The organism is Anoxybacillus suryakundensis (assembly GCF_001418025.1).
Classification (GTDB): domain Bacteria; phylum Bacillota; class Bacilli; order Bacillales; family Anoxybacillaceae; genus Anoxybacillus; species Anoxybacillus tengchongensis.
In genome coordinates this window covers 19,309-76,979 of record NZ_LIOK01000005.1, presented here as the reverse complement: position 1 = coordinate 76,979, position 57,671 = coordinate 19,309, and the positions used below count along the sequence as shown (strand labels likewise).

At 44.0% G+C, this 57,671-nt stretch carries 64 protein-coding genes and 2 pseudogenes (1 of these 66 running past the window's edge); 65 read left to right on the top strand and 1 reads right to left on the bottom strand.

What is annotated here, in order from left to right; all coding sequences use genetic code 11:
• From ASC42_RS04910 to ASC42_RS04880, 7 genes and pseudogenes are all read left to right on the top strand, one after another.
• Positions 1–685 carry the 3' portion of a 3-hydroxybutyryl-CoA dehydrogenase gene (locus tag ASC42_RS04910; protein ID WP_055440799.1) on the top strand. It extends 161 nt beyond the left edge of the window, so only the last 685 of its 846 coding nucleotides appear in the window; the start codon falls outside the window, past its left edge; the stop codon is at positions 683–685.
• A gap of 13 nt (positions 686–698) precedes the next feature.
• A complete protein-coding gene (locus ASC42_RS04905) occupies positions 699–1,850 on the top strand; it encodes an acyl-CoA dehydrogenase (RefSeq protein ID WP_055440798.1) in 1,152 nt (383 codons plus the stop codon).
• Positions 1,847–2,986 carry an acyl-CoA dehydrogenase gene (locus ASC42_RS04900; protein ID WP_055440797.1) on the top strand — a complete coding sequence of 380 codons (1,140 nt, stop codon included), beginning with the start codon at positions 1,847–1,849 and terminating at the stop codon, positions 2,984–2,986. The genes ASC42_RS04905 and ASC42_RS04900 overlap by 4 nt, the downstream gene beginning before the upstream one ends.
• Before the next feature lie 10 nt (positions 2,987–2,996).
• Positions 2,997–3,620 (top strand): TetR/AcrR family transcriptional regulator, encoded by a 624-nt coding sequence (locus ASC42_RS04895; RefSeq protein ID WP_055440796.1) that lies wholly within the window; start codon positions 2,997–2,999, stop codon positions 3,618–3,620.
• 20 nt (positions 3,621–3,640) lie between these two features.
• Positions 3,641–6,895, top strand: a complete 3,255-nt coding sequence (gene icmF / locus ASC42_RS04890; protein WP_055440795.1) for a fused isobutyryl-CoA mutase/GTPase IcmF — start codon at positions 3,641–3,643, stop codon at positions 6,893–6,895.
• Between the two features lie 71 nt (positions 6,896–6,966).
• A pseudogene (gene rpoE / locus ASC42_RS04885) lies at positions 6,967–7,567 on the top strand (DNA-directed RNA polymerase subunit delta).
• 157 nt (positions 7,568–7,724) lie between these two features.
• Positions 7,725–9,320, top strand: a complete 1,596-nt coding sequence (locus ASC42_RS04880) for a CTP synthase (protein ID WP_055440794.1) — start codon at positions 7,725–7,727, stop codon at positions 9,318–9,320.
• Between the two features lie 27 nt (positions 9,321–9,347).
• Here ASC42_RS04880 and ASC42_RS04875 read toward each other — a convergent pair whose 3' ends face one another.
• Entirely contained in the window at positions 9,348–9,866 is a 519-nt protein-coding gene (locus tag ASC42_RS04875) for a DUF2529 domain-containing protein (protein WP_055440793.1), read from the bottom strand.
• 172 nt (positions 9,867–10,038) lie between these two features.
• Between ASC42_RS04875 and ASC42_RS04870 the strand changes: the two genes are divergently transcribed.
• The 58 genes and pseudogenes from ASC42_RS04870 to ASC42_RS14020 form a co-directional block, all read left to right on the top strand.
• The gene (locus ASC42_RS04870) at positions 10,039–10,398 is read left to right on the top strand and encodes a response regulator (RefSeq protein ID WP_055440792.1); all 360 of its coding nucleotides are present in this window, start codon (positions 10,039–10,041) and stop codon (positions 10,396–10,398) included.
• Between the two features lie 204 nt (positions 10,399–10,602).
• Positions 10,603–11,463 carry a class II fructose-bisphosphate aldolase gene (locus ASC42_RS04865; protein WP_009360981.1) on the top strand — a complete coding sequence of 287 codons (861 nt, stop codon included), beginning with the start codon at positions 10,603–10,605 and terminating at the stop codon, positions 11,461–11,463.
• A gap of 82 nt (positions 11,464–11,545) precedes the next feature.
• A complete protein-coding gene (gene fsa / locus ASC42_RS04860) occupies positions 11,546–12,193 on the top strand; it encodes a fructose-6-phosphate aldolase (RefSeq protein ID WP_003397044.1) in 648 nt (215 codons plus the stop codon).
• Positions 12,194–12,250: 57 nt separating this feature from the next.
• The gene (locus ASC42_RS04855) at positions 12,251–13,537 is read left to right on the top strand and encodes a UDP-N-acetylglucosamine 1-carboxyvinyltransferase (RefSeq protein WP_055440791.1); all 1,287 of its coding nucleotides are present in this window, start codon (positions 12,251–12,253) and stop codon (positions 13,535–13,537) included.
• 26 nt (positions 13,538–13,563) lie between these two features.
• Positions 13,564–14,526, top strand: coding sequence for a class II fructose-bisphosphatase (gene glpX, locus ASC42_RS04850; protein WP_055440790.1), 963 nt, complete (start codon positions 13,564–13,566; stop codon positions 14,524–14,526).
• Positions 14,527–14,694: 168 nt separating this feature from the next.
• Complete coding sequence (rho, locus tag ASC42_RS04845) at positions 14,695–15,981, top strand: transcription termination factor Rho (RefSeq protein WP_055440789.1); 1,287 nt, start codon at positions 14,695–14,697, stop codon at positions 15,979–15,981.
• 110 nt (positions 15,982–16,091) lie between these two features.
• The gene (gene rpmE / locus ASC42_RS04840) at positions 16,092–16,292 is read left to right on the top strand and encodes a 50S ribosomal protein L31 (protein ID WP_003397039.1); all 201 of its coding nucleotides are present in this window, start codon (positions 16,092–16,094) and stop codon (positions 16,290–16,292) included.
• Positions 16,293–16,376: 84 nt separating this feature from the next.
• The gene (locus ASC42_RS04835) at positions 16,377–16,997 is read left to right on the top strand and encodes a thymidine kinase (RefSeq protein ID WP_055440788.1); all 621 of its coding nucleotides are present in this window, start codon (positions 16,377–16,379) and stop codon (positions 16,995–16,997) included.
• Between the two features lie 56 nt (positions 16,998–17,053).
• Positions 17,054–18,130 carry a peptide chain release factor 1 gene (gene prfA, locus ASC42_RS04830; protein ID WP_055440787.1) on the top strand — a complete coding sequence of 359 codons (1,077 nt, stop codon included), beginning with the start codon at positions 17,054–17,056 and terminating at the stop codon, positions 18,128–18,130.
• Positions 18,120–18,971, top strand: a complete 852-nt coding sequence (gene prmC, locus ASC42_RS04825; protein WP_055440786.1) for a peptide chain release factor N(5)-glutamine methyltransferase — start codon at positions 18,120–18,122, stop codon at positions 18,969–18,971. The genes prfA and prmC overlap by 11 nt, the downstream gene beginning before the upstream one ends.
• 89 nt (positions 18,972–19,060) lie before the next feature.
• Entirely contained in the window at positions 19,061–19,693 is a 633-nt protein-coding gene (gene spoIIR, locus ASC42_RS04820; RefSeq protein ID WP_055440785.1) for a stage II sporulation protein R, read from the top strand.
• Between the two features lie 149 nt (positions 19,694–19,842).
• Positions 19,843–20,904 carry an L-threonylcarbamoyladenylate synthase gene (locus ASC42_RS04815; protein WP_055440890.1) on the top strand — a complete coding sequence of 354 codons (1,062 nt, stop codon included), beginning with the start codon at positions 19,843–19,845 and terminating at the stop codon, positions 20,902–20,904.
• A gap of 61 nt (positions 20,905–20,965) precedes the next feature.
• Positions 20,966–21,511 (top strand): manganese efflux pump MntP, encoded by a 546-nt coding sequence (locus tag ASC42_RS04810; RefSeq protein WP_055440784.1) that lies wholly within the window; start codon positions 20,966–20,968, stop codon positions 21,509–21,511.
• Positions 21,512–21,614: 103 nt separating this feature from the next.
• Positions 21,615–22,052, top strand: a complete 438-nt coding sequence (locus ASC42_RS04805; protein ID WP_032101327.1) for a low molecular weight protein arginine phosphatase — start codon at positions 21,615–21,617, stop codon at positions 22,050–22,052.
• Between the two features lie 17 nt (positions 22,053–22,069).
• On the top strand, positions 22,070–23,359 hold the full coding sequence (locus ASC42_RS04800; RefSeq protein ID WP_425339068.1) for a methyl-accepting chemotaxis protein: 1,290 nt from the start codon (positions 22,070–22,072) through the stop codon (positions 23,357–23,359).
• An 88-nt stretch (positions 23,360–23,447) separates the two neighbouring features.
• The gene (rpiB, locus tag ASC42_RS04795; RefSeq protein WP_055440782.1) at positions 23,448–23,891 is read left to right on the top strand and encodes a ribose 5-phosphate isomerase B; all 444 of its coding nucleotides are present in this window, start codon (positions 23,448–23,450) and stop codon (positions 23,889–23,891) included.
• A 22-nt stretch (positions 23,892–23,913) separates the two neighbouring features.
• Positions 23,914–24,483 carry a TIGR01440 family protein gene (locus ASC42_RS04790; protein ID WP_245191148.1) on the top strand — a complete coding sequence of 190 codons (570 nt, stop codon included), beginning with the start codon at positions 23,914–23,916 and terminating at the stop codon, positions 24,481–24,483.
• Between the two features lie 72 nt (positions 24,484–24,555).
• Positions 24,556–25,791 (top strand): serine hydroxymethyltransferase, encoded by a 1,236-nt coding sequence (gene glyA / locus ASC42_RS04785; protein WP_055440780.1) that lies wholly within the window; start codon positions 24,556–24,558, stop codon positions 25,789–25,791.
• Between the two features lie 101 nt (positions 25,792–25,892).
• Positions 25,893–26,522 (top strand): uracil phosphoribosyltransferase, encoded by a 630-nt coding sequence (gene upp / locus ASC42_RS04780; protein ID WP_009360966.1) that lies wholly within the window; start codon positions 25,893–25,895, stop codon positions 26,520–26,522.
• A 10-nt stretch (positions 26,523–26,532) separates the two neighbouring features.
• The gene (gene wecB / locus ASC42_RS04775) at positions 26,533–27,687 is read left to right on the top strand and encodes a non-hydrolyzing UDP-N-acetylglucosamine 2-epimerase (RefSeq protein WP_055440779.1); all 1,155 of its coding nucleotides are present in this window, start codon (positions 26,533–26,535) and stop codon (positions 27,685–27,687) included.
• A gap of 148 nt (positions 27,688–27,835) precedes the next feature.
• The gene (locus tag ASC42_RS04770) at positions 27,836–28,063 is read left to right on the top strand and encodes an AtpZ/AtpI family protein (RefSeq protein ID WP_055440778.1); all 228 of its coding nucleotides are present in this window, start codon (positions 27,836–27,838) and stop codon (positions 28,061–28,063) included.
• Positions 28,060–28,437: an ATP synthase subunit I gene (locus ASC42_RS04765; RefSeq protein WP_032101320.1), complete on the top strand. Its 378-nt coding sequence runs from the start codon at positions 28,060–28,062 to the stop codon at positions 28,435–28,437. Before ASC42_RS04770 ends, ASC42_RS04765 begins: the two co-directional genes overlap by 4 nt.
• A gap of 6 nt (positions 28,438–28,443) precedes the next feature.
• Entirely contained in the window at positions 28,444–29,154 is a 711-nt protein-coding gene (gene atpB / locus ASC42_RS04760; RefSeq protein WP_055440777.1) for a F0F1 ATP synthase subunit A, read from the top strand.
• A 50-nt stretch (positions 29,155–29,204) separates the two neighbouring features.
• Positions 29,205–29,417 (top strand): F0F1 ATP synthase subunit C, encoded by a 213-nt coding sequence (atpE, locus tag ASC42_RS04755; protein ID WP_003253662.1) that lies wholly within the window; start codon positions 29,205–29,207, stop codon positions 29,415–29,417.
• A gap of 171 nt (positions 29,418–29,588) precedes the next feature.
• Complete coding sequence (atpF, locus tag ASC42_RS04750; protein WP_055440889.1) at positions 29,589–30,098, top strand: F0F1 ATP synthase subunit B; 510 nt, start codon at positions 29,589–29,591, stop codon at positions 30,096–30,098.
• Positions 30,095–30,631: a F0F1 ATP synthase subunit delta gene (locus ASC42_RS04745; protein WP_055440776.1), complete on the top strand. Its 537-nt coding sequence runs from the start codon at positions 30,095–30,097 to the stop codon at positions 30,629–30,631. The genes atpF and ASC42_RS04745 overlap by 4 nt, the downstream gene beginning before the upstream one ends.
• Before the next feature lie 24 nt (positions 30,632–30,655).
• Positions 30,656–32,170, top strand: a complete 1,515-nt coding sequence (atpA, locus tag ASC42_RS04740; RefSeq protein ID WP_055440775.1) for a F0F1 ATP synthase subunit alpha — start codon at positions 30,656–30,658, stop codon at positions 32,168–32,170.
• A 68-nt stretch (positions 32,171–32,238) separates the two neighbouring features.
• Positions 32,239–33,099 (top strand): F0F1 ATP synthase subunit gamma, encoded by an 861-nt coding sequence (locus ASC42_RS04735; RefSeq protein WP_055440774.1) that lies wholly within the window; start codon positions 32,239–32,241, stop codon positions 33,097–33,099.
• A gap of 28 nt (positions 33,100–33,127) precedes the next feature.
• Positions 33,128–34,549 carry a F0F1 ATP synthase subunit beta gene (atpD, locus tag ASC42_RS04730; RefSeq protein ID WP_032101315.1) on the top strand — a complete coding sequence of 474 codons (1,422 nt, stop codon included), beginning with the start codon at positions 33,128–33,130 and terminating at the stop codon, positions 34,547–34,549.
• A gap of 24 nt (positions 34,550–34,573) precedes the next feature.
• A complete protein-coding gene (locus ASC42_RS04725) occupies positions 34,574–34,978 on the top strand; it encodes a F0F1 ATP synthase subunit epsilon (protein WP_055440773.1) in 405 nt (134 codons plus the stop codon).
• Between the two features lie 121 nt (positions 34,979–35,099).
• Positions 35,100–35,498: an NADH-quinone oxidoreductase subunit A gene (locus tag ASC42_RS04720; RefSeq protein ID WP_052009615.1), complete on the top strand. Its 399-nt coding sequence runs from the start codon at positions 35,100–35,102 to the stop codon at positions 35,496–35,498.
• Positions 35,489–36,001, top strand: a complete 513-nt coding sequence (locus ASC42_RS04715; RefSeq protein ID WP_006319894.1) for a NuoB/complex I 20 kDa subunit family protein — start codon at positions 35,489–35,491, stop codon at positions 35,999–36,001. The genes ASC42_RS04720 and ASC42_RS04715 overlap by 10 nt, the downstream gene beginning before the upstream one ends.
• Positions 36,002–37,006, top strand: a complete 1,005-nt coding sequence (locus ASC42_RS04710) for an NADH-quinone oxidoreductase subunit C (protein WP_055440772.1) — start codon at positions 36,002–36,004, stop codon at positions 37,004–37,006.
• A 4-nt stretch (positions 37,007–37,010) separates the two neighbouring features.
• Complete coding sequence (locus ASC42_RS04705; protein ID WP_055440771.1) at positions 37,011–38,111, top strand: NADH-quinone oxidoreductase subunit D; 1,101 nt, start codon at positions 37,011–37,013, stop codon at positions 38,109–38,111.
• Positions 38,111–39,112, top strand: coding sequence for an NADH-quinone oxidoreductase subunit NuoH (nuoH, locus tag ASC42_RS04700; RefSeq protein WP_055440888.1), 1,002 nt, complete (start codon positions 38,111–38,113; stop codon positions 39,110–39,112). The genes ASC42_RS04705 and nuoH overlap by 1 nt, the downstream gene beginning before the upstream one ends.
• Positions 39,113–39,134: 22 nt before the next feature.
• A complete protein-coding gene (gene nuoI / locus ASC42_RS04695; RefSeq protein WP_003396988.1) occupies positions 39,135–39,554 on the top strand; it encodes an NADH-quinone oxidoreductase subunit NuoI in 420 nt (139 codons plus the stop codon).
• Positions 39,551–40,060, top strand: coding sequence for an NADH-quinone oxidoreductase subunit J (locus ASC42_RS04690; RefSeq protein ID WP_055440770.1), 510 nt, complete (start codon positions 39,551–39,553; stop codon positions 40,058–40,060). The genes nuoI and ASC42_RS04690 overlap by 4 nt, the downstream gene beginning before the upstream one ends.
• On the top strand, positions 40,057–40,368 hold the full coding sequence (gene nuoK / locus ASC42_RS04685) for an NADH-quinone oxidoreductase subunit NuoK (protein WP_055440769.1): 312 nt from the start codon (positions 40,057–40,059) through the stop codon (positions 40,366–40,368). Before ASC42_RS04690 ends, nuoK begins: the two co-directional genes overlap by 4 nt.
• Positions 40,369–40,426: 58 nt before the next feature.
• The gene (gene nuoL, locus ASC42_RS04680; protein ID WP_055440768.1) at positions 40,427–42,283 is read left to right on the top strand and encodes an NADH-quinone oxidoreductase subunit L; all 1,857 of its coding nucleotides are present in this window, start codon (positions 40,427–40,429) and stop codon (positions 42,281–42,283) included.
• The gene (locus ASC42_RS04675; RefSeq protein ID WP_055440767.1) at positions 42,283–43,794 is read left to right on the top strand and encodes an NADH-quinone oxidoreductase subunit M; all 1,512 of its coding nucleotides are present in this window, start codon (positions 42,283–42,285) and stop codon (positions 43,792–43,794) included. The genes nuoL and ASC42_RS04675 overlap by 1 nt, the downstream gene beginning before the upstream one ends.
• Before the next feature lie 4 nt (positions 43,795–43,798).
• Positions 43,799–45,301, top strand: coding sequence for an NADH-quinone oxidoreductase subunit NuoN (gene nuoN, locus ASC42_RS04670; RefSeq protein WP_055440766.1), 1,503 nt, complete (start codon positions 43,799–43,801; stop codon positions 45,299–45,301).
• A 56-nt stretch (positions 45,302–45,357) separates the two neighbouring features.
• Complete coding sequence (locus ASC42_RS04665) at positions 45,358–45,588, top strand: DUF1146 family protein (RefSeq protein WP_032101306.1); 231 nt, start codon at positions 45,358–45,360, stop codon at positions 45,586–45,588.
• Between the two features lie 82 nt (positions 45,589–45,670).
• Positions 45,671–46,366: a YwmB family TATA-box binding protein gene (locus ASC42_RS04660; RefSeq protein WP_055440765.1), complete on the top strand. Its 696-nt coding sequence runs from the start codon at positions 45,671–45,673 to the stop codon at positions 46,364–46,366.
• Between the two features lie 31 nt (positions 46,367–46,397).
• Positions 46,398–47,696 (top strand): UDP-N-acetylglucosamine 1-carboxyvinyltransferase, encoded by a 1,299-nt coding sequence (murA, locus tag ASC42_RS04655; protein WP_032101304.1) that lies wholly within the window; start codon positions 46,398–46,400, stop codon positions 47,694–47,696.
• Between the two features lie 99 nt (positions 47,697–47,795).
• Positions 47,796–48,782: a stage II sporulation protein D gene (gene spoIID, locus ASC42_RS04650; RefSeq protein WP_082435690.1), complete on the top strand. Its 987-nt coding sequence runs from the start codon at positions 47,796–47,798 to the stop codon at positions 48,780–48,782.
• Between the two features lie 74 nt (positions 48,783–48,856).
• Positions 48,857–49,633: a stage II sporulation protein SpoIIQ gene (gene spoIIQ / locus ASC42_RS04645; protein ID WP_245191145.1), complete on the top strand. Its 777-nt coding sequence runs from the start codon at positions 48,857–48,859 to the stop codon at positions 49,631–49,633.
• 222 nt (positions 49,634–49,855) lie between these two features.
• Complete coding sequence (spoIIID, locus tag ASC42_RS04640; protein WP_032101302.1) at positions 49,856–50,119, top strand: sporulation transcriptional regulator SpoIIID; 264 nt, start codon at positions 49,856–49,858, stop codon at positions 50,117–50,119.
• 80 nt (positions 50,120–50,199) lie between these two features.
• Positions 50,200–51,204 (top strand): rod shape-determining protein, encoded by a 1,005-nt coding sequence (mreB, locus tag ASC42_RS04635; RefSeq protein WP_055440763.1) that lies wholly within the window; start codon positions 50,200–50,202, stop codon positions 51,202–51,204.
• Between the two features lie 87 nt (positions 51,205–51,291).
• Complete coding sequence (gene flgF / locus ASC42_RS04630) at positions 51,292–52,080, top strand: flagellar basal-body rod protein FlgF (protein WP_055440762.1); 789 nt, start codon at positions 51,292–51,294, stop codon at positions 52,078–52,080.
• A 10-nt stretch (positions 52,081–52,090) separates the two neighbouring features.
• Positions 52,091–52,915, top strand: a complete 825-nt coding sequence (locus ASC42_RS04625) for a flagellar hook-basal body protein (RefSeq protein WP_055440761.1) — start codon at positions 52,091–52,093, stop codon at positions 52,913–52,915.
• 12 nt (positions 52,916–52,927) lie between these two features.
• Positions 52,928–53,140 (top strand): DNA-directed RNA polymerase subunit beta, encoded by a 213-nt coding sequence (locus ASC42_RS04620; protein ID WP_055440760.1) that lies wholly within the window; start codon positions 52,928–52,930, stop codon positions 53,138–53,140.
• A gap of 82 nt (positions 53,141–53,222) precedes the next feature.
• Complete coding sequence (gene fabZ, locus ASC42_RS04615) at positions 53,223–53,654, top strand: 3-hydroxyacyl-ACP dehydratase FabZ (protein ID WP_055440759.1); 432 nt, start codon at positions 53,223–53,225, stop codon at positions 53,652–53,654.
• A 66-nt stretch (positions 53,655–53,720) separates the two neighbouring features.
• Positions 53,721–53,951 (top strand): hypothetical protein, encoded by a 231-nt coding sequence (locus ASC42_RS04610; RefSeq protein ID WP_003396952.1) that lies wholly within the window; start codon positions 53,721–53,723, stop codon positions 53,949–53,951.
• A gap of 138 nt (positions 53,952–54,089) precedes the next feature.
• Positions 54,090–54,488 (top strand): hypothetical protein, encoded by a 399-nt coding sequence (locus tag ASC42_RS04605; protein WP_055440758.1) that lies wholly within the window; start codon positions 54,090–54,092, stop codon positions 54,486–54,488.
• Positions 54,489–54,794: 306 nt separating this feature from the next.
• The gene (locus ASC42_RS04600) at positions 54,795–55,535 is read left to right on the top strand and encodes a YveK family protein (protein WP_055440757.1); all 741 of its coding nucleotides are present in this window, start codon (positions 54,795–54,797) and stop codon (positions 55,533–55,535) included.
• Positions 55,536–55,563: 28 nt separating this feature from the next.
• Complete coding sequence (locus ASC42_RS04595) at positions 55,564–56,226, top strand: CpsD/CapB family tyrosine-protein kinase (RefSeq protein WP_055440886.1); 663 nt, start codon at positions 55,564–55,566, stop codon at positions 56,224–56,226.
• Between the two features lie 134 nt (positions 56,227–56,360).
• Positions 56,361–57,125 carry a tyrosine-protein phosphatase gene (locus ASC42_RS04590; protein ID WP_055440756.1) on the top strand — a complete coding sequence of 255 codons (765 nt, stop codon included), beginning with the start codon at positions 56,361–56,363 and terminating at the stop codon, positions 57,123–57,125.
• A gap of 279 nt (positions 57,126–57,404) precedes the next feature.
• Positions 57,405–57,671 (top strand): annotated as a pseudogene (locus ASC42_RS14020) (hypothetical protein); the annotation flags it as partial.

The window sequence follows — 57,671 nt, the reverse complement described above, 5'->3', positions numbered from 1 at the left end:
AGGAACATTCAGCGCACAACAGCGCGATGAAGTGATCGGTCGCATTCGTCCATCGACAACTTTGCAAGATGGAAGCGATGTCGATGTCGTCATCGAAGCGGTTGTTGAAAATATGGATGTGAAAACAGCATTGTTTGCACAGCTAGATGAAATCACTCCTCCGCATGCCATTTTAGCGACAAATACGTCCTCACTACCGATTACAGAAATTGCCGCAGCAACGAAGCGACCAGAGAAAGTCATTGGCATGCATTTTATGAATCCAGTACCGATTATGAAACTTGTTGAAATTATTCGCGGTCTCGCGACGGCTGACGAAGTATATGAAGCGATCGAACAAATGACAAAAACGTTAGGAAAAGTACCGGTTGAAGTAAACGATTTCCCAGGATTTGTTTCCAATCGTGTATTAATGCCGATGATTAATGAAGCGATTTATTGTTTATACGAAGGTGTGGCGACGAAAGAAGCGATTGACGAAGTGATGAAACTTGGCATGAATCATCCAATGGGACCGCTCACCTTAGCGGATTTTATCGGCTTAGATACGTGTCTATACATTATGGAAGTGCTTCATGATGGACTTGGTGACGATAAATATCGTCCGTGTCCGCTTTTACGTAAATATGTGAAAGCGGGTTGGCTCGGACGAAAAACAGGGCGAGGATTTTACACGTACGAATAAAGGGGTTGTCAGCATGAATTTACATTTTACAGAAGAACAGCAAATGATGCGTCAAATGGTGCGCGAGTTTGCTGAAAATGAAATTGCACCGTTCGTTGAACGGATGGAGCGCGGAGAGTTTCCGCGCCCGATTCTTGAAAAAATGGCGGAGCTCGGCTTAATGGGGATTACTGTACCTGAGCAATATGGCGGTGCGGGGATGGATTTTACGTCATATATCATTGCGATACACGAAATTTCAAAAGTGAGCGCTGTCGTAGGGGTCATTTTATCTGTCCATACGTCTGTCGGCACAAATCCGATTTTATATTTCGGAACGGAGGAGCAAAAACGAAAATATGTGCCGAAGCTCGCGCGCGGTGAATATTTAGGAGCGTTTTGCTTAACAGAACCAGGATCAGGATCGGATGCAGCAAGCTTAAAAACGACAGCCATTCGCGATGGTGACCATTATGTATTAAATGGCTCGAAAGTATTTATTACAAACGGTGGGGAAGCGGATACGTATATCGTATTTGCTCGTACAAATCCAGAAGAAAAAGGAAGTAAAGGAGTAAGCGCATTTATCGTTGAAAAACATACGCCAGGTCTTATCATCGGAAAAGACGAGAAAAAAATGGGGTTGCACGGCTCACGTACGGTTCAATTATCGTTTGAAGATATGCGCGTGCCTGCGGAAAACTTACTCGGTCAAGAAGGGGACGGATTTAAAATCGCGATGGCTAACTTAGATAGCGGTCGTATCGGGATTGCGGCTCAATCGCTCGGTATTGCCGAAGCCGCGCTTGAACATGCAACGAATTATGCGAAAGAACGCATTCAATTCGGTAAGCCGATCGCCGAACAACAAGGCATTGCGTTTAAACTAGCCGATATGGCAACGAACGTCGAAGCGGCCAAACTGCTCGTTTATCATGCTGCTTTTTTACGTTCAAACGGTATGCCGTGTGGAAAAGAAGCGTCGATGGCGAAGCTGTTTGCATCAAAAACAGCGATGGAAAACGCCATTGAAGCGGTACAAATTTTCGGAGGCAACGGCTACACAGAAGACTATCCGGTTGAACGGCTATTCCGCGATGCGAAAGTGTGCGAAATTTATGAAGGAACGAGTGAAATTCAACGGCTTGTCATTAGTAAACATTTGTTGAGGGGGATGGGAAAATGAATTTTCAACTTAGTGAAGAGCATGAAATGATACGAAAAATGGTGCGCGATTTTGCGAAAAACGAAGTGGCACCGACAGCAGCAGAACGCGATGAAGAAGAACGTTTTGATCGCGACATTTTTAATAAAATGGCGGAGCTCGGTTTGACGGGCATCCCGTGGCCAGAGGAATACGGTGGTATCGGTAGCGATTATTTAGCATACGTCATCGCTGTGGAGGAGCTTTCAAAGGTGTGCGCATCGACAGGGGTGACGCTTTCCGCTCACATTTCGTTAGCAAGTTGGCCGATTTATAAATTTGGGAACGAACAACAAAAACAAACGTATTTACGAGCATTAGCAACAGGCGAAAAGCTTGGGGCATACGGTTTGTCTGAACCAGGGGCAGGTTCTGACGTTTCAGCAATGAAAACGCGTGCTGTAAAGGATGGCGATCATTACGTATTAAACGGCTCAAAAGTATGGATTACAAACGGTGGGGAAGCAGACATTTATGTTGTTTTTGCGGTGACAGATCCAGAGAAAAAACATCGTGGCATTAGCGCATTTATTGTTGAAAAAGGAACGCCTGGATTTTCGATCGGGAAAAAAGAGAAAAAGCTTGGCATTCGTTCATCACCAACGACGGAGCTTATTTTTGAAGATTGTCGCATTCCGAAAGAAAATTTGCTCGGTGAAGAAGGAGAAGGATTTAAAATTGCGATGATGACGCTTGATGGTGGTCGAAATGGCATCGCTGCGCAAGCGGTCGGCATCGCTCAAGGGGCGTTAGATGCAGCGGTAGAATATGCGAAAGGACGTATTCAATTCGGTAAGCCAATTGCAGAACAACAAGGTATTGCCTTTAAGCTAGCTGATATGGCAACAGCGATTGAAGCGGCTCGTTTACTAACGTATCAAGCGGCATGGCTTGAATCAAACGGTTTACCGTACGGAAAAGAATCAGCGATGGCAAAATTGTTTGCAGGGGATACAGCGATGAAAGTGACCGTTGAAGCGGTACAAATTTTTGGCGGCTACGGTTATACGAAAGACTATCCAGTGGAGCGGTTTATGCGCGATGCAAAAATTACGCAAATTTATGAAGGGACGCAAGAAATTCAACGCATCGTCATTTCAAGAATGTTAACGAAATAGGAGGGGTGTGATGAAAAAGCGTGAAGTTCCAGCATCTGTAAAAGATGAGCGGCTTGTGAAAAAAAGGCGCAACCAAATGATTAAAGGGGCGATTTCGCTATTTAAGCAAAAAGGGTTTCATCAAACGACGACGCGCGAAATTGCCCGCGCTTCTGGCTTTAGCATCGGAACGTTGTACGAATACATTCGCAAAAAAGAAGACGTCCTTTATTTAGTGTGCGATCGCATTTACGATGAAGTGCGCGATCGCATGGAACAAGCTATTGATACGACACAAGGGGATTTAGACGGCTTAAAATTAGCGATTGCTTACTATTTTCGTGTCGTTGATGAGCTGCAAGATGAAGTGCTCGTCATGTATCAAGAGGCAAAATCACTTGGTAAAGAATCGCTTCCGTATGTGCTTAATAAAGAATTGCAAATGGTTGCGATGTTTGAACATATTTTACGACGCTGCGTGGACAATGGGGTATTTTCATTAACAGAACAAGAAATTCAATTATTTGCACATAACATTTTCGTGCTCGGTCAAATGTGGGGGTTCCGTCGTTGGGCGTTGAAAAAAATGTATACGCTCGATGAATATATTCAATTGCAAACAAAGCTATTGCTTGAAGGGCTTATGAAGCGGTAGCGAAAGGGGATGGGAGAAAGATGGCGCACATTTATCGTCCAAAACATCACGTTCGCTTTGTGACGGCGTCTAGTTTATTCGATGGGCATGATGCGGCAATCAACATTATGCGTCGCATTTTGCAAGCGAGCGGAGCTGAGGTCATTCATCTTGGACATAACCGCTCGGTTGAAGAAATTGTGAACGCTGCGATTCAAGAAGATGTGCAGGGCATTGCGGTATCTTCGTATCAAGGCGGTCATATGGAGTTTTTTAAATATATGTACGACTTATTACAACAGCGTGGTGCGGGACACATTCGCATCTATGGTGGTGGTGGTGGTGTCATTATTCCAAGGGAAATAAAAGAATTGCACGAATATGGTATCGCGCGTATTTTCTCGCCAGAAGACGGTCGACGTTACGGATTGCAAGGAATGATTAACATCATGATGGAAGAATGTGATTTTCCGACTGTCAAAGAAATTACCGATGAAGTAGAGCGATTAGCAACCGGGGACGTTCAAGCCGTAGCTCGCTTAATTACAGTGTGTGAGAACGGCGTAAACGCTCATAGCGAAATTGCTGCCACAGCCGAAGCCGTTTTCCGACAAGTGAAAGCGATGGCGAAACGCGTACCAGTTCTCGGCATTACCGGAACAGGTGGTGCGGGAAAAAGCTCGCTCACCGATGAACTTGTCCGCCGCTTTTTAAACGAAATTCCAGACAAAAAAGTGGCCATTTTATCGGTTGACCCGACAAAACAAAAAACGGGCGGTGCGTTGCTTGGGGATCGCATTCGTATGAATGCCATTTCTTCTCCGCGGGTGTATATGCGGAGCTTAGCAACACGTAGCTCGCGTTCGGAATTGTCGCTTGCGATTCAAGATGCGATTGAAGTCGTGAAAGCAGCAGGTTTTGATTTAGTGATCGTAGAAACGAGCGGGATCGGGCAAGGCGATGCAGCTATTAAAGATATTTGCGATATTGCGATGTATGTGATGACGAGCGAGTTCGGTGCTCCGTCGCAGCTCGAAAAAATTGATATGATCGACTATGCCGATCTCATCGTTATTAATAAATTTGAGCGACAAGGTTCAGAAGATGCGAAGCGCCAAGTGCAAAAGCAATATCAACGCAGCCATCAACTATTTGATCGCGATGTAAGCGAAATGCCTGTATTCGGCACGATCGCCAGCCAATTTAACGATCCAGGAACGAATACGCTGTTTGTTGCCTTAATCGATTTAATTAACGAACGAATGGGCACGAATTGGACAACGACATTGCAAAAAGTTGATCATGTTGAAAAACAAAACGTCATTATCCCGAACGAACGTCGCCATTATTTGCGCGAAATTGCCGATACGATCCGTCAATATCATAAGCGCGTTAACGAGCAGTGTGACATTGCTCGTCGCCTATTTCAGCTTGAAGGTGCCATCGAAACGATGAATGAGTATCATCGGGAACAAGCATTGGAAGCTTTGCAAGAGGCCAAGCGATCATATGAGGAAAAATTAACGCCAGAGTCGAGAAAGCTATTAGCTTCATGGGAAGATGTCAAAAAGAAATATGCCGCTAAAGAGTTTGTGACAAAAGTGCGCGATAAAGAAATCGTCACGCCACTAACGACAAAAAGTTTAGCAGGGTTAAATATTCCAAAAGTGGCGTTGCCAAAGTTTAAAGATTACGGAGAAATTTTACGATGGCTTTATAAAGAAAACGTTCCAGGTGTATTTCCATTTACCGCAGGTGTATTCCCGTTTAAACGGCAAGAAGAAGATCCGAAGCGACAATTTGCAGGAGAAGGTACGCCAGAGCGAACGAATCGGCGCTTCCATTACTTATGTAAAGACGATCCAGCGAAACGGTTAAGTACAGCGTTTGATTCCGTTACGTTATATGGAGAAGATCCGAATGAACGTCCAGACATTTTCGGAAAAATCGGTGAAAGTGGCGTAAGCGTTTGTACGTTAGATGATATGAAAAAGTTATACAAAGGTTTTGATTTATGCCATCCGCTTACATCTGTATCGATGACAATTAACGGTCCTGCGCCAATCATTTTAGCGATGTTTCTAAATACAGCGATTGATCAACAAGTAGAGAAGAAAGAAGCAGAGCTTGGACGAAAGTTAACGAAAGAAGAATACGAACAAGTCAAAGCATGGACGTTGCAAACGGTTCGGGGGACAGTCCAAGCGGACATTTTAAAAGAAGATCAAGGGCAAAATACGTGTATTTTTTCGACTGAGTTTGCTTTGCGCATGATGGGGGACATTCAACAATACTTTATCGACAATCGCGTTCGTAACTATTATTCTGTTTCCATCTCAGGCTATCATATTGCTGAAGCAGGAGCGAATCCGATTACGCAATTGGCGTTTACGCTAGCAAACGGTTTCACGTACGTAGAATATTATTTAAGCCGAGGCATGCACATTGATGATTTTGCGCCAAACTTATCGTTTTTCTTCAGTAACGGTCTCGATCCAGAATATACTGTCATCGGTCGGGTGGCCCGACGCATTTGGGCGGTTGCGATGCGCGAAAAATACGGGGCAAATGAACGAAGCCAAAAGTTGAAATATCACGTGCAAACGTCAGGTCGTTCGCTTCACGCGCAAGAAATTGACTTTAACGATATTCGTACAACGTTACAAGCGCTTATGGCGCTCCATGATAATTGTAACTCGCTTCATACGAACGCCTATGATGAAGCGATTACAACACCAACTGAAGAGTCTGTCCGTCGGGCGATGGCTATTCAGCTCATCATTACAAAAGAACATGGGTTAACGAAAAATGAAAACCCACTACAAGGTTCGTTCATTATTGAAGAGTTAACAGATTTAGTTGAAGAAGCGGTGTTAAAAGAGTTCGAACGTCTTGATGAACGCGGCGGCGTACTTGGCGCGATGGAAATGCAATATCAACGCGGCAAAATTCAAGATGAATCGATGTATTATGAAATGAAAAAACATAGCGGAGAGTTGCCGATCATTGGCGTGAACACATATTTAAATCCGAATGCAGCTGTCGAGGAAGAAATTGAAAGCTTGCAGCTTGCGCGCGCCTCGTACGAAGAAAAGCAACTACAACTCGAAAACTTGCGCAAATTCCAGGAACAACATAAAGGTGAAGTCGATGAAGCGCTTACGCGGTTAAAACATGTCGCCGTAAGCGGTGGAAACATTTTCGCTGAACTAATGGAAACGGTCAAAGTAGCAAGCTTAGGACAAATTACAAAAGCGTTGTACGAAGTCGGTGGACAATATCGCCGCAATATGTAATGTCGGGGGATGTCCCGACATTTTTTTTGGGCAACCGTCTAGCATAAAGTAAATGAATTTGTTTATAATGAATGGTATGGATTTTTGTTGTTTTCATACGTTGGAGAAAGGGAGTGCGGAAAGTGAGTTTGGAGCAATACTCTCAAGAACAATTGCGAGAGATGTCTTTCGTCGAACTTGCGTATTTACTATATATGTGAGAAAAAGCAGACGGTGTCATTTCAAGAGATGGTTGAACAGCTAGTCGCGATGAAAGGATTATCTGAAAGCGAAGTGAGCGCGCGATTAGCGCAGTTTTATACAGATTTAAACGTCGATGGGCGGTTCATTTGTGTTGGGGAAACGGCTTGGGGCTTGCGTTCGTGGTATCCGTATGATCAAACAGAGGATGAAGCAGTGCCTGTAGAACGCGTGAAGAAGAAGAAAAAAGTGGCGGATGACTTTGACGATTTCGATGAACTCATCGATGAAGACGAACTCGTATATGACGATTTAGATGAAGAATTATTAGATGATGAAGAGCTGTTAGACGATGATTTTGTATTAGATGAAGACGAAGAAGTCATTGATGATTTATTAGATGAAGAACTCGATTTAGACGACGCTCCAATTGATGAAGAGCTAGACGTCGTCGATGAAGAATTAGAGTTAGAAGAAGATGAGGAATTATAACCTTGACTTTTTACATCGATATATGTAGAATTCTGTTTGGGCTCTTTTCATAGAGATACGTTCGCTCCCTTACATATTTGTAAGCGGAGCGTTTTTATTTTTCCCCGAATTCGCACACACTGTAACTATTCTAAATGAGTTGAGGGGGAAGGTTTTCATGACAAAATATATTTTTGTAACAGGTGGCGTTGTATCATCGCTTGGGAAAGGAATTACGGCTGCATCACTTGGCCGATTATTAAAAAATCGTGGCTTAAAAGTGACGATTCAAAAGTTTGATCCGTACATTAACGTTGACCCAGGAACGATGAGTCCGTATCAACACGGAGAAGTGTTCGTTACAGATGACGGAGCGGAAACGGACTTAGACTTAGGACATTATGAGCGCTTTATTGACATTAATTTAAACAAATACAGCAACGTAACAACGGGAAAAATTTATTCGACCGTATTGAAAAAAGAACGTCGCGGCGATTATTTAGGTGGTACGGTCCAAGTTATTCCTCACATTACAAACGAAATTAAAGAGCGCGTGTTTCGAGCAGGGCGTGAAACGAATGCGGACGTAGTTATTACTGAAATTGGTGGAACGGTTGGTGACATTGAATCTCTTCCGTTTTTAGAAGCGATTCGTCAAATTAAAAGCGATGTCGGCCGTGACAATGTCATGTACATTCATTGTACGCTTGTACCGTATATTAAAGCGGCAGGTGAAATGAAAACGAAACCGACGCAACATAGCGTCAAAGAGTTGCGCAGCTTAGGCATTCAGCCAAACGTCATCGTCGTGCGTACAGAAATGCCGATGTCTCAAGATATGAAAGATAAAATCGCTTTGTTCTGTGACATCGATCCGAAAGCGGTCATTGAAGCGCGCGATGCCGATACGTTATACGCTGTGCCACTTATGCTTCAGGAACAAAAGCTCGATCAAATCGTTTGTGAACATTTAAAACTAAATTGTAACGAAGCGGATATGACCGAATGGGTTGCACTCGTTGAAAAAGTGCGCAATTTATCAAACAAAACAACGATTGCGCTCGTTGGAAAATACGTTGAGCTTCAAGATGCGTACATTTCTGTCGTGGAAGCGTTACGTCATGCAGGATATGCGTTTGATGCGGATATAGATATTCGTTGGATTAACTCTGAGCATGTCGATCGCGACAATGTGGCGCAGTTGCTTCAAGGAGTAAACGGTATTCTCGTTCCAGGCGGATTTGGCGATCGTGGAATTGAAGGAAAAATTGAGGCGATTCGCTATGCGCGTGAGCAACGCATCCCATTCCTTGGCATTTGTCTAGGTATGCAGTTAGCATCTGTTGAATTTGCTCGTCATGTCGTAGGGTTAAAAGGCGCACATTCGGCGGAAATCGATCCGAACACGCCACATCCAATCATTGATTTATTGCCAGAACAAAAAGATATTGAAGATTTAGGAGGAACGCTTCGTCTCGGATTGTATCCGTGCAAGCTCGTTGAAGGAACGAAAGCGTACGAAGCATATCAAGATGAAGTCATTTATGAGCGCCATCGCCATCGTTATGAATTTAACAATGAGTATCGTACGATGATGGAGGAAAATGGTTTTATCTTTTCCGGTACAAGTCCAGATGGTCGCCTTGTAGAAATTATTGAGTTGAAAGATCATCCATGGTTCGTGGCGGCGCAGTTCCATCCAGAATTTACATCTCGCCCAACGCGTCCGCAGCCACTTTTCCGCGAATTTATTCGCGCATCGTTAGAAAAATAAAGGAGGATGTCCGATATGGGCATCCTCTTACTCGTATTCCGCAACGATTTCTTGCGCCATGAGCGCTAAGCTATGATAGGCAAATAAAGCGGCAATCGCAGAAGGAAAGCCAACACGCGTACCGTCTTCTGTTGGAACGAGCGGATGTTTTAAACATAAATCAATATGTACATCGACATAGTCAACAAGTGATGTCGTCGTTTCCGCTTTAACAGATGACATGCCGATCGTCCATATGTTTTGTTTTTGAAGCTGTTTGGCGATGTCGATAGCTTTTTCATCTGTGCAAAAACGTGCAACGATAAGTACGCGGTCAGCAGTTGTTACTTCGGTCATGTTGAACCGTTTTACGTTTGGGAACCTTTCAGCTCCATGTAGCGCTTCCGCAACAACTGCTTCCATTTCATCGCTACCGTAAATAAAAATCGTACCGTTACCAATGACTGCTTGCGCAAGTAAACGGGCGGCGTCTTCAAACTGTTGTTCTTCTTGGGCACTTATGCGCTGAAACACACCAACGAGTTGTGTTGATAATATTTTTAACATGATAAATCTCCTTTTTATGCGACGTTGTCTTTGTTGCTCATTATATTAAAAAATAAAAAAATGATCAAAATTAGAACATGAAGCAGGATAAATGGTAAAAATTTCGAAATAATGATACGATAATAAAAATAGGAACTTTACATATGAAAAAAAGAAAAATAGAGGTGTTTATATGGCGGGGAAGATTTTGATTGTGGACGATCAGTTTGGCATTCGTATTTTATTAAATGAAGTATTTCAAAAAGAAGGGTACGAAACGTATCAGGCGGCAAACGGTGTTCAAGCTCTTGATTTGTTTGCGAGACACTCCCCGGATTTAGTGTTGTTAGACATGAAAATTCCGGGCATGGACGGAGTAGAAATTTTAAAGAAAATGAAAGAGATGAATGAAAATGTAAAAGTCATTGTAATGACGGCTTACGGAGAGCTGGATATGATTCATGAAACGAAAAAACTCGGTGCGCTGACTCATTTTGCGAAACCGTTTGACATAGACGATATGCGTGATGCAGTGAAACAATATATTGGTTAACCATTGACAGTTTTTTGAACTTTTTTCACAAAGTTTTGTTCGTTTCGGTGAATAATGTTGATGTGTGGAAACAAAGTTTGTTATTCTTATAATGTACATACTATTCGAGATCGTCTTGTATAAATTTGTCGAATTTTGGCCATTGTACATGTGAGAGGCGCTTTCGGATAGTGAATCATGGCTACATTTAAGGAGGATTTAACGATGCCTTTAGTTTCAATGACGGAAATGCTTAAACAAGCATTGGCAGGCAAGTATGCGGTCGGTCAATTCAATATTAACAACTTAGAATGGACGCAAGCGATTTTAGCAGCAGCGGAAGAAGAAAAGTCCCCTGTGATCCTCGGTGTGTCTGAAGGAGCAGCTCGCTATATGGGCGGCTTTAAAACAGTTGTGAATATGGTCAAAGGGTTAATGGAGGACATGAACATTACGGTTCCTGTTGCGATTCACCTTGACCACGGTTCAAGCTTTGAAAAATGTAAAGCAGCAATTGACGCTGGATTTACATCTGTTATGATCGACGCATCACATCATCCGTTTGAAGAAAACGTCGAAATTACATCAAAAGTTGTAGAGTACGCTCATGCACGTGGCGTATCTGTTGAAGCGGAGCTCGGAACAGTCGGCGGACAAGAAGATGATGTTGTTGCAGAAGGAATCATTTATGCAAATCCAGATGAGTGCGAAGAGCTTGTCAAGCGTACAGGCATCGACTGTTTAGCACCAGCGCTTGGATCTGTACATGGGCCATACAAAGGTGAGCCAAAATTAGGCTTCAAAGAGATGGAAGAAATTCGTGACCGTACAGGTGTACCGCTCGTATTACACGGTGGAACAGGTATTCCGACTGAACAAATTCAACGTGCCATTTCGCTCGGTACGTCAAAAATTAATGTGAACACAGAAAATCAAATGGCGTTTACAAAAGTTGTGCGCGAAGTGTTAGCGAAAGATGAAAAAGTGTACGATCCACGCAAATTCCTCGGCCCTGGCCGCGATGCGATTAAAGAAACAGTGATTGGCAAAATGCGTGAATTCGGTTCTTCCGGCAAAGCGTTGTAATAAAAGCCGCACCGTTTCAGCCTTGCTGAAGCGGGCGGTTTTGTTTCATTCCACTTTGAAAGCGTTTAGGAGGTTGAAAATTATGAAATTTTTTATTGACACAGCAAATATTGATGAAATTCGCCATGCGCATGAGCTTGGTATTTTAGCGGGAGTAACAACAAATCCAAGCCTTGTCGCAAAAGAGAACGTATCATTCCACGATCGTCTTCGTGAAATTACTTCTCTCGTTTCAGGCTCGGTTAGTGCGGAAGTTATCGCTACAGATGCAGAAGGAATGATTGCGGAAGGGGAAGAATTAGCGAAAATTGCCCCAAACATTACTATTAAAGTACCGATGACGCCAGAAGGACTAAAGGCAGTAAAAGTATTTAGCGAAAAAGGCATTAAAACAAATGTGACACTTATTTTCAGCGCAAATCAAGCATTGTTGGCGGCACGCGCTGGGGCAACATACGTATCGCCATTTTTAGGTCGCTTAGACGATATCGGTCATAACGGCTTAGACTTAATTGAAACGATCGCAAACATTTTTGCCATTCATGACATTGAGACAGAAATTATCGCGGCATCCATTCGGCATCCACAGCATGTGACAGAAGCTGCATTAAAAGGAGCGCATATTGCGACTGTTCCTTACAACGTGCTTATGCAACTATTTAAACATCCACTTACTGATCAAGGCATCGAAAAATTTTTAGCAGACTGGAATAAAGCAAACCAAAAATAACGATTAAGCAGTTTTCCGTCGCGTTCTAGTACTTGCATGGCGAGAAGGGAGACACATATGGAAAAGTTAAAAATCGTTGGCGGTGACCTCCTTCAAGGCTCCGTGCGCATTAGTGGAGCGAAAAATAGCGCCGTCGCGCTCATTCCAGCCGCTATTTTAGCGAACGCACCTGTAGTCATTGAAGGGTTGCCGAACATTTCAGACGTTCATGTGCTCGGACAATTAATTGAAGAAATTGGTGGTGCCTTTCATTTCAATGAACACGAAGTCGTCATCGACCCGACACATATCGTTTCCATGCCTTTGCCGAACGGAAAAGTGAAAAAGTTGCGCGCTTCTTATTATTTGATGGGTGCGATGCTCGGGCGATTTAAAAAAGCGGTGATTGGATTGCCGGGCGGTTGTCATTTAGGGCCGCGCCCAATTGATCAGCACATTAAAGGATTTGAGGCGCTTGGAGCAAAAGTGACAAACGAACAAGGGGCCATTTATTTACGAGCTGAAGAGCTTCATGGTGCGCGCATTTACTTGGACGTTGTCAGCGTAGGCGCGACGATCAACATTATGTTAGCTGCCGTCTTAGCGAAAGGACGAACGATTATTGAAAACGCAGCAAAAGAACCAGAAATTATTGATGTGGCGACGCTATTGACAAACATGGGTGCGCGCATTAAAGGGGCAGGAACAGACGTCATTCGCATTGACGGTGTGGAACAGTTGCACGGTTGCCGCCATTCCATTATTCCGGATCGCATTGAAGCAGGAACGTATATGATTATCGGTGCAGCCATGGGAAAAGAAGTGATTATCGACAACGTCATTCCGCAACATTTAGAAGCTGTTATTGCGAAAATGCGAGAAATGGGCGTCATTGTAGAAACAAGCAATGACCAAATTTTTGTTGCGACGAAAGATCATCTTCGTGCTGTCGATATTAAAACGCTCGTTTACCCTGGTTTTCCGACCGATTTACAACAGCCATTCACTTCACTATTAACGAAAGCGTCTGGGACGAGCATTGTGACAGATACGATTTATAGCGCGCGATTTAAACATATTGATGAATTGCGGCGCATGAACGCTAACGTAAAAGTCGAAGGGCGTTCAGCGATCATTACAGGTCCATCTCGACTACAAGGGGCAAAAGTGCGTGCGACCGATTTGCGCGCAGGAGCTGCCCTTGTCGTTGCTGGACTAATGGCCGAAGGGGTTACAGAAATTACAGGATTAGAACATATTGATCGGGGCTACAGCAACTTAGTTGATAAACTCGCCAACCTTGGCGCAACGATTTGGCGTGAACAAATGACAGAGCAAGAAATTGAGCAACTGAAGAACACATAATGCAACAAAGGGGAGAGGGAGAAACGATGGAAAGAAGTTTATCGATGGAGCTTGTCCGTGTAACAGAAGCTGCGGCATTAGCTGCAGCACGCTGGATGGGGCGCGGTAAAAAAGATGAAGCAGATGAGGCGGCTACGTCTGCGATGCGCGATGTATTTGATACAGTACCGATGAAAGGAACGGTTGTCATCGGTGAAGGGGAAATGGACGAAGCACCGATGTTGTACATTGGAGAAAAGCTTGGCAACGGTTACGGTCCGCGCGTTGATGTCGCAGTTGATCCGCTCGAAGGAACAAATATTGTCGCTTCTGGTGGTTGGAACGCTTTAGCCGTTGTTGCGGTAGCGGATCATGGCAACTTGCTTCACGCGCCAGATATGTACATGGATAAAATTGCTGTTGGACCTGAAGCGGTCGGCATGATCGACATTAACGCACCGATTATTGATAATTTAAAAGCGGTAGCGAAAGCAAAAAACAAAGATATTGAAGACGTTGTGGCGATTATTTTAAATCGTCCACGCCACGAGCGCATCATTACGGAGTTGCGTGAAGCGGGTGCGCGTATTAAGCTCATTAATGATGGTGACGTCGCTGCTGCAATTAATACAGCGTTTGATCATACAGGTGTAGATATTTTATTTGGTTCAGGAGGCGCACCAGAAGGGGTATTAGCGGCTGTTGCGCTGAAATGTCTCGGTGGAGAAATACAAGGAAAACTATTACCACAAAACGATGCTGAATTAGATCGTTGTAAAAGAATGGGTATTGACGTAAACCGTGTGTTGCGTATGGAAGATCTCGTCAAAGGGGACGATGCCATTTTTGCAGCAACGGGTGTAACGGACGGAGAGTTGTTGCGGGGGGTACAATTTAAAGGTACATATGGCGAAACACACTCCGTTGTTATGCGTGCGAAATCTGGCACGGTTCGTTTTATCGAAGGACGCCACAGCTTAAAGAAAAAGCCGAACCTTGTCATCAAATAATCGCGGGATGCGCGAACTTTTCGCGCTCTCGCTCTTTTTCTATTGATTGACAATATAAAAAAAGGGTAAAATAGTCGTGTTACGTCTCTTCTCGTGATCATCTTTTCATCTTCGCTGTTTCCAACCCAAAGAGTAATTCATGAAAATAAATAAAAGAGTGGTGTAAGTATGGAGTTAGGAGATTTAACGATTGCAACGCTAGAAGATATGACGATTAAAGAGCTATACGAATTAGCTCGTCAATACAAAATATCGTATTACAGTAAACTGACAAAAAAAGAATTGATTTTTGCCATTTTAAAAGCGCGCGCGGAACAAGACGGTCTTTTCTTCATGGAAGGCGTGCTTGAAATTATTCAATCAGAAGGGTTTGGTTTTTTACGTCCAATTAACTATTCCCCTAGTTCAGAAGATATTTATATTTCCGCATCGCAAATTCGCCGCTTCGATCTGCGCAACGGTGATAAAGTATCAGGAAAAGTGCGCCCGCCAAAAGAAAACGAACGGTATTTCGGATTGTTGCACGTCGAAGCTGTAAACGGTGAAGACCCAGAAATTGCAAAAGAGCGCGTACACTTTCCAGCGCTTACGCCGCTTTATCCAAACCGACAAATGAAGCTAGAAACGACACCGGACAAACTATCTACTCGTCTCATCGATTTAATTGCTCCGATCGGATTCGGTCAGCGCGGTTTAATTGTTGCGCCTCCAAAAGCGGGAAAAACGATGTTGTTAAAAGAAATCGCCAACAGCATTACAACGAACCATCCTGACGTTGAACTGATCGTTTTACTCATCGACGAGCGTCCAGAGGAAGTGACGGATATTGAACGTTCCGTATCTGCCGATGTCGTTAGCTCGACGTTTGATGAAGTGCCAGAAAATCATATTAAAGTGGCGGAGCTCGTACTTGAACGGGCAATGCGTCTGGTTGAGCATAAACGTGACGTTGTCATTTTAATGGATAGTATTACTCGTTTAGCGCGCGCATACAACCTCGTCATTCCTCCAAGCGGCCGAACGCTTTCAGGAGGAATTGATCCGGCTGCGTTCCATCGTCCAAAACGGTTTTTCGGGGCAGCAAGAAACATTGAAGAAGGTGGCAGTTTAACGATTTTAGCGACCGCTCTTGTCGATACAGGTTCGCGCATGGACGATGTCATTTATGAAGAATTTAAAGGAACGGGGAATATGGAGCTTCATCTTGATCGCTCATTAGCAGAAAAGCGTATTTTCCCTGCCATCGACATTCGTCGTTCCGGTACACGAAAAGAGGAATTGTTAATCCCAAGAGAACATTTAGAAAAATTATGGGCGATTCGTAAGACAATGTCGGATACGCCAGACTTTATTGAGCGATTCATTCACCGACTAAAGCAAACAAAGACAAACGAAGAGTTTTTTGCGATGTTGGATGAGGAGTGGAAAACAGCCGGAAATTTAAAACGGTTATAAATGGATAGTTGCAAAACAGCGGGACGGTTGTTATAATTTTATCATGTGTGTTTTTGATTGCATATAAACTCTGTTTCGAAAAGATTCAGGGCGGAAGGAGATGAAATGAGATGAAAGCAGGAATCCATCCAAACTATAAAAAAGTGATGGTTAAATGCGCGTGTGGAAACGAGTTTGAGAGCGGTTCTGTTAAAGACGAAGTGCGCGTAGAAATTTGCTCAGCGTGCCATCCATTCTACACAGGACGTCAAAAATTCGCTTCTGCTGCAGGACGTGTTGATAAATTTAACAAAAAATACGGCCTTAAGTAATCCGTATGTCATGAAAACAGGCAAGCGAACATTTTTCACTTGCCTGTTTTTTTCGTGAAAGCTTGAAAGGAAGGAGACGCCCTGATGGATGTTATGAAGCAATCCGGCTGGCTCGAAGTCATTTGCGGCAGCATGTTTTCAGGAAAATCAGAAGAACTCATTCGCCGCGTACGCCGCGCCCAATTTGCGAAACAAGAAGTGAAGGTGTTTAAGCCAGCGATTGATAATCGATATAGTGAAGAAGCTGTCGTTTCTCATAATGGAACTTCTGTTATTGCTATTCCTGTTTCTTGTGCGTTACACATTCGAAAACATATCTCGGCAAATACGGACGTTGTGGCGATTGATGAAGTGCAGTTTTTTGACGAACATGTCGTTGATGTTGTGCAACAGCTTGCTGATGAAGGATATCGTGTCATTGTGGCTGGTTTAGACCAAGATTTTCGCGGTGAACCGTTCGGACCTGTTCCAACGTTAATGTCTATCGCTGAATCGGTGACAAAGCTACAAGCTGTTTGTACCGTCTGTGGCTCTCCTGCATCGCGCACGCAGCGGCTCATTAACGGTCGTCCTGCATCGTACAACGACCCTGTCATTTTAATCGGTGCAAGCGAATCGTACGAACCACGTTGCCGCCATCATCACGAAGTGCCTGATCATCCAGCGAAAAATAACACAAGTACAGAAACGGTGACTCGTCCATAAGGGCGAGTTTTTTCGTATGATCGTTTATGATATAATGAAAAGTCGAGGTGAGAAAAATGTTCGATCGTTTACAGGCAGTAGAAGCCCGTTATGAAAAATTAAATGAACTATTAACGGATCCAGAAGTATTAAATGACCCGAAAAAGTTGCGTGATTATTCGAAAGAGCAATCCGATTTAGCGGAAACGGTACAAACGTATCGCGAATATAAATCGGTGCGTGAGCAGTTAGTAGATGCGAAAGCGATGTTGGAAGAAAAGCTCGATCCAGATATGCGGGAAATGGTGAAAGAAGAAATTAACGAGTTAGAAGAGCGTGAAGAACAGCTTGTTGAAAAGTTAAAAGTATTGTTGCTTCCGAAAGATCCGAACGACGATAAAAACGTCATTATGGAAATTCGTGGAGCGGCAGGTGGCGAAGAAGCTGCGCTTTTTGCAGGCGATTTATATCGCATGTATACGCGCTATGCAGAGTCGCAAGGATGGAAAACAGAAGTGATTGAAGCACATCCGACCGGGCTTGGTGGCTACAAAGAAATCATCTTTATGATTCAAGGAAAAGGGGCATATTCAAAATTAAAATTTGAAAACGGTGCCCATCGCGTTCAGCGCGTACCAGAGACGGAATCGGGTGGACGCATTCATACGTCGACAGCGACAGTTGCGTGCTTGCCAGAGATGGAAGAAATTGAAATTGAAATTAACGAAAAAGATATTCGTGTTGATACGTTCGCATCGAGCGGTCCGGGAGGGCAAAGCGTTAATACGACGATGTCGGCTGTTCGTTTAACGCACATTCCAACAGGAATTGTCGTATCGTGCCAAGACGAAAAATCGCAAATTAAAAATAAAGAAAAGGCGATGAAAGTATTGCGCGCGCGCATTTACGATAAATACCAACAAGAAGCGCGTGCCGAATACGACCAAACGCGCAAACAAGCGGTCGGAACAGGTGATCGTTCTGAACGCATTCGCACATACAACTTCCCGCAAAATCGTGTGACAGACCATCGCATCGGCTTGACGATTCAAAAACTTGACCAAGTGTTAGAAGGAAAGTTAGATGAAATTATTGATGCGCTCATTTTAGACGATCAATCGAAAAAATTGGAGCAAGCGAACAATGAGCAGTAAAATATATGAAGTCCTTCAATGGGCTTCTTCTTTTTTCCGAGCACACGGAAAGGAAGAAGCCGCTGCAGAATGGCTGTTGCGCCACCATTTACAAATGACGCGCGCGCAACTATTTGCTTCGTTACGTGAGCCAATGGATGAGGCGAGCAAACAAGCATTGATGGCGGATGTAAAAAAACATGCGCTGGAGCATATTCCGATTCAATATTTGATCGGATATGAGCACTTTTATGGCCGAACGTTTATCGTTAATGAGCATGTATTAATTCCACGTCCAGAAACCGAAGAGCTCGTTTCACATGTGCTGGCGCGCGCACGAAAACAGCCGCTTTCTGTCGTTGATGTCGGAACAGGAAGCGGAGCGATTGCGATTACGTTGTCGTTGGAACGACCAACGTGGTGTGTGTATGGCATTGATATTGCCGCCTCATCGCTTGAAGTCGCGAAAGAAAATGCCGCTCAGCTTGGTGCGAACGTGCATTGGTTCGAAGGGGATTTATTACAGCCAATGATCGAACGAGGCATACAAGTTGATGTTGTTGTTTCTAATCCGCCATACATTCCAGCCTGTGACATTCCGACGTTATCGCCTGTTGTGCAAAAAGAGCCGCTTCGTGCGCTTGTCGGTGGCGAAGATGGCTTGTTGTTGTATCGTCGCCTGACCGAGCAATTGCCTCAAGTTGTTTCGGAAAAAGCGCTAATTGCATTTGAAATCGGTCACGGACAAGGGCAAGCGGTCAAGACGATGTTGCAACAAACATTTCCTTCCGCACATGTCGATGTCCTTTTTGATATCAACGGTAAAGAGCGCATCGTCATCGCTCATCTCGCTTCCGAGTAACATCGGAAGCTTTTTATATTTTTTCATTTTCATAGTTTATCAACCTCCTTTTCTGGTTACACTGCATAACAAGAAAGGGGAGGTAAACAATGAATAAATACGTGATTATTTTGTATATGACAATGGTTATGATCGGTGCGATTATTACAATATACGGACAACAAACGGAAGCGCAAGAAGATGCCGTCATTCCAAATGAAGCGGTACGGTTGCGCATTTTAGCGAATAGCGATTCACCAGCAGACCAAGCGTTAAAGCGCGCCGTTCGCGATGCGGTAAATGAGCAAATTACGACATGGGTAAGCGACTTAACGTCATTTGAAGAAGCAAAGCAAGTCATTGCCCAACATGTGCCCGAAATTGAACAAACGGTTGCTCGTGTTCTTCAAGAAAACAAGAGTAATCAGTCATACAAAGTGGCATTCGGACGTGTATCATTTCCAACGAAAATATACGGTTCATACGTATATCCAGCAGGTGAGTACGATGCCGTATTAATTACGCTCGGCAAAGGTGAAGGAGCGAATTGGTGGTGCGTTTTATTCCCGCCGCTCTGTTTTCTCGATTTTTCCACAGGTGAAGCCGTTCGTCCTGTGGAAAAACAAGTTGAACAAGAGAAAGAAGTCGATCAAATAAGTGAACAACCGCTCGTTGTCGAGGATGAACAGCAAATAGAAGTGAAATTTTTCGTTGCGGAAGTATGGAAAAAGCTCATGCAATAAATATATCCACAAAATTATCAACAAAAAAGAAAAACATATCCACAATTTGTGGACAATTGTTGAGTATTTTGTATGAATCTTTTATACTCATGGAAGAAATGGCTGTAAAATGCTTGTCAGATGTCGATAAACAAACAAGCAACTTGAATATGTATGAGGTGAAAACGTTGAAAACACATGTGTTTTTTGTGGATAAAAATGTGGATGACTTAAACAGTTGTCCACAAATTATACAGGCAGCGTCGTATTTACAGCGAGGTGAGCTTGTCGCATTTCCGACAGAAACGGTGTATGGTCTTGGTGCGAACGCCATGTCCACAGCAGCTGTGGAAAACATTTTTATAGCGAAAGGAAGACCGAGCGATAATCCACTCATTGTCCACATTGCAACGACAGAACAATTGCACGATATTGCTTGCGACATTCCTCCTGTTGCATATACATTGATGGAACATTTTTGGCCTGGTCCATTGACGCTCGTCCTTCCAAAAAAAGAAGCCGTTTCTCCTCGTGTGACTGCAGGATTGAACACGGTTGCCGTTCGCATGCCGAATCATCCGATCGCTCTTGCGCTTATCAAAGCAAGCGGACTTCCGATCGCAGCACCGAGCGCCAATCGTTCAGGCAGACCAAGTCCGACAACGGCTAAACATGTGCTTGATGATTTAGATGGACGCATTGCGGCCATTGTCGATGGAGGGGCGACAGGAGTTGGGGTTGAATCGACGGTTATTGACTGCACGACAGCGATCCCAACGATTTTACGACCGGGTGGCGTAACAAAAGAGGACATTGAACAAGTGATCGGTGTTGTGGATATCGATCGTGCGCTTGTGGAAAAAGAAGCGGTGCCGAAATCTCCGGGGATGAAATATACGCATTACGCGCCGAAAGCTCCGTTAGTCGTTGTCCACGGTTCTCCTGCATTTTTGCAAAGGGTTATTAATGAAAAACGCGCGCATGGATTAAAGGTAGGAGTGTTAACGACGGAAGAAGGACGTCATACGTATGAAGCAGACGTAATTATTTCTTGTGGAAGACGTAGCGACTTACGAACGGTCGCAAAGAAGTTATATGACGCACTACGGACGTTTGATGAAACAAATGTTGATCTCATTTATAGCGAATCGTTTCCGTATGAAGGAATCGGCGTAGCCATCATGAATCGTCTATTAAAAGCAGCAGGGCATGAACAAATGATGGAAAAATGATGTCTAAACTCCTTAGGGTGTGCATATGTTAACGTGAAGGCACGTCCTAAGGAGGCTTTGTATGATTGGGGAAATGATCACATTAGCGATGATGGCATTTGCGTTGGGGATGGATGCATTTTCAGTCAGCCTTGGTATGGGTTTGCTTCAGCTTCGTTTGAAGCAAATTGCCTACATTGGATTAACGGTAGGTTTTTTTCATATTGTCATGCCTTTAGCTGGGATGGCGATCGGTCGGTTGTTATCTGTTCAGCTTGGTCATATGGCGACATACATCGGGGGAGCATTATTGTTTATTCTTGGTGTGCAAATGGTTATCGCTTCGTTTCATCATGAACAAGAACGTTGGCTGAGGCCCGTTGGCATCGGTTTGTTTTTATTTGCATTTAGCGTTAGCCTCGACAGTTTTTCTGTTGGATTAAGTTTAGGCATTTACGGAGTAGAAATCGTATTTGCGGTTATCGCATTCGGATTGACGAGCATGGTGTTAACATGGATGGGGTTACTTCTTGGGCGCCGTTTTCAACGTTGGTTAGGGACATATAGTGAGGCGTTAGGCGGCGCCATTTTACTTTTGTTTGCGTGCAAATTATTATTTCCTTTATGAGCTGGGTGTTTCCAGTTCTTTTTTCTTTTTGTTTAGTCTATATTTTATCTTACTGTTTGCTTTATAATAATAGTAAACAAGTGGCAAATGATGAGAGGTGTGAATGGTGAATCAAACGAACGTTTTGTTTGTATGTACAGGAAATACGTGTCGAAGTCCGATGGCGGAGGCGCTACTAAGACATAAACAGCTACCGCACGTACAAGTGCGATCTGCAGGCATTTTTGCGTTGGATGGGAGCGATGCATCACAACATGCGAAAGCAGTGCTTGCTGAAAAAGGAATCGACATCGATCATCGCGCTTCGTTGTTAACGAAAGAACATATTGACTGGGCGACATACGTATTAACGATGACCGAAAGTCACAAGCAACATGTGTTAGCGTGTTTTCCGGAAGCAGAAGGAAAAACGTTTACGTTACACGAATTTCTTGGTAGCGGTGAAGATGTGATCGATCCGTTTGGTGGCTCGATTGATGTGTATCGCCAAACGCGCGATGAGCTTGAACAAGCCATTGAAAAGCTCCATGAAAAGCTATAAAGCAAGGGGGATGTATGATGGGGGGAAAATACACATTTAGCTTGCAAAAAAAGCTAGCTATTTTTACAACTGTATTAGCAATGATTACGTATTCGACGAGCGCCTTTTACATTTATGTGCTGTACGATTATGTAAAACAATGGCTTCCGTTTGGGAAAAATACGTTTACGATTGTCACGTTATTGCTCGGTATTTTTTGGTCTGGTGTATTGGCATATTTTGCAGCGCGTTTTATTACGAAACCGCTTTCTCAACTTGAGCAAGCCGCGTTAAAAGCTGCGGAAGGTGAAATTGGACAAGATGTGCCTGTGCCTAAATCAGATGACGAAATTCGTTCACTTGCGATTGCGTTTAATACGATGTTAAGTAATTTACGCGACATGGTGCGCAACATTCAACAAAATTTTGCGCACACGAACGAAAAAGTTGTGGAGATGACCAACGTGTCCCGTATCGCTGCGGAACAAGCGGAAAACATTGCGCGTACGATTGATGAAATTTCAAAAGGAGCGGATAATTCCGCTGTGGCGATGCAAACGACAGCCGAAGCGGTAGAAGATGTATTAGCGATTGCAGGAAATGTACAACAAAAAGCGATGCAGTCAGAAAAACTATCGACGGAGATGGTAGCAACACTTGAAGATAGTCAGCGCGTGATCGGTTCGCTCATTGCCGGCATTCAGCAGTTAGCGAAAAGCAATGAGTCGTCATTGCATGTTGTCAAACGTTTAGAAGAGCATGCGAAAGAAGTCGGACAAATTATTTCACTTGTGGGAGATATTGCAGGACAGACGAATTTATTAGCGTTAAATGCTTCCATTGAGGCCGCGCGTGCGGGAGAACATGGCAAGGGGTTTGCTGTCGTTGCAGAAGAAGTAAGAAAGCTAGCAGATGAAAGTGCTAAAGCGGTACAAGGCATTTCAGAGCTCGTCCAAAACATTCAACATGAAGTAGTAAACGTCGTTAACCAAATTACGGAACAAGTGAACAAAGCAAATGACGAAGCGAAAAAAGGAAACGAAACAAATGAAGCCATTTCCCATATGAGCGTATCTATTCATGAAGTGGCGAATGCGGTAAAGCAAATCGCGCAACTAGTTGATGAACAAACGAAATACATCCAACAAACATCTGTTCAATCACAAGAAGTGGCTGCGATTGCTGAGCAAACATCAGCTGGGGCGGAAGAAGTGACAGCGGCGACACAAGAGCAAACAGCCGTCATTGAAAGCATGCGTGAGCTAGCGACGGAGCTTGGAGAACAAGCGGAAAAATTAAAACAAACGATTGCCCGTTTTCGTTTATAAGCATAATAAATGATGAAAAGACCGTCTCAACCCGTTAAAATGAAAGGAGACGGTTTTTTCTTTACAACGATTGAGGAGGGGTTCAAACGTGAAAGTAGCTATTGCATCAGACCATGGTGGCATTCGTATTCGCGAGGAGATTAAAAAACTAATGGATGAAATGGGGATCGAATATATAGACTTTGGTTGTGAGTGCGAAACATCGGTTGACTATCCAGATTACGCGTTGCCGGTCGCAGAGAAAGTAGCGAGCGGTGAGTTTGACCGCGGCATTTTAATTTGTGGGACAGGCATTGGAATGAGCATTGCTGCAAATAAAGTGAAAGGTATTCGTTGTGCGCTCGTTCATGACGTATTTAGTGCGAAAGCAACGCGCGAGCATAACGACAGCAATATATTAGCAATGGGCGAGCGCGTCATCGGACCAGGACTGGCGCGCGAAATTGCAAAAGTATGGCTGACAACTCCATTTGAAGGAGGCCGTCACGAAAAACGCATTCAAAAAATTTCGGCTTATGAAAACGAGCAATAAAGGTGGGATTGGCGTGACGGACATGGAACAATGGCGTAGTCAATGGCAAAAGGCGCTTGCTGAGTTTCGTGCCCAAGTATTACTGACGGAAAAAGATGTTATCGTCATTGGATGTAGTACAAGTGAAGTCATTGGGGAAAAAATTGGGACGGCAGGCACGATGGACGTGGCCGCGATGTTGTTTCAAGAGCTAAAACGGTGGCACGATGAGACGGGTGTGCAACTTGCATTTCAATGTTGTGAACATTTAAACCGGGCATTAGTTGTCGAGCGAAAAACAGCGATGACAAAGCAGCTTGAAATCGTAACGGTTATTCCGGTTCGCAACGCAGGAGGAGCAATGGCGGCATATGCATATACACAGCTAGATGACCCTGTCGTCGTTGAACATATTCGTGCAGATGCGGGCATTGATATTGGCGCGACATTAATTGGTATGCATTTGAAACACGTTGCGGTTCCTGTTCGTACGTCGATAAAGCAAATTGGGCATGCGACCATTACATTTGCGAAAACGAGGCCGAAACTGATCGGGGGCGAGCGTGCCGTCTATTCACAAGAAAAGGCGAACAAATCATGTTCGATCGGTTAATTTTGTTCACTTTTTCATTTGAAAATGTGTTAAGATAAAAAAGAATATTCACAATTTAGGGGAGGATTGTCAATGAGTCGCTTGTCACAGCAAGATCCACAAGTATTTCAAGCTATTCAAGATGAATTGAAACGACAACAAACGAAAATTGAGTTAATTGCATCGGAAAACTTTGTTAGTGAAGCCGTGATGGAAGCACAAGGATCCGTATTAACAAACAAGTATGCGGAAGGATACCCGGGACGTCGATATTACGGTGGTTGTGAACATGTTGACGTCGTTGAGGAGCTTGCGCGCGAACGTGCAAAACAATTGTTCGGAGCGGAGCATGCAAATGTTCAGCCGCATTCTGGGGCACAAGCGAACATGGCGGTATATTTTACGATTTTGGAGCATGGGGATACTGTACTTGGCATGAATTTATCACACGGGGGACATTTAACACATGGAAGCCCGGTGAACTTCAGCGGTATTCAATACAATTTCATCGAGTACGGCGTTGATCCAGAGACGCACCGCATCAATTACGACGATGTTCGCGAAAAAGCATTAAAACATAAACCGAAATTGATCGTTGCTGGGGCAAGCGCATATCCTCGCACGATTGACTTTGCGAAGTTTCGTGAAATCGCTGATGAAGTAGGCGCTTACTTCATGGTTGATATGGCGCATATCGCAGGGCTTGTGGCAGCAGGTTTGCATCCAAATCCTGTTCCGTATGCACATTTTGTAACGACAACGACGCATAAAACGCTGCGCGGTCCGCGCGGGGGCATGATTTTATGCCAAGAGCAGTTCGCCAAACAAATTGATAAAGCGATTTTCCCAGGTATTCAAGGCGGTCCATTGATGCATGTCATCGCCGCAAAAGCTGTCGCCCTCGGCGAGGCGTTACAAGACGATTTCAAAACGTATGCGCAAAACATTGTGAACAATGCAAAACGTTTAGCGGAAGCGCTAGTGGCGGAAGGCTTTACACTTATTTCTGGTGGAACGGACAATCATTTATTATTAATTGACCTACGTTCGATCGGATTAACAGGAAAAGTGGCTGAAAAAGTGCTTGACGAAATCGGTATTACAGTCAATAAAAATACGATTCCATATGACCCGGAAAGCCCGTTTGTCACAAGCGGCATTCGCATTGGTACAGCGGCAGTAACGAGCCGTGGCTTTGGACTCGAGGAAATGGATGAAATTGCGCGCATCATTTCGCTTGCGCTCAAACATAAGGATGATGAACAAAAATTAGACGAAGCGCGCCGTCGTGTGGCTGCGTTAACTGAAAAATTCCCATTGTATGCATAATGATAGGTGTCCCAGGCTGGGGCACCTTTTCTTTAGTTGAATCATCCGTTGTTTTTATGTAAAATTTACAAGAATGCATATTACAAAAAGGGGCGACTGACATGAGTAAAGTGTACGTATTTGATCATCCGTTAATTCAGCATAAGCTTACATACATTCGCGATAAACATACAGGAACAAAAGAGTTTCGCGAGCTTGTTGAAGAAGTGGCGACGCTCATGGCATTTGAAATTACACGCGATTTGCCGCTTCAAGAAGTTGAAATTGAAACACCTGTCAGCAAAGCGAAAGCGAAAGTGATCGCAGGCAAAAAACTAGGGATTATCCCGATTTTACGTGCAGGAATCGGAATGGTGGACGGCATTTTAAAGCTCATTCCAGCGGCAAAAGTCGGACATATCGGTTTATATCGCGACCCAGAGACGTTAAAACCTGTTGAATATTATGTAAAGCTCCCGACAGATGTCGAAGAGCGCGACTTTATTGTTGTCGATCCGATGCTTGCGACAGGGGGTTCAGCTGTTGAGGCGATTCATGCGCTGAAAAAACGTGGCGCGAAAAACATTAAGTTTATGTGTTTAATCGCCGCACCAGAAGGAGTAGAGGCAGTGCAACAAGCGCACCCAGACGTCGACATTTATATCGCCGCATTAGATGAAAAATTGAACGATCACGGCTATATTGTACCGGGTCTTGGTGATGCTGGAGATCGTCTATTCGGAACGAAGTAAGGTGGGCACGATGAATAAGCGAAAAGTCATGACCATTTTTGGTACGAGACCGGAAGCGATTAAAATGGCACCGCTCGTGTTAGAATTGCAAAAATATGACGATATTGAGTCAATTGTGACCGTCACAGCACAACATCGTCAAATGCTTGATCAAGTACTTCATATTTTCGGCATTCAACCACATTACGATTTAAACATTATGAAAGAGCGTCAAACGCTTGTCGATATTACAACAAGGGCGCTTGCTGGCTTAGACGATGTCATGAAAGAAGTAAAACCAGACATCGTCCTTGTCCACGGCGACACGACAACGACATTTGTCGCTAGTCTGGCAGCGTTTTATAACCAAATTGCCGTCGGGCACGTGGAAGCAGGACTTCGAACGTGGAACAAATACTCGCCGTTTCCAGAAGAAATGAATCGACAGTTGACGGGCGTATTAGCTGATTTGCATTTTGCTCCGACAGCGAAAGCAGCCGAAAATTTGCGAGCGGAAAATAAACGGGAAGATGCGATTTTCATTACAGGTAATACGGCAATTGATGCGTTAAAAACAACAGTGCGTGAAACGTATACGCATCCGATTTTGGAAAAGGTTGCAGGAAGCCGGATGATTTTATTGACAGCGCACCGCCGTGAAAACCTTGGCGAGCCGATGCGAAATATGTTCCGTGCAGTCAAAAGGCTCGTGGAAGATTATGATGATGTGCAAGTCGTTTATCCTGTTCATTTAAATCCTGTCGTGCGCGAGTTAGCGAACGACATATTAGGAAATGATGAGCGCATTCATTTAATTGAGCCGTTAGATGTAATTGACTTCCATAACTTTGCCGCAAGAGCGCACATCATTTTAACGGATTCAGGCGGTGTACAAGAAGAAGCCCCTTCGCTGGGCGTGCCTGTTCTCGTGTTGCGCGATACGACGGAGCGCCCTGAAGGCATTGAAGCAGGAACACTCAAGTTAGCTGGGATCGACGAACAAACGATTTACACGCTAGCAAGTGAACTATTAACAGATGAAAAAGCATATGACCAAATGGCAAAAGCGTCAAATCCGTACGGTGATGGATGGGCATCGCAGCGGATTGTCGAAGCGATTCGCTACTATTTCAAACAAAGCGATGTTCCGCCCACGCCATTTCGGCACGAGAAAGGGATGTCATGACGCATCCCTTTTCTTTATCAAAAATTTTCCCTCTTTTTGTGACCGAACGCATTGACATCACGTTTTCACTATTGTATGCTTACAAAGGGATAAGGATAACCTTTTTAAAAATACAGTAAATTCTGAAAATGAAAAGTGAGGCTTTCGTATGCGACAACATGAGCGCCATCCGTTTCGAGCGATCGGTTTGATGACGGCGATATCTTCCCAACTTGTCGGCTCTGTTTTAGTTGGGGTTTTTGGAGGGCGTTTTGTCGATGAACGATTTGGCACCGAACCGCTTTTTTTAGTCATTGGTTTGCTTCTTGGCTTGTCGGCCGGTGTTTATGCAACGATTCGCCTCATTCGCTCATTTTTTTCAGGAGAGGAAAAATGAACGAGCTACAGCAACATTGGCGGCGTCACAAATCATACATACTATATTTGCTGGCGGTTTACGTGCTTGGTTGGTCATTTACACCTTATTCGCAAGCGTTTTCAAGTTTGTTTCTCGGAACGGTCATCAGCCTATATAATGGTTGGACAATGGTGCGGAAAGTTGAACGATTTGGACAAGCGGTTGCGTCTGGCCAAAAAGCGCGCTCGCTTGGCATGATGTCACGCATGGCTGCGGCTGCGCTGGCGGTTTTCATTGCTTTTCGCTGGCCAGAGCAGTTTTCTGTTGGATGGATCGTATTGGGATTAATGACATCTTATATTGTCATTATAATAGATTTCTTTTTCCAAAAACCAAAAGGGGAAGAGAGGTGAGTACAGATGCATCACGAAGCTCCTTTATACACGTTGTTTGGCTTAACATTTAACTTGGCCAACGTATTAATGATTACGGTTACATCCGTCATTGTGTTTGTCATTGCCGTATTAGCAACACGCAACTTAGCGATGAAGCCAACGGGAATGCAAAACTTCCTTGAATGGGTCATGGATTTTGTCAAAGGCATTATTAAAAGCAATATGGATTGGAAAACAGGTGGACGCTTTCATATCCTCGGTATGACGCTCATCATGTACATTTTTGTAGCGAATATGCTCGGTCTACCATTTTCAGTCGTCATCGACAACAAGTTATGGTGGAAATCCCCAACAGCTGACCCGGTTGTGACGTTAACGTTGGCAACGATGGTTGTGGCGTTATCGCATTACTACGGCATCAAACTTAACGGTTTCAAAGAATATGCAAAAGGGTTCGTTAGCCCGATGCCAATTTTATTCCCGCTAAAAATTATTGAAGAGTTTGCAAACACATTAACGCTCGGTCTCCGTTTATACGGAAACATTTTTGCGGGCGAAATTTTGTTAGCGCTCTTGGCGGGAAGTTTAGCGACAGGAGTCGGCGGAACGATTGCGGCGATCATTCCAACGATCGCATGGCAGGGATTTAGTATTTTCGTCGGCGCGATCCAAGCGTTTATTTTCACGATGTTAACAATGGTTTATATGGCGCACAAAGTGAGTCATGACCATTAATTTTCATACACATTCATTTCAACATAAAAAATCGAAGGAGGACTTTTCAAATGGGTGTATTAGCAGCTGCAATTGCAATTGGTTTAGCGGCACTTGGTGCTGGTATTGGTAACGGTTTAATCGTATCTCGTACAGTAGAAGGAATTGCACGTCAACCAGAGGCGCGCGGTATGTTACAAACAACAATGTTCATCGGGGTAGCGTTAGTCGAGGCGATCCCAATCATCGCGGTCGTTATCGCGTTCATGGTTCAAGGTCGCTAGAACTGAGCGCTCGTTCGAAACGAGCTATAACTGCATACGGAAACGAAACTCGTTCAACAATGGCGAAGATCATTCCATGAGAACCTTCGCCATTCCTTTATGTTCGTACGCACACGTTCCGATCGATAATTCGGGCGATTTTTGAAGGGAGTGAAACGCGCGGTGGTAAACATGTTTGTATTAGGTGCTGGTGGACATGGGTTCAACGGCGGTGACATCTTATTCCAATTAATCATGTTCCTCTTGCTCATGTTCTTGCTTCGTAAATATGCGTTCGGTCCGTTAATGGGCGTCATGAAACAACGCGAAGAGCATATTGCGAACGAAATTGAGCAAGCAGAAAAACATCATCAAGAAGCGAAAAAGCTTGCAGAAGAGCAACGCGAATTAATGAAAAAATCGCGCCAAGAAGCGCAAGCGCTTATTGAAGAAGCACGCAAGCTTGGGGAAGAGCAAAAAGAACAAATCATTCAAGCGGCTCGCCAAGAAGCAGAGCGCCTAAAAGAAGCGGCGAAAAAAGAAATCGCACAAGAAAAAGAACAGGCGATGGCAGCGTTGCGCCAACAAGTTGCTTCGTTATCTGTACTTATTGCATCAAAAGTCATTGAGAAAGAATTGAGCGAACAAGATCAAGCGAAGCTGATTAACGAGTACATTCAAGAGGTAGGAGAAAGCCGATGAACAAACAAGTCGTAGCGAAACGATATGCGTCGGCACTTTTTGAAATTGCGAAAGAACAGCAGCTTCTTGATCAGCTCGAACAAGAACTTCGCGTCGTCAAACAAGTGTTTGCACAACATGAAGCGCTTCTTTCTGTGCTCAATCATCCAAAAATCGCGCTGGCAAAAAAGAAAGCGCTCGTTCAAGAAGCATTTGCAAACATTTCGACGGTATTAAAACATACATTAATGTTGCTTTTAGATCGCCATCGCATCGATATCGTCAACGATTTAGCTGATGCGTTTATTGCGCTAGCGAATGAGGCGCGCGGTGTAGCCGAGGCGATCGTTTATTCCGCTCGTCCGTTAACGGAAGATGAAACGAATGCGCTTGCAGATGTGTTTGCGAAAAAAGTCGGCGTCGATACGCTTCGCATCACGAACATCATCGATAAAGATGTGATCGGTGGCGTCAAAGTGCGCATCGGAAACCGCATTTTCGACGGAAGCGTCAGCGGAAAATTAGCAAGATTACAGCGACAGTTAACTCGCTAACATTTATAGATAGGGGTGAAATGCATGAGCATCAAAGCGGAAGAAATTAGCGCGCTGATAAAAAAGCAAATTGAAAACTATCAGTCTGAAATCGAAGTGAGCGATGTCGGTACAGTCATTCAAGTCGGTGACGGAATCGCTCGTGCTCATGGCCTCGACAACGTCATGTCAGGAGAGCTTGTTGAGTTTGCCAACGGCGTCATGGGATTGGCGCTAAACTTAGAAGAAAACAACGTCGGTATCGTTATTTTAGGGCCGTATACAGGCATTAAAGAAGGCGACGAAGTGCGTCGCACAGGTCGCATTATGGAAGTGCCAGTCGGTGAAGCGTTAATCGGTCGTGTCGTGAACCCATTAGGACAACCGGTAGACGGGCTTGGTTCAATTGAAACGACAGAAACTCGTCCGATTGAAAGCCCAGCCCCTGGTGTTATGGATCGTAAATCTGTCCATGAGCCGTTACAAACGGGAATTAAAGCGATTGACGCTCTTGTACCAATCGGTCGTGGTCAACGTGAGTTAATTATCGGAGACCGTCAAACAGGTAAAACGTCCGTTGCGGTAGATACAATTATCAACCAAAAAGGTAAAAACATGATTTGTATTTATGTGGCAATCGGACAAAAAGAATCAACCGTTCGTAACGTTGTCGAAACGTTGCGTAAATACGGTGCATTAGATTATACAATCGTCGTTACAGCATCTGCGTCACAACCAGCTCCGCTTTTATTCTTAGCGCCATATGCGGGCGTAACGATGGGCGAATACTTCATGTACAAAGGACAACACGTTCTTGTTGTATACGATGACTTATCCAAACAAGCGGCAGCTTATCGTGAGCTTTCGTTATTATTACGCCGTCCGCCAGGTCGTGAAGCGTATCCAGGTGACGTATTCTACTTGCATTCTCGCTTGCTTGAGCGCGCAGCTAAATTAAGCGATGCGAAAGGTGCAGGTTCATTAACAGCGTTGCCGTTCGTTGAAACACAAGCAGGCGACATTTCAGCATACATCCCAACAAACGTCATTTCTATTACGGACGGACAAATTTTCTTGCAGTCTGATTTATTCTTCTCAGGCGTGCGTCCAGCGATTAACGCCGGTCTTTCTGTATCGCGCGTCGGTGGAGCAGCGCAAATTAAAGCGATGAAAAAAGTATCAGGTACGCTTCGTCTTGACTTAGCGGCATATCGTGAGTTAGAGGCGTTTGCACAATTCGGTTCAGACCTTGACAAAGCGACACAAGCAAAACTTGCTCGCGGTGCGCGCACAGTTGAAGTGTTAAAACAAGGTTTACATGAGCCTCTGCCAGTTGAAAAGCAAGTAGCGATCATTTACGCGTTAACGCGCGGATTTTTAGATGATATTCCAGTAGAAGACATTCGCCGCTTTGAAAAAGAGTTCCATGCGTGGTTAGATAAAGACGAAAACGGCCAAAAACTAATGGAACATATTCGCACAACAGGCGATCTTCCAAACGAAGAAGACTTCAACAAGGCGATTGAAGCGTTCAAAAAGACGTTTGTGGTATCGGAGTAAGAAAAGAGCGGAACAGCATAGCTGTTCCGTCCCCTTTCAACAATTGAGCGAAAAAGGTGGTGAAACCTTTGGGAGCATCGTTACGCGACATAAAAGCACGAATTAACACGACAAAAAAGACGAGCCAAATTACAAAAGCGATGGAAATGGTCTCGGCATCGAAATTAAACCGTGCTGAGCATAACGCAAGATCGTTTACACCGTATATGGAAAAAATTCAAGAAGTTGTAGCGAGCGTTGCGCTTGGTAGCAATGACGCTTCTCATCCAATGCTTGTAAAGCGCCCAGTAAAAAAGACAGGATATTTAGTGATTACATCGGACCGTGGCTTAGCTGGCGCCTACAATAGCAACGTGCTTCGTACCGTTTTTCAAACGATTCAAGAGCGTCACCGTTCGGCAGAAGAATATGCGATTATTGCAATCGGTCGCGTCGGTTTAAATTTCTTTAAACGCCGCAACATTCCGGTAGCTTTACATATTACCGGATTGCCAGACCAACCGACATTTGCGGACATTAAAGAAATTGCGAACAAAACAGTAAACATGTTTGCCGATGGTACGTTCGACGAGCTGTACATGTTTTACAACCATTTCGTAAGCGCCATTCAACAAGATGTGACGGAGAAAAAGCTATTGCCATTAACAGATTTAGCTTCTGATAAAAAGTTGACGACTTACGAATTTGAACCGTCACAAGAAGAAATTTTAGAAGTATTGTTGCCACAATACGCTGAAAGCTTAATTTATGGAGCGTTGCTTGATGCGAAAGCAAGCGAGCATGCGGCGCGGATGACAGCGATGAAAAACGCAACAGACAACGCAAAAGAATTGATTCGGACACTTACGCTTTCTTACAACCGTGCCCGCCAAGCAGCAATTACGCAAGAAATTACAGAGATTGTGGCCGGAGCGAACGCATTGCAATAAGGTTGATTAGCAGTTAGGAGGGAAAACGATGGCAAAAGGACGCGTTATTCAAGTTATGGGTCCCGTTGTAGACGTTAAGTTCGAAGACGGACACTTACCTGCGATTTACAACGCCCTAAAAATTAAACATAAAGCGCGTAACGAAAAAGAGGTCGACATCGACTTAACGTTAGAAGTAGCCCTTCACCTTGGGGACGACACAGTGCGCACAATTGCGATGTCAACGACAGACGGATTAGTGCGTGGTATGGAGGTCATCGATACAGGAGCACCGATTTCGGTTCCTGTTGGTGAAGTGACACTCGGACGCGTATTTAACGTATTAGGAGAACCGATTGACTTAGGCGAAGACATCCCAGCAGACGCTCGTCGCGATTCGATTCACCGTCCAGCACCAAAATTTGAACAACTTTCAACTCAAGTTGAAATTTTAGAGACAGGAATTAAAGTCGTAGATTTGCTTGCACCATACATTAAAGGTGGAAAAATCGGATTGTTCGGTGGAGCAGGTGTAGGGAAAACGGTTTTAATCCAAGAATTAATTAACAACATCGCGCAAGAGCACGGTGGTATTTCTGTATTCGCCGGCGTTGGTGAGCGCACGCGTGAAGGAAACGACTTGTACCATGAAATGAAAGACTCTGGCGTTATTAACAAAACAGCGATGGTATTCGGTCAGATGAACGAGCCACCTGGAGCACGTATGCGCGTAGCATTAACAGGATTAACAATGGCGGAATATTTCCGTGATGAGCAAGGACAAGACGTATTATTCTTCATCGATAACATTTTCCGTTTCACGCAAGCCGGTTCAGAGGTGTCTGCGTTATTAGGACGCATGCCTTCCGCGGTAGGTTATCAACCAACACTTGCGACAGAAATGGGTCAGTTACAAGAACGGATTACATCAACAGCTGTCGGTTCAGTTACATCGATCCAAGCGATTTACGTCCCTGCGGACGACTACACAGATCCAGCACCAGCGACAACGTTCGCACACTTAGATGCAACAACAAACCTAGAGCGTAAATTATCAGAGATGGGTATTTATCCAGCGGTAGACCCGCTTGCATCGACGTCTCGTGCGCTTTCACCTGAAATCGTTGGGGAAGAGCATTACCAAGTGGCACGTAAAGTACAACAAACGTTGCAACGCTATAAAGAATTGCAAGACATTATCGCCATCCTTGGTATGGATGAGCTTTCTGAAGAAGATAAACTTGTCGTTCATCGCGCTCGTCGCATTCAGTTCTTCTTATCGCAAAACTTCCACGTCGCTGAACAGTTTACAGGACAACCTGGTTCATATGTTCCTGTAAAAGAAACAGTTCGTGGCTTTAAAGAAATTTTGGAAGGAAAATATGATCATCTTCCAGAAGATGCGTTCCGCTTAGTCGGCCGTATTGAAGAAGTTGTTGAAAAAGCGAGAAAAATGGGCGTAGAAGTTTAATAAGGGACCGAGGAGGATTTTTTCATGAAGACGATTAAAGTCAGTGTCGTAACTCCGGACGGCCCAGTATATGAAGCGGATGTGGAAATGGTGAGCGCTAAAGCGCAAAGCGGCGAACTCGGCGTGTTGCCAGGGCACATTCCGATGGTCGCACCGCTCGAGATTGGCGCAGTTCGCTTAAAGAAGGGAAATGCGACTGAACTTGTAGCGGTGAGCGGTGGCTTTTTAGAAGTTCGCCCTGATCGTGTAACGATTTTGGCGCAAGCTGCAGAACGAGCAGAAGATATTGACGTTGCGCGTGCAAAAGCGGCGAAAGAACGGGCTGAACGCCGCTTGCAAGCGAAACAAGATGAAATCGATCATAGACGGGCAGAATTAGCATTGCGTCGTGCAATTAACCGTTTAAATGTAGCAAATCGTCATTTTTAACCCTAAGAGCATTGCCTCTTAGGGTTTTTGTTTATTTTTGGAACAAGTTTTATCGACACATATGTGAAGAAGTGATATAATGTTATCGGTTACAGTCTTAATAGTGTGACGTTTTCGAAAAATGTGTATAAAGTCACAAAGGGGTGGGACATCGTTGAACGTTTATGTAAACAGTTATGTAGTCGTCTTTGTGTTTCTTTGTTTAGGTATTTTGCTCCCAATCGTTGCGCTTACAGCCGGCCGTTTCCTTCGTCCGCATGCGCCAAATGCAGCGAAACAAACGACGTACGAAAGCGGATTAGATCCGTTCCACGATTCGCGCGTGCAATTTAACGTACGATACTACATTTTTGCGTTATTGTTCGTCATTTTTGATGTAGAAACGGTATTTTTATATCCATGGGCTGTTGCGTTTGATAAGCTTGGTGCATTTGCGCTTATTGAAATGCTTATTTTTGTCGTCATGTTGTTGATTGGACTTGTGTATGCTTGGAAGAAGAAGGTGTTAAAATGGATGTAAAATTATTGAACGTATCAGATCAAGAAATGGAAGAAATGCGCCGCAACGTCTTTTTAACGACATTAGAGCAGTTAAAAGCATGGGCGCGCAGCAATTCTTTATGGCCACTCACGTTCGGTCTTGCTTGTTGTGCCATTGAAATGATGGGAGTTGGTTCTTCGCATTACGATTTAGACCGCTTCGGCTCTTTCTTTCGCACATCGCCTCGTCAGTCAGATGTCATGATCGTTTCAGGAACTGTGACGAAAAAAATGGCTCCCATTGTTCGTCGTCTGTACGATCAAATGCCTGAGCCGAAATGGGTCATCGCGATGGGATCGTGTGCGACAGCAGGAGGTCCATATGTGAAGTCGTATTGCGTTGTAAAGGGTGTCGATCAAATTGTACCTGTTGACGTATACATTCCGGGCTGTCCGCCAAATCCAGCTGCATTAATTTATGGCATTAACAAACTAAAAGAGAAAATTCGCTACGAAGCGAAAACAGGAAAGAAGGTGCTGTAAATGAGCGATGAAAAAGATTTACAGCAACGAAAAAAAGAAGCAGCGGAACGCGCAAAACAATTAGCAAAAGAGCGACTTGCAGCGAAGAAAGCGACAGAACAAACTGAGCCAACGCTCGAAAGCGAAGATGACCTTGCGCTTGCGAAGAAAAAAGCAGCAGCGGCGGCGAAAGCAAAAGCCGCGGCGCTAGCAAAACAAAAAGCCGCAGAGTCTGAAGAATTAAGCGAAGAAGAACTAGCGAAGAAAAAAGCGGCAGCAGCGGCAAAAGCGAAAGCCGCAGCGCTAGCAAAACAAAAAGCCGCAGAGTCTGGAGAATTAAGCGAAGAGGAATTAGCGAAGAAAAAAGCGGCAGCAGCGGCAAAAGCAAAAGCCGCAGCGTTAGCGAAACAAAAAGCAGCGGAAACAGGGGACTTAAGCGAAGAGGAATTAGCGAAGAAAAAAGCAGCAGCGGCGGCAAAAGCAAAAGCCGCGGCGTTAGCAAAAGCCAAAAGTGCAGATGGCGGCGAAGAAAAAGAGGAAAAGCCGTCACTAAATCAGCCATATCTCGACAAATACGTCAAAGTCATTGAAGAGCATCTCGGAAAAGATGTGTTAGAAAACGCTTACATTAATCATTTGTCGAAAGATGTACCAACGCTTGTTGCTAAAAAAGATACATATTATAAAGTGGCTGAGTTTTTAAAATATAATGAGCAACTAAGTTTTGATTATTTATCTGAGTTGCACGGAACAGATTTTCAAACGCATATGGAAGTGTACGTCCACTTGTATTCTTATAAAAATCGTCAGTCCGTTGCGCTGAAAGTAAAGATTGATCGTGACCATCCGGTTATTGACTCGCTTGTTCCGCTTTGGCCAGGGGCGAATTGGCCAGAGTGCGAAGCGTACGATTTACTTGGCATTTGTTTTGAAGGTCATCCGCAACTTATTCGCATTTTCTTAGGGGAAAACTGGGTCGGCTATCCGCTCCGGAAAGATTACGAGCCATACGATATGGAGGGGTAAGGGCGTGCTGAGAACAGAGGAGATGCTTTTAAACGTCGGACCACAACATCCGAGCACGCATGGGGTATTTCGCCTCGTGCTAAAAATTGATGGGGAGATGATTAAAGAAGCGACTCCCGTCATCGGTTATCTTCATCGCGGGACAGAAAAAATCGCAGAAAATTTGCAGTATACACAAATCATCCCGTATACAGACCGGATGGACTATTTATCCGCGATGACGAACAACTACGTCATTTGTCATGCAGTAGAAACGATGATGGGCATTGAAGTGCCAGAGCGAGCGGAATATTTACGTGTGCTTGCGATGGAACTTGGTCGCATTGCGAGCCACCTCGTTTGGTGGGGAACGTATTTGCTTGATATTGGTGCAGTCAGTCCGTTTTTATATGCGTTTCGTGAACGAGAAATGATTATTAATCTATTAAACGAACTATCAGGTGCGCGGCTCACATTTAACTACATGCGTGTTGGTGGGGTAAAATGGGATGCGCCAGATGGATGGATTGACAAAGTCAAGCAGTTCGTTCCGTATATGCGCAAGCAGCTCGAAGGTTATCATGAGCTCGTTACAGGAAATGAAATTTTCCGCAATCGCGTCATCGGCGTCGGCAAATATACGAAAGAAGAAGCGTTAGCCTATTCGTTAAGTGGCGTTAATTTACGTTGTACAGGGGTGAAATGGGATTTAAGAAAAGACGAACCGTATTCGATTTATGATCGGTTTGACTTTGATGTACCAGTACGCACAGAAGGTGACTGTTTCGCCCGTTATGAATGCCGTCTCGCTGAAATCGAGCAATCGCTTCGCATTATTGAACAAGCGTGCGAACAGTTTCCAGATGGCGGTGAAATTATGGCGAAAGTGCCAAAAATCATTAAAGCGCCACCGGGCGAAGCGTATGTACGCATCGAGTCACCGCGGGGAGAAATTGGTTGTTATATTGCGAGCGACGGGAAAAAAGAGCCGTATCGCTTAAAATTCCGTCGACCGTCATTTTATAATTTGCAAATCCTTCCAAAACTACTAAAAGGGGAAAATATCGCAAATTTAATTGCGATACTTGGCGCGATTGATATCGTGCTTGGGGAGGTCGATGGATGATGATGGAACAACTTTTACAGTCGACGCCGAGCTGGACGAATGTCGCCATGTTCTTTGCGATTGGCGTAGGGCTGTTGCTCGTTGTGTTAGGGTTTGTCACGTACGGCATTTTAGCCGAACGAAAAGTGATGGGATTTATGCAAGGACGCATCGGGCCGAACCAAGTTGGAGGTCGCTGGGGATTACTCCAAACAGTTGCTGACGTGTTAAAGCTACTGTTGAAAGAAGATACGATTCCAAAAGCTGCAGATCGTCCATTGTTCATTTTAGCACCGGTTATTGCGTTTGCTCCTGCTTTTATGGTGCTTGCAGCGTTGCCGTTTACGGATGCGTTGCAATTTGCTGATATTGGCGTAGGGCTGTTGTATTACATTGCCGTTTCTGGATTAACGACCATTGGGGTTGTCACAGGCGCATGGGCGTCAAACAATAAATATGCATTGCTTGGAGGCATGCGTGCAGCTGCACAAATGATTTCATACGAAGTGCCGCTTGTCATGTCTGTTATTGGTGTCATTTTGTTAGCGGGAAGTTTAAACTTAAATGACATTGTTGAAGCGCAAAAAGATGTTTGGTTTATTGTTGTGCAGCCAATAGGGTTTCTCGTTTTTCTTGTCGCAGCTGTGGCAGAGTTAAATCGGACGCCGTTTGACTTACCAGAAGCTGAATCAGAACTTGTCGCGGGTTTCCATGTTGAATATTCTGGCTTCCGCTGGGCGTTTTTCATGCTTGCAGAATACGTGTACTTTTTTGCGATGGCGGCATTAACGACCGTGCTCTTTTTAGGGGGATGGCATCCGCTTCCGTTTCTCGGTTTTATTCCAGGAGCTGTTTGGTTTGCATTAAAATTTAGCGTTGTTGTCTTTTTATTCATTTGGTTTCGCATTACGTTTCCGCGTGTGCGTGCCGATCAATTAATGGAATTTGGTTGGAAAGTGTTATTGCCAGTTGCGCTCGTGAATATTTTTGTGACGGCTCTTGTAAAACAACTATTTTTTTAAATAAAAAGGTGGGTGGGCAGAAATGCTCGGTTTAATGAAAGGATTAGCGTATACGCTGAAAAACTTAACAAAAGAAAAAGTGACGTACGATTATCCGAATGAACCGCTTCCGCTGCCGGATCGCTTTCGCGGCATTCAAAAGTTTTATCCAGAAAAATGTATCGTTTGCAATCAGTGTGCAAACATTTGCCCGACCGACTGTATTCAGTTGACGGGTAAAAAACATCCGGACCCGACGAAAAAAGGAAAAATTATTGATACGTACGACATTAACTTTGAAATTTGTATTTTATGCGATTTATGTACCGAAGTATGTCCGACAGAGGCGATTGTCATGACGAACAACTTTGAATTAGCGGAATATAGTCGCGACGAGTTATTTAAAGATTTAACGTGGCTTGATGAAAACGATACGAACGTGCGGAAGGTGAATAAGCCATGAGTGGACAATATATTGCTTTTTTCGTTCTTGCGCTCATTGCGCTTGGCGGCGGCATCTTTATGTTAAATTTAAACAAAGTCGTCCATATGGTCGTGGCGCTCGTCTTTACGTTCGTCAGCATCGCCGGCATTTACGTGCTTTTATCTGCTGAATTTGTCGCGGCTGTCCAGGTGCTTATTTATTCTGGGGCAATTACGATCATTATGTTGTTTGGTATTATGCTTACGCGCCATCAAGATGACGGGCAATCGACAGGTAGCCCGCTTCGAAAAGCGTTCGCTTTGCTCGGTACAGTTGCTTTTGGCGCCGTGATGTATATTGGCATTCGCACGCTCGACTTTGGCAGTGAAGCAGTTGGGCTTCATGATAAAAATACGGAACAAATCGGAATTGCAATATATTCGAAGTACGTCATTCCGTTTGAACTTGCGTCTGTTTTGTTGCTTGTCGCATTAATTGGCGCAGTCATTTTAGCGAAAAAAGATGATAAGGAGGCGGGAGAGTGAGCGTACCGTTATCCGCCTATCTCGTATTTGCGCTTCTGTTATTTTGCATCGGATTGTACGGGGCGTTAACAAAACGGAATACAGTAATCGTGCTCATTTGTATTGAACTTATGTTAAATGCGGTAAACGTCAATTTAGTCGCATTTAGCAAGTACGGGATTAACCCAGGCATTACAGGGCAAGTATTTTCGCTCTTTACGATTACTGTTGCCGCAGCAGAAGCGGCGGTTGGATTAGCCATTTTAATTGCGCTATACCGCAATCGCAAAACCATTCATATTGATGAAGTTGATTCAATGAAACGATAAAGGATGGGAAACAAAGGGGTTATATATAAATGCACCTGAAAAAGGGGATGATTGAACGATGATGGAAAACGCATGGCTCATACCGCTTTTTCCGTTCGTATCGTTTGTTGTGCTGCTTGTTGCGGGCAAGCAGTTAAAAGAACGAAGCGCGTATGTCGGAATGTTGTTGACGTTTCTTTCGCTCGTATTTGCCCTCGGAACGTTGTATGAGCGATGGACGTCACCAACATACAAACAAGCATATACATGGTTAACAATCGGGGATGTGCATTTGACGGTCGGCTTTGAAGTAAATGCATTAAATGCATTAATGCTCGTTGTCGTATCGCTTGTTAGTTTTCTCGTACATACGTATGCGAAAGGATATATGCACGGTGATGAGCGCTTTCCGGTGTTTTATGCATATTTAGGCTTATTTACTTTTGCGATGCTTGGGCTCGTCATATCGCCTAACTTATTGCAAACGTACATGTTTTGGGAGCTTGTCGGTCTCGGCTCGTTCTTATTGATCGGATTTTATTTTTACAAAGAAGAAGCAAAAGCTGCAGCGAAAAAAGCGTTTATTATGACGCGCATCGGGGATGTCGGGTTGCTGATCGGTATGATTTTATTGTTCTTAGAAGTAAAAAGCTTTGAATATGAAGCTATTTTTGCTTCGTTACAAAACGGTAATGTGTCAACGACGATCATTACATTAAGCGCTATTCTTATTTTTATTGGAGCTGTCGGAAAATCTGGTCAATTTCCGCTTCATACGTGGCTTCCAGATGCGATGGAAGGACCGACACCTGTATCAGCATTAATTCATGCCGCGACGATGGTCGCCGCTGGAGTATATTTAGTGGCAACATTGTTCCCGCTTTACGAAGCGAGTGAAACAGCGATGATGACCGTCGCTTATGTCGGAGGATTTACCGCCATTTTTGCAGCATCAATCGGCTTAGTGCAAACGGACATTAAACGGGTGCTTGCCTATTCGACCGTTAGCCAGCTCGGTTACATGATGTTAGCGCTCGGCTCTGCTGGGTACGTGGCAGGTGTCTTTCATTTAATGACGCACGCCTTTTTTAAAGCGTTGCTCTTTTTAGCTGCAGGTAGCGTCATTCATGCGGTGCATACGCAAAATATTGAACAAATGGGCGGATTATGGAAAAAAATGAAATGGACCGCTCCACTCTTTTTAATTGGAACGTTAGCAATTAGCGGATTCCCATTTTTCTCAGGATTTTTCAGCAAAGATGAGATTTTAATTGCCGCCTGGACGCACGGGCATGTCGGTTTATTTGTTGTCGCTGTTATTGCTGCCTTTTTCACAGCGTTTTATATGTTCCGTTTATTTTTTCTTGTGTTTACAGGTGAAGCGCGGACAAATGCCCAAGATGTGCATGAGTCACCAACGGTTATGGTGTTGCCGATGATCGTGCTCGGTGTGCTCGCAGTCGTTTCTGGTTACGTGCAAACACCATGGGGAGCGTTTTTAGGTGAGTGGTTGACAGAAGGAACGAACTGGTACGCCCATACAGAAGGTCCAAGCTGGATTATGATTGTAGCGACAATTGTTTCATTATGCGGAATCGCATTAGCATGGCTCATATATGGCAAACGTGCGATTGCGCGCGACTGGTTATCGTCACGTTTCCCACTCACGTACAACGTGCTTATGAACAAATATTACATCGACGAGTTTTACGGACTTACCGTCATTCGTGTTGCTTCGTTTATTAGTTTGTTATTTGAGTATATCGATCGATTCCTTGTGGAAGGATTGGCACAATTATTTGCAGCAACAGCGCGCGGCATCGGCCGAATCGGCTCACGTTTACAAAACGGGCAAGTGCAGATGTACGGTACGGTAACGATTGTCGTTTTAGCGATTCTCGTCGTCATTTTTGCGGTGACAGGGGGGTATTTATAATGCAGCCATACTTTTTATCGCTCTTAATTTTCTCCCCACTTTTAGGTATACTCGTTCTTTCGTTTCTTTCGAAAGAGCAAGAAAAAGCGATTAAATGGCTTGGTGTGTTGGCAACGTTGCCATCGTTATGCTTATCGTTGTTTGCGTTTTGGCAATATCAAAACGGTTATGATATAAGCAAGTTAACGGAAAAACGGTCATGGATTCAATTTGGTGAGTTTCCGTTTTTAAAGGAGACGGATTTTACTGTTGCATATGAACTTCATGTTGACGGTTTTGCGCTTGTCATGATCGTTTTAACGACCATTTTAGCAACACTTGCGGCGATCGCTTCTACATCCATTCAAAAAGAGTGGAAAGGGTATTTTCAACTGTTTTTATTGCTCGAAATCGGTATGCTTGGCGTATTTGCTGCTAGCAACCTTGTGCTCTTTTTCATCTTTTTTGAGTTGACGCTCATTCCGATGTTTTTCTTAATCGGAAAATGGGGGTATTTCGAAAAAGAAAAAGCGGCCTATAGCTATTTAATTTATAACGGTCTCGGTTCCGCTGTTTTATTGATCGTTATTGCGGTATTGTTTGCGCGTACCGGCACATCAAACATTGCGGAGTTACGCTACATATTAACTAACCCAGCGGTACAAACCATTTCGCCAATTTCCGACGATCTTCGTTACGGTTTATTTATTGCATTGCTTGTTGCATTTGGAGTAAAATTGCCGATCGTGCCGCTTCATCGTTGGATGTTGCGCGTGCACGTTCAAGCGCCACCATCAGTCGTCATGCTGCATGCAGGGGTTTTGTTAAAAATTGGTGCTTTCGGTCTTGTTCGATTCGCATTCGGATTATTTCCCGGGCAATTTCAACAATTTTCGACATGGCTCATTGTTTTCGGTGTTGTCAATTTGTTGTACGGTGCGTTTTTAGCGCTTAGACAAACCGACTTTAAAATGGTGCTTGCTTATTCGAGTGTATCGCATATGGGTATTGTATTAATTGGGCTCGGCTCGCTCAACGAGGCAGGAATACAAGGAGCGATCTTTCAAGCGGTGTCACACGGATTTATTGCGGCGTTTTTATTCTTCTTCGTTGGCGTTATGTACGAAAGAACGCGTACAACGACGCTTGCCCGTTTAGGTGGTTTGGCGAAGACGATGCCGTACGTTTCAGGTTTTGTTCTCGCCGGTGCGATGGCTTCACTCGGTTTGCCAGGAACGTCCGGATTTATTAGCGAGTTTATGGCGTTCGTTGGTGCATTTCAAGCAGAACCGTGGTTAGCTGCCATCGGTACGCTCGGTATTATTATGACCGCTGTGTATTTATTACGCGCTGTACTTGGCATGACGTTCGGACAAACAACGGTATCAAACGTGCACGATTTACGAGGCATCGAATGGGTGCCGGCAATTAGTTTACTGCTTCTTATTGTCATCATCGGGGTATATCCGAACGTATTGGCGATGCCACTACAAACGACGATTGAAACGATGATGAACGGGTTAGGGGGTTGATGAGATGGATTTCGAAACATTACTTAGCTATGAATGGGGCGTCATGATGCCGGAATTTATTATTCTTGGTGTGGCGGTTGCGCTCTCACTCATCGACCTATTTATGCCGGAAAATCGTAGTCGGCGTCTCCTTGGTTTATTCGCTTTCGTTGGCATCGCCGTTTCATTCGTATCGCTCCTCGGTTTATGGACGAGTGATGTCACGTCCATTTTAGGTGATACGTTCCGTCTCGATTCGTTCGCCAAATCATTTAAAGCGTTATTGCTCATTGGTAGTGCGCTCGTTTTATTGCTTGCTCTTCATTATGAACCGAAAGAGCGCATTGCGTATCGCGGTGAGTTTTACTACTTGTTCTTAACTGCGCTTCTTGGTGCAATGATGATGACATCAAGCGGTGATCTCATTACGTTGTTTATCGGCCTTGAATTATTGTCGCTTTCTTCTTATATTCTCGTCGCGATTCGGAAAAAACATACATTAGCCAATGAAGCAGCGTTAAAATACGTCATTACCGGAAGTATTGCCACAGCTATCACGTTGTTCGGGATGAGCTACATCTTTGGCTTTACCGGATCGACAAATATAAAAGAAATTGCCCAGCAACTCGCAAGCACGTACGATGAAAACCATCAATATATTTTATCGCTTGCCTTTTTGCTTACGTTTATCGGTTTGTCATTCAAACTGGCGGCTGCTCCGTTTCATATGTGGGCACCAGACGTATACCAAGGCGCAACGACGCCAGTTGTTTCTTTCTTAAGCGTTGTTTCTAAAACAGCTGGATTTGTTATCGTGTTGCGCGTTATCGTTTCCGTATTTGCTCAAACGCCATCAGGAAGTTCTGCTTCAATGCTTATGACGCTTGCGCCATACATCGCTTTTTTAGCAGGAGCAACGATGATTATTGGCAATACGATCGCGCTTCGCCAGCGCAATGTCAAACGCATGCTAGCGTATTCGAGCATCGCACATGCGGGATACGTGCTCGTTGCTTTCGCAAGCTTATCGATGTTTATGTTTGAAGCGATTTGGTTTTACTTGTTGGCGTATTTGTTTATGACCATTGGGGCGTTTGCGATTTTACAAGTTGTCTCTCAGCATCACGATGATGAAGACGTGAGCGTATTTGCGGGCTTGTACCGTCGCTCGCCGCTCATGGCGGTAGCGATGACAATCTTTTTACTATCGCTTGCAGGCATTCCTGGGACGGCTGGATTTATCGGGAAAATGAACATTTTCCTCGGTGCATTCGTCGTTGAGCCAGCTCATTACGTGCTTGCAACTATCATGGTGATCACGACAGTTGTATCGTACGTCTATTACTTCGGTATTTTCGTTCAAATGTTTTTCCGGCCGGTCGAACATACACATCGATTAGAGTGGCCACCGGGGGTTATTGCCGTCGTCGTTATTTGTGTCATCGGCACCGTTTTATTAGGGGTTTTTCCGAACATTGCCTACGATTTCCTTGCACCGTTTGAACATTTTAGCGATTTTCTTCAATAAGACGTATAATGGAAGGGGTGTACCCTTCCATTTTTTATTTTGAAGGAGGAGTAAACATGGAGACGTTTGGACAAGAAGCGTTAATTAGTTTATTGTCGCACGTATTTTTCATTACAGTGACGTGGTGGACGTTACAAGCGGTGCGGCTTGAAGTTATTTTTAAACCGAATCGCATCATTCAAGCACGTGTATTTTACATTCTTTTGACGATTGTCATCGGTTCATTAGTGAGCAATTTCTTTTTAGATTATTTACGCTGGTCGCGCCAGTTGCCGTTTTTACTTTAGACGCGAGCATTGTCGATTTTTTTTACGTATCTTCCCTTCCGATCTGGCAACAATAAAAGCTAAGGAGAGGAAGGGAAAAGAGATGAAAAAAAGATGGTTGGCACTCGTTATTTTTTGTTTGTTATTAAGTGGTTATCGGATGTATGATGGTAAACGTGTCGATGAAGAAATAACGAAAATGAACGACATGCTTGGCGTATTTGAATCCCATCATATTCACCTCAAACGATGGAACGTCTACGCCAAAGAGCAAGTGCTTACAAATGACCCTCACAACTGGATCCAACAATACGTGAGAACATGGTCCTCTTTTCGTTGGACGGCTGAACCGCACAAGATGATTGGCAAACGTGAAACCTCCGCTTACGTTGAAACAATTCAACTCATCACGGTCGCTCATCATCAAACGATTGTTGTTTTATATGAAGCAACCGGTTCAACGTGGAATAAACAACTCGAACGCACACTCGACCGACAAACGACAAAATTATTCGTAAAACCTACATTTTTCACTTGTATTACAGGGGAATTCGATGGTAAGATGAAAGGTGTTTTGTTTGACAAGGCGGTTCGCTTGCTTGCTTCGTTTCAAGCGCAACCGATTGAATCATTGCGTGAAGAGGCATTTGTCTCTGTCTCAGCATATACTGAGCAGTGGAAGACATCACTTTCTGTCGGACAACAACAAATGAATCTTCAACTGGCGTTACGACAAGACGGATTGGGCGCGCGAACGACCGTTGTCATTGGCACCCCAATCATAACAGCTGAATATTAATATAGAGACTTTGGACGCGGAGGGGAATGCCTTGGAAAAAATCATCGTCCGCGGCGGGAAGCGGTTAAGTGGCACAGTGAAAGTGGAAGGTGCGAAAAACGCTGTGTTACCTGTCATCGCCGCAACATTATTAGCAAGTGAAGGAAAAAGCGTCATTTACGATGTACCCGAACTCTCCGATGTATATACGATTGGTGAAGTGTTACGTCACTTACAAGCGGACGTAACGGTTGGCAACAACAAAATTGTCGTTGATGCATCTGGAGAGCTGAGTGTTGAAGCTCCATTTGAATATGTACGAAAAATGCGAGCATCTGTATTAGTGATGGGTCCATTGCTTGCGCGCAAAGGTCGCGCACGCGTCGCATTACCAGGTGGTTGTGCGATCGGGTCAAGACCAATTGATCAACATTTAAAAGGATTTGAAGCGATGGGTGCGACGGTGAAAATCGGTAACGGTTTCATCGACGCCGAAGTAAATGGAAAATTGCGCGGTGCAAAAATTTATTTAGACTTCCCGAGTGTCGGTGCGACTGAAAACATTATGATGGCTGCTGTATTAGCAGAAGGGACGACCGTCATTGAAAACTGCGCAAAAGAGCCGGAAATCGTCGACTTAGCTAATTTTTTAAACGCGATGGGTGCGAAAGTGCGTGGTGCAGGAACAGGCACGATTCGCATTGACGGGGTTACTACATTATATGGTGCCGAACATACAGTTATTCCTGATCGTATTGAAGCTGGAACATTTATGATTGCAGCTGCCATTACAGGCGGAAACGTTCTTGTGCAAGGTGCGGTGCCAGAACATTTAACATCGTTAATCGCAAAGCTGGAAGAAATGGGTGTCACCATTATAGAAGAAGACAGCGGTTTGCGCGTCATTGCTCCCGACAAATTGAAAGCCGTTGACGTAAAAACGATGCCACATCCGGGCTTTCCGACGGATATGCAGTCACAAATGATGGCGCTTCTTATGAAAGCAGAAGGCACAAGCATGGTGACAGAAACGGTATTTGAAAATCGCTTTATGCACGTCGAAGAATTTCGGCGTATGAATGCTGATATGAAAATTGAAGGGCGTTCCGTCATTATTAACGGTCCGTGCCAACTGCAAGGGGCAGAAGTGGCTGCGACGGATTTACGTGCGGCTGCAGCACTTATTTTAGCCGGGCTTGCTGCAGAAGGATATACGCGCGTGACCGAACTGAAACATTTAGATCGCGGTTACGTTCGCTTCCATGAAAAATTAGCTGCGTTAGGTGCTGATATTGAACGTGTACGTGAAGATATCGATACAGTACAAAGACAAATGACAGATGTTGGATGAATGTAAGAAACGACCGTTTGCAGAAGGCGAATGGTCGTTTTTTTGCATATATGCTTGTCCTCGGGCATAAAGTGTAATAATGACAAAGGGGGGATTCAATTGCGACAATGGATGATGGCAACGATTGCGTTATTTACACTCATTTTACTCATTCCTGCATTAGTTGTTTTAGCATTTGGGGAAAAGCAAGAGGCACCCCTTCCTGCCCAACCGATGCAAATTCAAGCGCGCGATGAGCCGACGGTGGAAGTAGCTGTATATCGAAGCAAGGAAAAAAAAGTCGAGCGACTGCCGCTAGAACAATATGTCATTGGTGTGGTAGCAGCGGAAATGCCAGCAGAGTTTGAAATGGAAGCATTAAAAGCGCAAGCATTGACCGCAAGAACGTACATCGTCAAACAACTCATATATAACCAACCGATTCAACTACCAGAAGGGGCAAACGTCACCGATACGGTCATGCATCAAGTGTATTATAATGACGAGCAACTAAAAGACATATGGGGCATCAGTTACGAATGGAAAATAAAAAAAATTAAAGAAGCGGTCGAGGCGACAAAGGGACAAATTTTAACGTACAACAATGAGCCAATTGAAGCGGCATTTTTCTCCACGAGCAACGGCTATACGGAAAACTCAGAAGCGTACTGGCAAAACGCTTTCCCTTATTTAACGAGCGTTGAAAGCCCGTGGGATACACAGTCGCCGAAGTTTTATGAACAAGTGACGATATCTGTTCGTGAATTTGAACAACGGCTCGGCGTGAAATTACCGAAAGACGGTTCGGTTGGCAAAGTGCTTGCGCGCACGCCAGGCAAGCGTGTTGCCCTTGTCGATATTAATGGTAAACAGCTTACCGGTCGAGAAGTGCGTGAAAAGTTGCAATTAAAATCAACAGATTTCACATGGACAAGGCAAGGAAATCACATCGTTATTACGACGAAAGGATACGGCCATGGCGTCGGTATGAGTCAATACGGGGCAAACTTTTTAGCCAAGCAAGGGAAAACGTATAAAGAGATTGTCAAATATTATTACCAAGGGGTACAAATTCACGATCTCTCACTTGTCGCTTCGAAATTTTGAAGCGACAAATTTTTTTGTTTTCATGTGTATAAATGTTCTTCTTTCTGTTCACAATGGTTGCTGAGGTGATGAACATGAAAGAAGAAAACAAAAAAGTTTCAAAGTTGTTCCGTAAACGTTGGGTTGTTCCTTCCATTTATTTGTTCAGTGCGGCGCTCATTTTAACAGGTGTGCTTTGGTTCCAAAGCAAAACAAACGACATCGTGCAACCGCCTGTTGATGAAGCGAAACAAGGTACAGCGGTCAACGAACCAGAGTCTGTACCGGTTCAACAAGTAGTGGAACAAATTGCGATGCCTGTCCTTGATCCGAATGCTGTTGAAATCGCTAAACCATTTTACGACTTCAGTGCACCAGCCGAAGAACAAGAAGCTGCTCTCGTCTCTTATAATGATGAATATTATCCAAACAAAGGTGTCGACATCGCGATGAAAAACGGCGAAAGCTTTGATGTAACTGCATCATTAAGTGGAACAGTCATTAAAGCAGAAAAAGACCCGCTTTTTGGATACGTCGTTCATATTCAACACGATCGCGGCGTTGTGACGGTATATCAATCATTACAAGACGTGCAAGTGAAAACAGGTGATACAGTAAAACAAGGACAAGTCATTGCAAAAGCGGGCACAAACGAGTTTAATCAAGAAGCAGGCGTTCACGTCCACTTTGAAATTCGTAAAGATGGGCAAGCGGTCAATCCAGTCGCTTACTTCGATCAACCGCTAAGCGCATTAGAAAACAAAGAGCAACAAACGGAACAACAAGAAACAAATCAAAACAAAACAAATGAACAACAAAGCGATCCGTCAAGCACTGTTCCAGATGCTTCGATCGGAATGGCAAGAACATGAACAGGTGGGCAAAATGCTCATCTGTTCGCTTTTTTATGGAATATATTTTCTTCTTGCCTAATACACTATTACAAACTTGAACAACGAGGGTGTTTGAGGTGAGATGAACGATTAATAGATGGGATTGACGATTTTGTTATGAACGAGTAAACGCCACTGCGATAAACGCCTTATACGTCTCATTTCACACTTCTCACATCCAACTTAGGGAGGGCGAGCAGTGTGCACGATTACATCAAAGAGCGTACAATCAAGATTGGCAAGTACATCGTGGAGACGAAAAAAACCGTTCGCGTCATCGCGAAAGAGTTCGGTGTGTCCAAAAGCACCGTGCATAAAGACTTAACGGAACGGCTCCCGGAAATTAACCCCGAATTAGCGAATGAAGTGAAAGAAATTTTAGATTACCATAAATCCATTCGCCATTTGCGAGGAGGAGAAGCAACGAAGAAAAAATATAAAAAAGAAACGGAGCAAGCAACGTAAATTTCTTGTTCCCCTTGCTCTTTTTTCGACATCGTTGTGGTAAAATATTTTATTAGGAGAAATGGCAAGGAGGAACATACATGTTTTTAGCAAGGGATATTGGCATCGATCTCGGCACGGCGAACGTGTTGATTTATGTAAAAGGAAAAGGCATTGTATTAAACGAACCTTCTGTTGTTGCGATTGATCAACATACGAAGCGGGTGTTAGCGGTCGGAGAAGAAGCGCGGCGCATGGTCGGGCGCACGCCTGGGCATATTGTCGCCATCCGTCCATTAAAAGATGGGGTGATTGCGGACTTTGAAATTACGGAAGCGATGCTGAAACATTTTTTAAGTAAGCTCAATGTAAAAGGCTGGTTTGCGAAACCGCGCATTTTAATTTGTTGTCCAACGAACATTACGTCAGTCGAACGTAAAGCGATTAAAGAAGCAGCCGAAAAAAGCGGCGGCAAAAAAGTATACTTAGAAGAAGAACCGAAAGTAGCAGCCATTGGCGCTGGAATGGATATTTTTCAACCATCTGGAAATATGGTTATTGACATCGGTGGAGGTACAACGGATGTTGCAGTATTATCGATGGGTGACATCGTCACATCCTCCTCGATTAAAGTAGCCGGTGATAAATTTGATCAAGAAATTTTAAACTATATTAAACGAGAATATAAGCTATTAATTGGTGAGCGAACTGCAGAAGAAATTAAAATAAACATCGCTACCGTGTTTCCGAACGCTCGCGATGAAGCGATGGATATTCGTGGTCGCGATTTAGTAACGGGCTTACCAAGAACGATTACCATTCGTTCCGGTGAAATTGAAAAAGCGCTACGCGAAACGGTATATACGATCGTCCAAACAGCAAAAAGCGTCCTTGAGCGCACACCGCCAGAGCTGTCAGCCGACATTATTGACCGCGGTATTTTCTTAACAGGAGGCGGAGCGTTGCTTCACGGTATGGACCAATTGCTTGCGCAAGAATTAAAAGTGCCTGTTTTTATTGCGGAAAATCCGATGGATTGCGTCGCAATCGGCACAGGGTTAATGCTCGATAATATCGACAAAGCTCCATATCGTCAACTTGTATAGGTGCCATTGGGAAATGGTACCTATTCGCTTTTTTCCCCTTTTTCTTTTATAATGAAAGTAGTGTGAAAACGATGGAGGGGACGTTTTATGTTTCGCGGATTATATACAGCTGCTTCAGGCATGCTTTCCCAACAACGCCGTATCGAAATGATGACGAACAATATCGCAAACGCCAATACGCCAGGCTATAAAGCCGATCAAGCATCGTTACGGGCTTTTCCAGAGATGTTGATGCATCGCATTCAACAAACGACGATTCCGACAGAAAAAAAACTGACATGGCGTGACCGGACATATATTGGCCCGCTATCGACGGGTGTGTACGTGCAAGAACTTGTGCCAAACTTTGCTCAAGGCGATATACGCGAAACAGGCAACAATACCGACCTAGCTATTGTTGATGGCACAGGCACGTCATTTTTTACGGTACAAAACGAAACAGGGGACGTTCGTTATACGCGCAACGGTCATTTTACGATCGATGCAGATGGCTTTTTAACGACGACAGATGGTCTTTACGTGCTCGATGAAAACAACAACCGTATTTTCGTCGGGGACGAGCAGTTTACTGTATTAACGGACGGAACGATTACAAAAAATGGGAAGCAACTTGCACGCCTTCGCATCGCCTACGCTGAAAATGTCCAAGCGCTTGCGAAGGAAGGAAATGGTTTATTTCGAGCAGAACAACAACTCCCGACTGCTGAGACGTATACGATTCGTCAACAATATATTGAACGTTCAAACGTCGATTTGTCTCGTGCGATGACTGACATGCTTTCGGCTTACCGAGCGTTTGAAGCGAACCAAAAAATTTTACAAGCATACGATAAAAGTATGGACAAAGCGGCAAATGAAATCGGCCGCTTAAAGTAGGGGGATGACGATGCTTCGTTCAATGATTACTGCCGCCAATACAATGAACCAACTACAACAACAGCTGGACGTCATTAGCCATAATATCGCAAACGTCAACACAAACGGGTTTAAAAAGCGCGATGCGGTGTTCGGTGAATTGCTCGCTCAACAGTTTACTAACTTGCCAAAAACAGATGAAGCACCGCGCCTCACCCCGGCTGGCGTCCGCCTTGGTGTCGGCGCAAAAGTAGCGTCAACACATATGCAAATGAAGCAAGGATCGATTGTAAAAACGGATCGCCCGCTTGATCTTGCATTGACGAAAGAAGGGCAATTTTTCCGCATTCTTGTCGACGGTGCGATTCAATATACGCGTGACGGTGCGTTTTACCTTAGTCCGTCGGCGGACAATCCGAATGAACTCATGCTTGTGACGGCAGATGGTTATGCAGTCGTAGATGAAAACAACGAACCAATTACGGTGTCGGAAGGATTTAAAGATATTCAAGTCACTCAAGACGGTACAATGCAATTCATTGCGCCAAACGGAAATATGATGCAGACGATCAACATCGGCGTATCATACGTGACGCGTCCGCAACTGATGCAAGCGCTTGGCGATAACCGTTTTGCTTTTCCAGCTGATGTGAATAATGAAGACGTAACGGTTAATTTAGCTGGCAACAATCGCAACAACATTTCACTACAACAATATGCCCTAGAACAATCGAACGTGGAACTAGCGACCGAAATGAGCGAACTTATGATTACGCAACGGTCATACCAACTTAATGCTCGTGCGATTACATTATCGGATCAAATGATGGGGCTCATTAACGGCATTCGTTCATAGAGGGGAATGTATATGGAGGAAAAACAACAGAAACGCTCGCTTCGCCGTCCGCGTCGCCGTCTTATTCCGATTTGGCTTCGTTTGCTTATCGTCCTTTGTTTGATTACGATTAGCACATTAGCAGGGGCGATGATTGGCTACGGTATGCTTGGCGGAGGAAACCCGTTCGATGCATTAAAGCCAGCAACGTGGCAACATATTATTGATTTAGTAGAGAAACAGTAGTGGACATACCACTTCAAAACATGATACATTGAAAACAAGCGGAAGGGAGATCCTTCCGTTTTTTTATAAAGGAGGAATTTATATGCTTGATATTCAACAAATTAAACAAATTATTCCACATCGCTATCCGTTTTTACTCGTTGACCGCATTGTTGAAGTGGAAGAAGGAAAGCGTGCCGTTGGCATCAAAAACGTGAGCGCCAACGAACAATTTTTTGTCGGCCATTTTCCTGACTATCCTGTTATGCCGGGTGTATTAATTGTTGAAGCGCTTGCGCAAGTCGGAGCTGTCGCGATGTTAATGAAAGAAGAAAACCGTGGACGTCTTGCTTTCTTCACCGGCATTGACAACTGCCGCTTTAAAAAACAAGTAAAACCGGGCGATCAATTACGTCTAGAAGTGGAGATGATTCGTTTCAAAGGGGCAATCGGTAAAGGAAGAGGAGTCGCTACCGTTGACGGCGAGCTCGTATGCGAAACAGATATTATGTTTGCTTTAGGTGAGAAAAAATAATGCATACGCTTCTTTTTTCTGGGCATGTTATAAGTGATTACATATGCCTAAGAAAGGAGATATGCAATGAAAAAACTATGGCTACTTAAGCTTATTAGCGCGCTCATTGCCGTCATGGTCGTTACAGGCTGCAATAACGATGATACAGACAACGATATGAACAATCAAGAAGAAATGCAGCCGGGTGAAGACACAAATGAAGGTGTTGGCGACGATGAAAACGATGCTGTGCCGGATGAAGAAGACGCTGTCGAAGATGCCGAAGATATGAACGATGCTGACAATACGGACGAATAAACGTAAGAGGTTTCCTCTTGCGTTTTTTTATTCCCTTAATTCCTATAACCGTTAGTATAGTTATAAAAAAACTTTGTCAATACACGCTTCTTTATGATACAGTAACGGTTGACGATAATCATATGGAGGGTTTTATATATGTTAAAACAGCTTCCTCATCGCATGAAGATGAACATCACGCTGTCGATTAAAAAAGTGTTTGAAAAATATATGGCAACGATTGGTTGGGATGAAACAAAATACGATGCAGCCACATTTATGGAACAATGGCGCCATTATTTGTACAATGAAGCGACATGGTTTGCGGAATTAGATGATGCGATTAAAACAAACCCACAATTTCATGAGCAACTTGCAGCACGTATTAACGAAATTATTGACCAACTCGTAAACGAACCTCCAACGGATGAACAAATTGCAGAAATTAACCGTCTCACCGAACGCCTTGGCATCGATGATTTCCCATACGGCTGTAAGTTAGAAGCAAAATATCATATTGAACGTCTACAACAAGAGCTAAAAAAAAAGAAAAGCTAACGAAACGAGCGAGTGAAAAGCAACGTAAACTAGCAGAAATTTTATATTACCAAGCATATGACCGCCCGCTACCAGAGGGCGACTATACGGTGGCAGAAATGAATAATATCATTGCACAAGCAAAACAAATCATTACGCAAGAAGAAACAGAAGAAGAGATGATTCACTAACCGATAGCATGTGAAGCTGTCGGTTTTTTTTCGTGGAAGTAAATTGACAAAAAGGGTAGAAAAACGGAAGTGTTTGTCGGTATAATGAATCTAGTGAATGTTTTTGTCGAAAATATATGTTTTATGGGAGGACGTCATGGAAGAGACGATTAGCTTACGAGAACTATTTCAAACGTTGCGTAAACGCGCTTGGCTTATTATTGCGATTACCGTCATCGCGACGATGACAAGCGGCATCGTTAGCTATTTTGTGCTGACGCCGATGTATCAAGCATCGACACAACTATTAGTGAACCAAGCGAAAAGTGAACAGCCGATTTACAATATTAGTGAAATTCAAACGAACTTGCAACTTATTAATACGTATAACGTCATTATGAAAAGCCCAGCGATTTTAGATATTGTCAAAGAAGAACTGGACTTAAACATGCCCGTTGAAGAACTTAATGAAAAAATTAATGTAACGAGCGAAAAAGACTCACAAGTAGTTAACGTCACAGTGGAAGATCCCGATCCGTATATGGCTGCTGATATTGCAAATACAGTTGCGAGCGTATTTCAGCGCGAAATCGTTAAAATTATGAACGTCGATAACGTGAACATTTTAGCGAAGGCAGAAGTAAAAGAACAGCCGGTTCCGGTCAAGCCAAAGCCGCTATTAAATATGGCGATCGCTTTCGTTGTCGGCATCATGACAGGCGTCGGTTTAGCGTTTTTACTTGAGTATTTAGATAATACGATTAAAAACGAACAAGATGTCGAGAAGTTGCTTGAGCTACCTGTCCTAGGGGCAGTAACGGTTATTGAAGACGATCAAAACGGCGTTCAAACAATGCAAGCCAAAAGACAAGTACGAGGTGAGACGATTGGTTCTTAAAAAGAAAAAGCAAGTATTTGAGCGGACGATGCGCTCACTCATTACAAAAACAAATCCAAAATCGCCGATTTCTGAACAATATCGGACGATTCGCACGAACATTCAATTTTCGGTCGCTGACCGTCCGTTGCGCTCAATTATGGTTACTTCCTCTGCCCCTGCAGAAGGAAAATCGACAACGGTTGCCAATTTAGCGGTCGTTTTTGCACAACAAGGAAAAAAAGTGCTTCTTATCGATGCAGATTTACGTAAACCGACAGTACATTATACGTTTCGAAGAGACAACTACGTCGGTTTAACGAACGTATTAACGAAACAAGCTACACTTCAAACAGCAGTGAAAGAAACAGATGTGGAAAACTTATTCGTTTTAACGAGCGGTCCGATTCCGCCAAATCCAGCTGAATTGCTTGGTTCAGCTGCGATGGAAGAACTATTAGCGGAAGCGTATGATCAGTTTAATGTTGTTCTTTTTGATACACCGCCCGTTTTAGCGGTTACAGATGCACAAATTTTAGCGAATCAATGCGACGGAACAATTCTTGTCGTCCAAAGCGGTAAAACAGAAATTGAAGCAGCACAAAAGGCGAAAGAACTACTTTTGGCTGCGAAAGGAAAGCTTCTCGGTGTCGTATTAAACCAAAAGAAACAAAAAGAAAGTAGCTATTACTATTACTATGGTAACAAATAGACAATATTCGACAAAAATTGTATATTGTCTCCTTCTATTTTCCTATGTTACTATAAATTTCGTGAATCTAGTTGTCGAAAGATGATGAAATCCATTGATTTTTGGTCGATATAAAAAGGGAGAGAGGGGTTCGCATGATTGATATTCATAGTCATATTTTACCGTCGGTTGACGACGGAGCAAAGACGCTCGATGATGCGATCGCCATGGCGAAAGCAGCGGTCGCTGAGGGGATCACAACGATCATCGCAACCCCTCATCACCGTAACGGAACGTTTGAAAATGAGAAACAATCGATTATTGAGCACGTCTATGCATTAAATGAGGCGTTGCAAATGCATCACATTCCCCTCTCTATCTTACCAGGACAGGAAGTGCGCATTCATGGGGAACTGATGGATCATTATCGCGATGGGGATATTTTGTCGCTTGCGGAGACGAAGTATGTGCTTGTGGAGCTTCCAAGCAACCACGTTCCGCGCTATACGGAGCAGCTTCTTTTCGATATGCAACTGCAAGGGCTTGTTCCGATCATTGCCCATCCCGAACGAAATAGTGAGCTCGTTGAACATCCGAACAAATTATACGAACTAGTGAAAAAAGGAGCATTAACACAACTGACTGCCGCAAGTGTCGCAGGAAAGTTCGGAAAAAATATTAAAAAGTTTTCGCTGCAAATGATTGAAGCGAATTTAGCTCACTTAATCGCATCCGATGCACATAATACGACGACACGTGCATTTCATATGCGCGAAGCGTACGACGTCATCCAAAAACAGTTCGGCTCACCAGCGGTGTATGTGTTTCAAGAGAACGCACAGCTGCTTGTCGCAAACGACACATTGTATAAAGATGCGCCAGAACGAATGAAAAAGAAAAAATTTTTAGGTATTTTCTAAGTTTCATCGTTTCCTATACATACTATGGAATAATTGTGCATTGCTGATTTCGAACGTTTGTCGATATCGGCTTTCCTTTTCGGTGATGTCTCCTTACCGTTATCAACGGAGGCACTCGGCCGTGCTGTGGGTGGGGACGATGACGGTCCTGCCACCTTAGACGCCTGTCGTCAATGGTGCGGTGTGAGGGCGGGTTAGATGCCCAATGCTAACCTTGTTTTTTATTTATGTCTCTTTTTTGCCATGTTATAATGAGAGAAATGGTAAAGGAGGGATACAATGAGTCAAGAATTAAAAGCTTTGCTTCGCTCTGTATTGAAGGAAGAACTACAGCCTGTTCATGAGCGATTAGAACGTGTTGAACAAACGCAACAAGAGTTACAACGCGGTCAAAAAGCATTAGAAAAGAGTGTTGCTCAAATCCAGCAAGATGTAACAGAGCTACAAGTAGGCCAGCGAGCACTAGAAAACACGGTTGCTCAAATTCAACAAGACGTCGCACAGTTACAAGCAGGTCAACAAGCATTACAACAAGACGTCGCACAA

Bases quoted from the DNA above. Each gene is read 5' to 3' on its own strand.
- ASC42_RS04905 (WP_055440798.1), top strand. From the start codon at position 699: ATGAATTTACATTTTACAGAAGAACAGCAAATGATGCGTCAAATGGTG.
- ASC42_RS04900 (WP_055440797.1), top strand. From the start codon at position 1,847: ATGAATTTTCAACTTAGTGAAGAGCATGAAATGATACGAAAAATGGTG.
- ASC42_RS04895 (WP_055440796.1), top strand. From the start codon at position 2,997: ATGAAAAAGCGTGAAGTTCCAGCATCTGTAAAAGATGAGCGGCTTGTG.
- icmF (WP_055440795.1), top strand. From the start codon at position 3,641: ATGGCGCACATTTATCGTCCAAAACATCACGTTCGCTTTGTGACGGCG.
- ASC42_RS04880 (WP_055440794.1), top strand. From the start codon at position 7,725: ATGACAAAATATATTTTTGTAACAGGTGGCGTTGTATCATCGCTTGGG.
- ASC42_RS04875 (WP_055440793.1), bottom strand. From the start codon at position 9,866: ATGTTAAAAATATTATCAACACAACTCGTTGGTGTGTTTCAGCGCATA.
- ASC42_RS04870 (WP_055440792.1), top strand. From the start codon at position 10,039: ATGGCGGGGAAGATTTTGATTGTGGACGATCAGTTTGGCATTCGTATT.
- ASC42_RS04865 (WP_009360981.1), top strand. From the start codon at position 10,603: ATGCCTTTAGTTTCAATGACGGAAATGCTTAAACAAGCATTGGCAGGC.
- fsa (WP_003397044.1), top strand. From the start codon at position 11,546: ATGAAATTTTTTATTGACACAGCAAATATTGATGAAATTCGCCATGCG.
- ASC42_RS04855 (WP_055440791.1), top strand. From the start codon at position 12,251: ATGGAAAAGTTAAAAATCGTTGGCGGTGACCTCCTTCAAGGCTCCGTG.
- glpX (WP_055440790.1), top strand. From the start codon at position 13,564: ATGGAAAGAAGTTTATCGATGGAGCTTGTCCGTGTAACAGAAGCTGCG.
- rho (WP_055440789.1), top strand. From the start codon at position 14,695: ATGGAGTTAGGAGATTTAACGATTGCAACGCTAGAAGATATGACGATT.
- rpmE (WP_003397039.1), top strand. From the start codon at position 16,092: ATGAAAGCAGGAATCCATCCAAACTATAAAAAAGTGATGGTTAAATGC.
- ASC42_RS04835 (WP_055440788.1), top strand. From the start codon at position 16,377: ATGGATGTTATGAAGCAATCCGGCTGGCTCGAAGTCATTTGCGGCAGC.
- prfA (WP_055440787.1), top strand. From the start codon at position 17,054: ATGTTCGATCGTTTACAGGCAGTAGAAGCCCGTTATGAAAAATTAAAT.
- prmC (WP_055440786.1), top strand. From the start codon at position 18,120: ATGAGCAGTAAAATATATGAAGTCCTTCAATGGGCTTCTTCTTTTTTC.
- spoIIR (WP_055440785.1), top strand. From the start codon at position 19,061: ATGAATAAATACGTGATTATTTTGTATATGACAATGGTTATGATCGGT.
- ASC42_RS04815 (WP_055440890.1), top strand. From the start codon at position 19,843: ATGTATGAGGTGAAAACGTTGAAAACACATGTGTTTTTTGTGGATAAA.
- ASC42_RS04810 (WP_055440784.1), top strand. From the start codon at position 20,966: ATGATTGGGGAAATGATCACATTAGCGATGATGGCATTTGCGTTGGGG.
- ASC42_RS04805 (WP_032101327.1), top strand. From the start codon at position 21,615: ATGGTGAATCAAACGAACGTTTTGTTTGTATGTACAGGAAATACGTGT.
- ASC42_RS04800 (WP_425339068.1), top strand. From the start codon at position 22,070: ATGGGGGGAAAATACACATTTAGCTTGCAAAAAAAGCTAGCTATTTTT.
- ASC42_RS04790 (WP_245191148.1), top strand. From the start codon at position 23,914: ATGGAACAATGGCGTAGTCAATGGCAAAAGGCGCTTGCTGAGTTTCGT.
- glyA (WP_055440780.1), top strand. From the start codon at position 24,556: ATGAGTCGCTTGTCACAGCAAGATCCACAAGTATTTCAAGCTATTCAA.
- upp (WP_009360966.1), top strand. From the start codon at position 25,893: ATGAGTAAAGTGTACGTATTTGATCATCCGTTAATTCAGCATAAGCTT.
- wecB (WP_055440779.1), top strand. From the start codon at position 26,533: ATGAATAAGCGAAAAGTCATGACCATTTTTGGTACGAGACCGGAAGCG.
- ASC42_RS04770 (WP_055440778.1), top strand. From the start codon at position 27,836: ATGCGACAACATGAGCGCCATCCGTTTCGAGCGATCGGTTTGATGACG.
- ASC42_RS04765 (WP_032101320.1), top strand. From the start codon at position 28,060: ATGAACGAGCTACAGCAACATTGGCGGCGTCACAAATCATACATACTA.
- atpB (WP_055440777.1), top strand. From the start codon at position 28,444: ATGCATCACGAAGCTCCTTTATACACGTTGTTTGGCTTAACATTTAAC.
- atpE (WP_003253662.1), top strand. From the start codon at position 29,205: ATGGGTGTATTAGCAGCTGCAATTGCAATTGGTTTAGCGGCACTTGGT.
- atpF (WP_055440889.1), top strand. From the start codon at position 29,589: ATGTTTGTATTAGGTGCTGGTGGACATGGGTTCAACGGCGGTGACATC.
- ASC42_RS04745 (WP_055440776.1), top strand. From the start codon at position 30,095: ATGAACAAACAAGTCGTAGCGAAACGATATGCGTCGGCACTTTTTGAA.
- atpA (WP_055440775.1), top strand. From the start codon at position 30,656: ATGAGCATCAAAGCGGAAGAAATTAGCGCGCTGATAAAAAAGCAAATT.
- atpD (WP_032101315.1), top strand. From the start codon at position 33,128: ATGGCAAAAGGACGCGTTATTCAAGTTATGGGTCCCGTTGTAGACGTT.
- ASC42_RS04725 (WP_055440773.1), top strand. From the start codon at position 34,574: ATGAAGACGATTAAAGTCAGTGTCGTAACTCCGGACGGCCCAGTATAT.
- ASC42_RS04720 (WP_052009615.1), top strand. From the start codon at position 35,100: ATGTGTATAAAGTCACAAAGGGGTGGGACATCGTTGAACGTTTATGTA.
- ASC42_RS04715 (WP_006319894.1), top strand. From the start codon at position 35,489: ATGGATGTAAAATTATTGAACGTATCAGATCAAGAAATGGAAGAAATG.
- ASC42_RS04710 (WP_055440772.1), top strand. From the start codon at position 36,002: ATGAGCGATGAAAAAGATTTACAGCAACGAAAAAAAGAAGCAGCGGAA.
- nuoH (WP_055440888.1), top strand. From the start codon at position 38,111: ATGATGGAACAACTTTTACAGTCGACGCCGAGCTGGACGAATGTCGCC.
- nuoI (WP_003396988.1), top strand. From the start codon at position 39,135: ATGCTCGGTTTAATGAAAGGATTAGCGTATACGCTGAAAAACTTAACA.
- ASC42_RS04690 (WP_055440770.1), top strand. From the start codon at position 39,551: ATGAGTGGACAATATATTGCTTTTTTCGTTCTTGCGCTCATTGCGCTT.
- nuoL (WP_055440768.1), top strand. From the start codon at position 40,427: ATGATGGAAAACGCATGGCTCATACCGCTTTTTCCGTTCGTATCGTTT.
- ASC42_RS04675 (WP_055440767.1), top strand. From the start codon at position 42,283: ATGCAGCCATACTTTTTATCGCTCTTAATTTTCTCCCCACTTTTAGGT.
- nuoN (WP_055440766.1), top strand. From the start codon at position 43,799: ATGGATTTCGAAACATTACTTAGCTATGAATGGGGCGTCATGATGCCG.
- ASC42_RS04665 (WP_032101306.1), top strand. From the start codon at position 45,358: ATGGAGACGTTTGGACAAGAAGCGTTAATTAGTTTATTGTCGCACGTA.
- ASC42_RS04660 (WP_055440765.1), top strand. From the start codon at position 45,671: ATGAAAAAAAGATGGTTGGCACTCGTTATTTTTTGTTTGTTATTAAGT.
- spoIIQ (WP_245191145.1), top strand. From the start codon at position 48,857: ATGAAAGAAGAAAACAAAAAAGTTTCAAAGTTGTTCCGTAAACGTTGG.
- mreB (WP_055440763.1), top strand. From the start codon at position 50,200: ATGTTTTTAGCAAGGGATATTGGCATCGATCTCGGCACGGCGAACGTG.
- flgF (WP_055440762.1), top strand. From the start codon at position 51,292: ATGTTTCGCGGATTATATACAGCTGCTTCAGGCATGCTTTCCCAACAA.
- ASC42_RS04625 (WP_055440761.1), top strand. From the start codon at position 52,091: ATGCTTCGTTCAATGATTACTGCCGCCAATACAATGAACCAACTACAA.
- ASC42_RS04620 (WP_055440760.1), top strand. From the start codon at position 52,928: ATGGAGGAAAAACAACAGAAACGCTCGCTTCGCCGTCCGCGTCGCCGT.
- fabZ (WP_055440759.1), top strand. From the start codon at position 53,223: ATGCTTGATATTCAACAAATTAAACAAATTATTCCACATCGCTATCCG.
- ASC42_RS04610 (WP_003396952.1), top strand. From the start codon at position 53,721: ATGAAAAAACTATGGCTACTTAAGCTTATTAGCGCGCTCATTGCCGTC.
- ASC42_RS04605 (WP_055440758.1), top strand. From the start codon at position 54,090: ATGTTAAAACAGCTTCCTCATCGCATGAAGATGAACATCACGCTGTCG.
- ASC42_RS04600 (WP_055440757.1), top strand. From the start codon at position 54,795: ATGGAAGAGACGATTAGCTTACGAGAACTATTTCAAACGTTGCGTAAA.
- ASC42_RS04595 (WP_055440886.1), top strand. From the start codon at position 55,564: ATGCGCTCACTCATTACAAAAACAAATCCAAAATCGCCGATTTCTGAA.
- ASC42_RS04590 (WP_055440756.1), top strand. From the start codon at position 56,361: ATGATTGATATTCATAGTCATATTTTACCGTCGGTTGACGACGGAGCA.